The sequence below is a fragment of the Rhodococcus sp. M8 genome (assembly GCF_015654185.1).
Classification (GTDB): domain Bacteria; phylum Actinomycetota; class Actinomycetes; order Mycobacteriales; family Mycobacteriaceae; genus Rhodococcus; species Rhodococcus aetherivorans.
In genome coordinates this window covers 2,350,625-2,407,209 of the sequence record NZ_CP064065.1, presented here as the reverse complement: position 1 = coordinate 2,407,209, position 56,585 = coordinate 2,350,625, and the positions used below count along the sequence as shown (strand labels likewise).

Here is a 56,585-nt window from a genome sequence, read left to right as displayed (position 1 = left end):
CGATCCGGCCAGGCGCAAGGAGTACGACGAGACCCGGCAGATGTTCGCCTCCGGCGGCTTCGGCGGCGGGTTCCGTCCCGGCGCCGGCAGCGGCGGGTTCTCCGGCGGCACCACCACCTTCGATCTCGGTGACCTGTTCGGTGGCGGCGGCGGTGGGGCCGGTGACGCCGGTCTCGGCGACCTGTTCGGCGGCCTGTTCAACCGGACCGGCGGCGGGGGCGCGCGCACCACGTCGCGGCCCCGGCGCGGGTCCGACGTGGACGCCGAGACCACGCTCGACTTCCGCGACGCGGCCCTCGGCGTCACCGTCCCGCTGCGGCTGACCAGCCCGGCGCCGTGCACCACCTGCCACGGCAGTGGCGCCCGACCCGGCACCAGCCCGCGGGTGTGCCCGCGCTGCAACGGAAGTGGCATCGTCTCGCGCAACCAGGGGGCGTTCGGTTTCTCCGAGCCGTGCGACGACTGCCGGGGCACCGGGTCGATCATCGACGAGCCCTGCACGGACTGTCGCGGCAGCGGCATCCAGAACCGCACCCGCACCATCACGGTGCGGATCCCACCCGGGGTCCGGGACGGCCAGCGCATCCGGCTGGCCGGTCAGGGCGAGGCGGGACTGCGCGGCGCCCCGCCCGGTGACCTGTTCGTCACGGTGCACGTGCGCGCCGACAGGGTGTTCGGCCGCGACGGCGACGACCTGACGCTGGTGCTGCCGGTCAGCTACGGCGAGCTGGTGCTCGGCACCACCGTCTCGGTCCCCACCCTGGAGGGCCGGGTCGGGTTGAAGATCCCGGCCGGTACGGCCGACGGGCGCGTGCTGCGGGTACGCGGGCGCGGCGTCCCCAAGCGCGGGGGCGGCGCCGGCGACCTGCTGGTGACCGTCAAGGTGGCCGTGCCCCAGAACCTCGACGACCAGGCGATCGACGCACTGCGGATCTACATGCACGCGGAGCAGGCGAGCGGCTTCGATCCGCGGGCGGGCTGGGCAGGTGCATGATGAGCGAGAACCGCAACCGGCACGATTCGCCGATGGACCCGGACGCCCGGGTCTATGTGATCTCGGTGGCGGCGGAACTGGCCGGCATGCACGCGCAGACGCTGCGCAACTACGACCGGCTCGGCCTCGTCACCCCGCACCGCACGCGGGGCGGCGGGCGCCGCTACTCCCCGCGCGACGTCGCGCTGCTGCGTGAGGTGCAGCGCCTGTCGCAGGACGAGGGCGTGAACCTCGCGGGCATCAAGCGGATCATCGAGCTGACCAATCAGGTCGAGGCCCTGCAGCAGCGGCTGTCCGAGATGGCAGCCGAGATCGCGCAACTGCACGCGTCGCGCCGCGCGCTGGTGCCGGTGCCGCGCAGCAACGCGCTGGTGGTCTGGAAGCCGAAGCACCAGCGCGACAGGTAGGTGCTCGGCCCCTCCGGCCTCGATCACCCAATACCGTTGTGGCCGAATGTCACATCGCGTCGATCAGATCGACACGATGTGACATTCGGCCGTTCAGGGCGGTCACGGGCGGTCACGGGCGGTCACGGGCGGTCCCGGGCCGTTCAGGCCGGGACGAGCCCGCTGACGTCGGCGAGCAGTTCGAGCGAACGCAGCCACGCCTTGCGCCCGGGCGCCGACGACACCACGATCAGCTCGTCGGCCTGCGCGCGCTCGGTGAAGCGGTCGAGGTAGGCACGCACCTCGGCCGGGGTGCCGACGGCGGTGTACCGCAGCATCTGCAGCACCTGCTGCCCGGCGGGGGCGTCGAGCAGCATCTCGACCTCGTCGTCGGTGAAGGTGCGGCCGCGGCCGAGCATCTGCCGGATGCGCTGTCGCTTGGTGGCCTCGAACAGTGCATTCGCCTCGTCGGTGGTGTCCGCGGCGATCACGCCGACGCCCGCGATGACGTACGGCTCGGCGAGCTGCTCGGACGGCTGGAACTCGCGACGGTACAGCGCGACGGCGTCCTCGAGCGCCTGCGGCGCGAAGTGGGACGCGAACGCGTACGGAAGGCCGAGCAGCGCGGCGAGTTTCGCCCCGAACAGCGACGAGCCGAGGATGTACAGCGGCACGTCGGTGCCCTTGCCGGGGACGGCGTCGACGCCCGGAATGCGCGACGTGCCGCGCAGGTAGCCGTGCAGCTCGAGCACGTCCTGCGGGAAGCTGTCGGCCGACGACGGGTCGCGGCGCAGCGCCCGCAGGGTGTTCTGGTCGCTGCCGGGGGCGCGGCCGAGACCGAGGTCGATGCGGCCGGGATGCAGCGTCTCGAGGGTGCCGAACTGCTCGGCGATGGTCAGCGGCGAGTGGTTGGGCAGCATGATGCCCCCGGCGCCGAGCCGGATCGTGGACGTGTGGGCGGCGACGTGCGCGATCAGCACGCTGGTGGCCGACGAGGCGATGGTCGGCATGTTGTGGTGTTCGGCGTACCAGATGCGGCGGTAGCCCCACCGCTCGGCGCGCTGCGCCATGTCCACGCTCGCGGCGAAGCTGTCGCGCGCGGTTTCGCCGCGGCCGATGTGAGCCAGGTCGAGAATCGATAGTGGTGTGGTCACCTGGATCCTTCGCGTGTCCGGGGCCCGGGTTCGGGATCCGGGCACACGATCGGTCCAACCACACCGGCCGGTCCACTATTCCGTGACGTGCGCCTCGCCGCTCACCGCACCGGGTTCACGTCGGTGGCGGTGCGGGGATCGAGGAGCGTCTCGCCCGCATACCTGCCGAAGCCGCCGCGGTAGAACAACAGCGGTCCGTCGTCGTGCAGCGCGGTCAGCCCCGTCACACGCGCGACGACGATGGTGTGGTCGCCGGCGTCGTGCTCGGCCTCGACGGTGGCCTCGATGCGGGCCAGCGCGCCCGCGATGGCGGGCGCGCCGTTGTCGCCGCGCGTCCAGTCCACGCCGGTGAACTTGTCGCCGCCGCTGACGGCGAACGCCATGCACGTGTCGCGCTGGTGGTGGGCCAGGACGTTGATCGCGAGGGTGCCGATCTCACGGATCTTCGGCCAGGTCCGCGACGTGCGGGCGGGGCAGAACGACACGAGCGGCGGATCCAGGGACACCGACGCGAACGACTGGCACGCGAAACCCAGCGGTTCGCGGCCGTCGTGGCCGGTCACGACGGTGACGCCGGTGCAGAAGTTGCCCAGCACGTCGCGCATCGTCCGGGGATCGAGCACCGTGTGTTCCGCGCTCATAAGGTTCCTCTCGCCGTTCGGTATCTCTCCAGTGTCCGTCATCCGGCGGGCAGGAGGCGACCGGCGTCCCGCCGAGCGGGCATACCTAGCGGGCATACCTGCACTCGCCTGCGGCACGTGCACCGGTGCCTGCGCATGCCCGCGACCGGAGTTCCCACCCAGTGGAACGCGCTCTCGTCCCGGCCGGCGTCGTCGGCCTAGGTTCCGCGCAGAGACCTGTCGACGAGGAGTGTGGGATGGCGAGAAGAGCATCGGTAGCCGTTGCGGCGGTAGCAGTTTCGGTCTCCGTCCTGGCCGGGTGCGGGTCCGGCTCCGATGCCGCGGAGGACAACCCCGACGCGCCGTACCGGGTGCTGATGACGGGGGCGCTGAGCGGTCCGGGCGCTCTCGCGGCGAATGCGAAGACCTCCGTGCTCGCCGCGCAGGCCGGTGCCCAGGTGCAGAACGGCGCCGGGGGAATCGCCGGACGTGACATCGAGCTCACCGTCGTCGACGACGGCGGCGACCCGACGGTCGCGGTGACGAAGCTGCGTGAGGCCCTGGCCTCCGACACGCCTCCCGATTTCTACGTCACCTCGGGACCGTCGTCGGTCAGCTCGGCGGTTCTGCCCATCCTGAAGCAGAACGAGGTGCTCTCGTTCAACATCGCGCCCACCGAGGAGTCGTCGAATCCGGCGACATTTCCGCTGAACTTCGACCTGGCCCTGTCTGCTCAGGGCTACGCCGACAGCGTCGCCGCGCACATGGTCGACGAGGGCTACGACGACATCGGGATCATCCACGGCAGCAGCGCCTACGGTGAGGCGTTCGGCAAGGGGATGGCCGATGCGGTGACCGCGTCCGGGCTGCGGCTGGCAGGCAGCCAGGAATACGACATCGCGGCCCTGGACATGACCGCGCAACTGCAGGCCTTGAAGAACGCGGGGGCGAGGGCACTGGCCGTCGACGCGTACGGAGCCCCGCTCGGCTATCTGTTGCAGAGCCTGCAACGCCTCGACTGGGACGTCCCGCTCGTCGGCAACACCTCGGTGGCCGGCACCGCGCTCGTCGCGACCCCGCCCCCGGACGGGGTGCTCGGCACCCCGGCGGTGGAGAACCTGGTGGTGCAGGTGTTCGACAGCACCCTCGCCACGTCGGAGAACGAGAACGTGAAGACGATGGTCGACACGATGGCGTCGCTCGGCACCATCGAATCGATTCTCATCGTCGCCGGCCCCTACGACGCGTTCTCCCTCGTGGCGGCCGCCGCCGAGAAGGCCGGGTCCACCGACGCGGCCGAGCTCGCCGCGGCGCTCGAGACGGAGGAGGTGTCGGCGAACGGCGCGACCGCGTTCCTGCCGCGGTACAACTTCACCGAGCAGTCCCACAGCCCCGATCCGGGCGACGGTGCGGTCCGCTTTGTCCCGCCGTCACCCATGGTCAACGGCCAGTACAGCGCCCCCGCAGCGCCGTGACGATCGTCTGGTCTGGCCTCGCGCTCGGCGCGGTGTACGTGCTCGTCGCGATCGGCTACAACATCGTCTTCGTCTCGGCGAACACCTTCAACTTCGCACACGCGCAGTTGATGACGGTGGGCACCTTCGTCGCCTACACGGGCTTGGTGACGCTGAAGCTGCCGGTGCTGGTGGTGGCGTTGCTGGCCGGTGTCGTGGTGACGATTCTGGCCGGACTCGAGGAATTGGTCGCGATCCGGCCGGTCGCGGATCATCAGAACCAGCTGGTGACGACTCTCGGTGTGGCCACCCTGCTCAACGGTGCCACCCAGCTGATCTGGGGCACCGAGCCGCTCACGGTGCCGTTCGCCGGTGCGGGGGAGCCGTTCACGCTCCTCGGCGGCCGCACGTATCCGGTGGAGCTCGCGTTGCTCGTCGCCGCGGTGGTGCTGGTGGTTGTTCTGAGCCGGTTGAGCCGTTCCACGTCGACGGGCCTCGCGCTGCTCGCGATCTCCGAGGACCGGGAGGCGGCCGTGTTGCGCGGTGTCGATGCGCGACGTCTGGCGTTCGCCGCCTTCGCGTTCTCCGGCGCCGTCGCCGGGGTGACCGCGCTGCTGGTCGGCCCGAAGACGTTTGCCGTGGCGACGCTCGGTGCGGCGCTGGCCCTGAAGGGTTTCGTCGCGCTGGCGATCGGGGGCTTCGGGTCGCTGCCCGGCGCCCTCGTCGGTGGCCTGACGGTCGGTCTCGTCGAGTCCTTCACCGCGCTGTACGCAGGCGCCCAGTACAGCAACGTCGCGGTGTTCGCGGTCCTGATCGTGATCCTGATGGTCAGGCCGGCCGGGTTGTTCGGGTCGGTGAAGGAAAGGGTGGTGTAACCGTGGTGGTGTGGCGCAGGATCAGGGCTCTGCCGAGTTGGGCACTGCCCCTGCTGGTGGCCGTCGTCCTGGTGTCGGTCCCGTTGATGGACCTCGGCATGGCCACCACCCGGCAGATCCAGCTCGCCTGTGTGCTGGCTCTCGTGGTGTCGGGCCTGAACCTCAGCCTGGGCTACGGCGGCGAACTCGCCCTCGGACAGGCAGCCATGTACGCGGCCGGCGCGTACACCGCGGGTCTGCTGTCGCAGGCCGGGCACACCGACCTGGTCGTGCAGCTGCTCGCTGCCGGCGCCGTCGCGCTCGGAGTCGGTGTCCTCACCGGCATTCCCGGACTGCGGCTCGGAAGCTGGTCACTGGCGATGACGTCGTTCTTCCTGGTGCTGTTGGTGCCCGACATCATGGCGATCTTCGGCGGCCCCACCGGTGGCCGCAACGGACTGTCCGGGATGGAGCCGCCGACGCTGTTCGGTGCGGACCTCGACGGGGACGGATTCTATGTCGTGATTGCGGTGGTGACGGTCGGCTGGTTCGCTGTGATGCGCAATCTCGTGGCCTCGCGGCACGGCATCGCCTTCCGCACGCTGAAGCAGAGTCCGGTGCTTGCGGCGTCTCAGGGCGTGTCGGTGTTCCGGATGAAGCTGCTCGCGTATGCAATCGGTGCGTTCCCTGCCGGTCTGGCCGGCGCGCTGTTCGCGAACACCGACCTGTTCATCTCGCCGGAGGCCTTCGGTTTCACGTTCGCCACCGCGGTTCTCGCGGCGGCGATCCTCGGCGGCGTGGCCAGCGTGTACGGCGCGGCCGTCGGTGCGGCGGTCATGCAGTTCGGGCCCAACCAGTCCACCGCCTTCCAGGAATACGCGCTGCTGTTCTACGGCGGGTTCCTGATCGTCGGCGGTGTGCTGCTCTCCGGCGGCCTGGCGCGGGTGGGACGGCTCGTCGTCGCCGGGCTCGACACCCGGGCGGGCCTGCATCGGCCGGTCGAGCCCGGGGAGCCGACCGTACCGTCCTTCGACGATCTCGACGGCGCGGTGCTGGATGTGGAGGGAATCGAGAAGTCGTTCGGCGGCAACCGGGCGCTCCGAGGCGTCCGCCTCGACGCCCGGCCGGGCAAGGTCACCGCGCTCATCGGCCCCAACGGATCCGGAAAGACCACGCTGCTCAACATGATCTGCGGCTTCTACCGGGCCGACGCCGGCCGCATCCTGGTCGGCGACGCGGAGACGACGAACCTGCCCCCGCACCGGGTAGCGAGTACGGGGATCGCGCGGACGTTCCAGACGCCGGCCGTCCCCGAGCACGTCACCGTGCTCGAAGCGGTGGCGTCCGGCCGGTATACCGTCGACCGGGCTTCGATGTTCTCGGCGGTGCTGCGGTTGCCCGCCCATCGCCGGGCCACCCAGGCGGACCGCCGTGAGGCCCGGCGGATCCTCGACATCGTCGGAATGGCGCATCTGCGCAACGAGATCGCGACCGACCTGCCGTTGGGCATGCGCCGCATGCTCGAGGTGGCGCGGGCAGTCGTGGCTCGCCCACGGGTGCTGCTGTTCGACGAGGTGGCGTCCGGACTGGACGAGAACGAGCTGGTGCGGCTGGCCGAGGTGATCCGGGCCCTGCGCGACGCAGGCGCGACCGTCGTGCTCGTCGAACACAACTTCCGCCTGGTCCTCGAGCTTGCCGACGAGATCGTCGTGCTGGCCCAGGGCGAGGTGATCGCCGAGGGCACACCCGCGGAGATCGAACGGCATCCGCGGGTGCTGCGCGAATACCTGGGTGCGGACGTCGTCGGCTCGGACCGGGAGGAGGCGCGATGACGCCGGTGCTGAGCGTGCGCGGTCTGCAGACCGGATACGGTGACGTGCGCGTCGTGTGGGACGTGTCGTTCGATGCGCACGCCGGGCAGGTGACGGCGCTACTCGGCCGCAACGGGGCAGGCAAGACCACGACGCTGCGGGCCGTCGCCGGCCTCAACAAGATCCGCGGTGGTGCGGTCCTGTTCGACGGTGCGGACATCGCGCCGGTACCCGCGCATCGGCGGGTCCGAGCCGGTATCGCGTACGTGCAGGAGGGCAAACGGGTTTTCCACAAGCTGACGATCGAGCAGAACCTGATCCTCGGTGGGTACACCCGCGGCGTGCGGCGACGCGAACTGGATACCGAGGTCGAGCGGATCTACGAGATGTTCCCCGTCCTCGGCGACAAGCGGGCGTCGCGCGCGGGGTCGATGTCGGGCGGACAGCAGCAGATGCTCGCGATCGGGTCGGCGCTGATGGCGAAGCCGCAGCTGCTGCTGCTCGACGAGCCGTCCGGGGGTCTCGCCCCGGTCGTCGTCGGCGAGGTGATGGAGCGTGTGCAGGCACTGAAGGAGACCGGGCTGGCCGTGGTGCTCGTGGAGCAGGCGGTGGAGGCCTCACTTGGCGTTGCCGACCACGTGGTCGTCCTCGACATCGGGAGGGTGGTGCTCGAAGCGCCGGCCGCCGAACTCGGTGTCGAGGCGGTGCAGCAGGCGTATTTCGGAAGGACCGCGTAGCGGGCCCGCGCCGACGGAAGGGCCGGACGACATGTCGTCCGGCCCTTTTGCCATCAGCGAGCGGCAGCGGGTTCCACGAGCACGCAACGGGTTCCAGTGAAGATCGTGGGCATGCACTTGTTGCAGTGGATGCACAGGGACCGGTGGCCGGGCTCGGTGGCGATGCGATTGATCAGGTCGGGTTCGCGTAGCAGCGCCCGCGCCATCGCGACGAAGTCGAATCCCTCGGCCATCGCCGTGTCCATCCCGGCACGGTCGGTGACACCGCCGAGCAGCACGAGCGGCAGCTGCACCGCCGCGCGGATCTGCCGTGCCTCCTCGAGCATGAACAGGTCCCGGTAGGGATACGACTTGAGGAAATGCTTGCCGACGAGTTTCATTCCGGTGCGGACGGGTTCGCGCATCACCGCGGCGAATTCACGCACGGGTGCTTCGCCCTTGAACAGGTACATCGAGTTCAGAAGCGAGCTCCCCATAGTCAGCTCGATCGCGTCGAGGGACCCATCCTGCTCGAGCCACTGTGCCACCTGCACGGCCTCGTCGAGCCAGAAGCCGCCGGGCACACCGTCGTCCATGTTCAGTTTCGCCAGGATGGCGATCCTCTCGCCGACGGCCTCGCGGACAGTTCGAGCGGTCTCGCGGACCAGGCGCGCACGGTTGGCGAGGGAGCCGCCGTACTCGTCGTCGCGCTTGTTGATCTTCGGGCTGAGGAACGAACTCGCGAAGTAGTTGTGGCCGAAGTGGATCTCGACGGCATCGAATCCGGATTCGACGGCGTACCGAGCGGCGTCGCCGTGCGCCCGGCGGATGCGGTCGATGTCGGCGAGCGTCGCCGAGCGCACCGTGCGCATGCCGAGCGGATTGAACTGCCGTGACGGCCCCAGCGCGGGTAGTCCGGTGCTGGCCTCGTTGGCGACCGGACCGGCGTGGCCGATCTGGGCGGATGCGGCGGCTCCTTCGGCGTGGATCGCGTCGGTGAGGCGGCGCAGACCCGGGACGGCCTCGGGACGCATCCAGATCTGGTTCGCCTCGGTGCGTCCCTCGGGCGCGACGGCGCAGTATGCGACGGTGGTCATTCCGACGCCGCCTGCGGAGGGACGGCGGTGGTACTCGATCAGTTCGTCGGAGACCAGCGCCCCCGGGGTGGCGCCCTCGAAGGTGGCGGCCTTGATGATGCGGTTGCGGAGCGTGATCGGGCCCAGTTTCGCGGGGGCGAGCACGTCGGGAACTCTGCTTTCACGCATGGTGACTCCTAGTCCAGTCGGCCGGGGGTGGGGTAGCTGCGGGGGCTGAGCAGCAGCTCGCCGCGTTCGGCGAGCTCGTCGATGGTGTCGCGCAGATCGATGCACGTCGGGATCGCGACGGTTGCGTGGCCTCGCTCGGCTTCGGCCCGGAATCGGGGGCACGACCGGTCGGACTCGGTGAGCCACTGGATGCTGGTGTGGGTCTCGCTGTACTTCTCGGCGAGGACGCGGTTGCCGCAGGTTCGGCAGGTCACGGGCTGCATGACGGTGTCCTAGGTGTCAGAGCCGGCGCATATCGCCCGGCGCCCAGAAGGCGCGCATGCTGGTGATCCGACCGTCGTCGCCGAAGGTCATCACGTCGATGGGTTCGACCTCGTAGATCTGATCACCGACTTCGCTGGTGACACGGAAGTGGAAGGCGGCGTTCGAACCGCTGATCCGGAGGGTGAACAACTCGGTCGTGTTCTTCATGGCCTCGACCGCGCCGTAGAACTCGGTGATCGCGGCGCGGCCGACCCGGGGTTCGCTGCCCACCGGGTCCTCGACGGTGGCGTCCTGCGCGTACAGTGCGGCGATGTCAGCGGCGGTACCGGACGCCACGCCGGTGAGGTAGGCGTTCACGGTGGCACGGATGCGCTCCGTCTGTGTGGTCGCATCGGAAACGGTCACGGTGTGCTCCTGTCGATCCTGGGGACGTCGGTGGGGGTTCTCCGACGCTATCGGCGCTGTGACCGGGGGTCGGCCGGTCGTCCCGCGCAGCGGGAGATTCGATCGGCGATTCCCTCCTCTGCGTTGTTACGCTTTCGCGGTGTCCGAATCGACCGACGAGCCGTATCCGGCGCTGCCCGCAACCAGCTGGGCGGTGCTGGGCATGCTGTCGTTCGGGGAGGAGCTGACCGGCAACGATCTGAAGAAGTGGGCCGACTGGAGCATCGGGTTCTTCTACTGGAGTCCGTCGGTCAGCCAGGTGTACGCGGAGCTGAAGAAGCTCGAGAAGCTGGGGTTCGTCCAGTCGCGCCTGATCAGTGAGCCGGGTGCGCGGGGGCGCCGCGTGTATGCGATCACCGCGGCCGGGATCGAGGCGGTCCGAACCTGGTCCCGGGAGTCTCCCGTCGAGATCCCGGTGCTCAAGCACGGCGTGATGCTGCGGATGTACATGGGCCACCTCAACGATCCGGAACAGCTCAAGGCGATCGTGCGCGACCACATCGTGAACCTCGAGGACAAGTTGCGCCGTGCCGGTGAGCACGCGGATCATTCCGACCGGGAGCCCGGATGGGCGTTCTCCCAGATGAGCCTGCGCTGGGCCGAGCGGTACTTCCAGGCCGAGATCGACCTTTCGCGGCAGCTTCTCGACGACATCGACCGTGCTGCAGCACAATTCGCCAGCAGCGAGGTCGACCGATCAGGCCTGCCGCGACCCCGGGACCCGGGTAGCTGGAAAGCTGTGGCGGAACCACCTCTCGACGACGAGGCGGAGGGGCCGGACGCCGCCGGCTGACGTCGTCTGTCAGGCGAACTGCGGCTGTCGCACCGGCCCTGTCGTGCGGAGGTGGCTGCGGCACTGGAGGGTCGGGGTGACGTGCCGGTCGAGTGTGCGCCAAACGGCGGTCGCAGCCATGCGGACCGGGGCGGTGAGCCGATGGTCGAATCGCATGTGTGCGAGGGGACCGCAGACGGATACCGCAGCGGCCGCCGAACCGATCGGGCCGACAGGTACTGCGATGCACCCGAAGCCCGGCACGGACTCCCCGCGCTCGTAAGCGATTCCGTGCTCGCGGACGCGGTCGTATTCGGGTCCGGGAACGCCGGTGTACGACAAGAGCGCCTTGCCGAGGGCGGTGCTGTGGGCGGGGCGGCGCCCGCCGATCCGTGTCGGGACGGCGCCCGCGAGCCGGCCCCCCAGTTTCTCCAGGTATACGAGGTCGTTGTCGTCGAGGACGGCCAGGTGGACGACGAGACCGGTGGCGCGGTGCAGTTCCTGCAAGTGGGGCAGCGCGGTGGCGTGCAGGCGGTCCTGATGGACGGCGAGCGAGCCGAGTTCCATCAGCCGCAGTCCCAGCGTGTAGTCGCGGCCTTCCCGGTGGAGCCAGCGCATCGTGACCAAACGCTCGAGCATGCGGTGGGCGGAAGAGCGCGGCAGCCCGGTCCGGCGCACGATCTGGGCGAGGGTCAGCCGCCCGGCGCCGTCGAAGGCGTCGAGGACGAGGCTGACGCGGTCGAGGACTGCGCTGGGGGTGGTGTGGTCGGATGCGGCCTGCATCGTCATCGCTTCTCCTACAGCCGTGGCGCCGACTGAAGCGCCGGGACGTGCGTATTTCGATTAGGAATGATTGCACATCGATGTTCGGTTGTGAAGCAGGTCACCGAAGGGGTCGGTCGGCGGTGCTCGGCGCGAGGGCCGCAGATGCGCCGGCGGCGCGCAGAGGCCGACGGCGTCGGCCGCGTGCCGGCGCCGTCGGCCCGTGGGATCGGGGACGTCAGTTCCGCCCGGTTGTGAATGCACGCATCCGCATGAGGTAGTTCGCGAGCCGTGGCAGCGGCACCGGCCGCGGCCGATCGGAGGCGCGGAAGTACGCGTCCGATCCGCCGTCGACGAAAACTACACTGCCGCATAAGAAATCGGCGGATTCGGACAGCATGAACACCGCCCAGTCGGCGAGCTGTCCGGCTTCCCCGAAACCGCCGACGGGAACGGGGAAGGGCCGGATCGCCTTCGCTTCGTCGGGAGTGCCGAGCCGGCGTTCGAGCAGGGGAGTGAGGACGGCTCCCGGAGCGAGCGCATTGAGGCGGATGCCTGCTCCTGCCCAGGCCGCGGTCACGGCATTCTGCCGGACCCAGCGACTGACGGCGATCTTCGATGCGGCGTACGCGATGGAAGGCGCGAACTTGCCGAACATGCGCACCGAACGGACAGCCTTGTCCCTGTCTCCCGACAGCATTGCGTCGACGGTTCGTCGGGGAACCATCGGCGTCGTCGTGGTGGAATCGCTCGAGAAGGCAACGACCTTGGCATTCTCGGCGGCCGCAACGGCGGGACGCCATGCCCCCAGCAACTCGACCACCCCGAGGTAGTTCACCCCGGCGAGGAGCCGGGGACGGTCCGCGCCCGGCGAGGGACCCACGCCCGCCGCCATGACGGCGCCGTCGAGTCGGCCCTCGGTCAGTGCGAGTACCTCCGTCCCGGCCGACCGACGCCCGTCGGGCGTGGACAGGTCGGCGACGACGTCGGCCGCCCTGATGTCGACACCCACGACCGTGTGGCCGGCGGCAATCAGCTTCTGCGCGACGGCACCACCCATGCCGGAGGCCGATCCGGTCACTACGTGGACACTCATGCTCCCGCCCCTCTCTGTGTGATGTTCCGGACGCGGCGATGTCGCCCGTCGCCCGTGATCGTTGGACGCGCCACGACAGGAGCGGAACGGGGCCTGCGAAGTCGGTCGCGTCTCGGCACCATGATTCGCCTTGTCGCTGCCGGCAATCTCCATCGTTCCACTCAGTGGGCGATCGGGCTGTGCCGTGATGTGCTCGGTGACGATGCTGTGTTCCAGCAGTACCGAACTCCAGGAGCGGTTCGCGGCGGACTTCGGCACAGCCCATCCACTCCACCTGTGACATTCCGGTCACTCCGGTCGCCGGTTCTTCGGAAGGACATCAGCATGACGAACGCGGTCGCAGACGCGGTTGCCAGCGCCACCAGCTTCGAGGCGCGTGAGATCGCCCGGGGGTTCTCATGGCCGGAATGCCCCCGCTGGCACGACGGACGCTTCTGGTTCTCGGACATGTACACCTCGACCATCAAGACGATCGACGATGCCGGCACGGTCGAGGTGGCCGTCGACGCCACCGGCCGTCGATCGAGGACCGACGTACCGATCGTCCTCGGTGGTTTCGGCTGGCTGCCCGACGGCCGGATGGTCGTGACGTCGATGCACGAAAAGCTCGTCCTCGTCCACGACGGCTCGGCGCCGGACGCCCTCTTGGAGTATGCGGACGTCTCCGCATTCGCACCCGGACCGATCAACGACATGGTGGTCGACGCGGACGGCCGTGCGTACGTCACACAACTGGGCTTCGACCTGTTCGACAACGCCGAACCGGCACCGTCCCCGCTGCTCGTCGTCGAACCGGACGGAACCCCTCGTCAGGTCGACGAGATCGATCCGCTCTTGGGCGCCAACGGAATTGCCATCTCGGAGGACGGCACCCGCCTCTTCACCGCGGAAGCGTTCGCCAACCGCATCGTCGTCCTGGACCGCGCCGCGGACGGTACCGTGTCGAACCTGCGGGTGTTCGCCGAATGCCCGTTCCTCCCCGACGGTATCGGTCTGGACACCGACGGTGGCGTATGGGCCGCGATGCCCGGCAGCGGATACGTCGCACGGTTCGCCGAGGACGGCAGCCTCACCGACGCCGTCCCCGTCCCTCTCGAGCAGGGCGTCGGGTCGGCGTGCCTGCTCGGCGGTCCTGACCGCAACGTCCTCTACATCACGGTCGGGGTCGAGGTCTTCGACTTCGAGAAGTCGGCTCGCGAGGCGAAGGCCTCCGTCTGGTCCGCGCGCGTCGACCACCGCGGCGGCGGCACTCGCCCCTGAAGCGGCCCCACCATTTCAGAACAGGAAACATTATGGATGAACTGCGCTTCGACGACCGAGTCGTGATCGTCACCGGTGCGGGCAGAGGTATCGGCCGCGCCCACGCCCGGTTGCTCGCCGCGAGAGGCGCCGCGGTGGTCGTCGGGGACCTCGGTACCCGCACCGACGGCAGCGGCGTCGACGGCGACGATCCCGCGAGCGCCGTCGTCGCCGAGATCGTGGGCGACGGTGGCCGCGCGGTGGCCTGCACCGCCGACGTGGCCACCGAGGTGGGGGCCGCGGCCCTGGTCGACGCGGCAATTTCCACCTTCGGCCGGCTCGACGCCGTGGTGAACAACGCGGGCATCGTGCGCACCGCTCCCTTCACCGAGGTGCCCGACGAGGAATACCAGAGGCACATCGACGTCCACTACTTCGGCTCGTTGCGGTTGAGCCGCGCGGCCTGGCCGCACCTGATCGAGTCCGGTACCGGCCGAATCGTCAACACGGTATCCGCGGCGATGCTCGGCAACCCCATGATGGTCCACTACGGCAGCTCGAAGGGCGCAGTCTTCGGACTCACCCGAAACCTCGCCCTGGAAGGGGCCGAGCACGGCATCACCGTCAACGCCGTCGCGCCCGGGGCGGGTACCCGAATGGCCGAGGCGTCGGCAGCCGGCCTGTCTCCGGAAGTGCTCGAGTACCTGCGCACGTCCCTGAAGCCGGAGCACGTCGCCCCCATGGTCGCCTACCTCGTTCACCCGGAGTCCACCGTCACGGGAGAGGTGTTCAACGTCGCCGGCGGCGCCGTGAACCGGATGGTCGTGGTGAACACCACCGGGATCGCGGACCCCGAATTGTCGGTCGAGGTCGTCGCCGAGCGGTTCGACGACATCATGGCGATCACTCCCGATGTCGCACCGCAGCTCGTGGCACCTCCGCAGGTGCCGGCCACGTGAATCGCCGACCGCGAACGCTCCACACCCGATCACTTCAGGAGACGACATGACGACCGCAGATCCGGCCACCGTCGACACCACATTCCCCTTTCCCCCCGTGACACCCGACGAGGCGGTGGCCCGTTACAAGGCCATCGCAGCCGACCGGCCGATGACCCGCGTCACCATGCCCATCGGTGGGGACGCATGGGTCATTCATCGCAACACCACGGCCCGCGCCATGCTGGGGGATCCGCGCTTCGTCCGCGAGCCGTTCCGCACCGGAGCGCGCGCCGTTCCGTACTTCGTCGAGTTTCCCGATTTCCTCAAGACCACGATCCAGTTCGAGGATCCGCCGCACCACACCAGGCTGCGCCGCTTGGTGCAGAGATCGATCTCTCCGAAGCGTGTTCGTGGGATGCGTGATTCGGCGGTCGAGTTCGCAAACAGCCTCATCGACACGATGATCGAGAAGGGGCCGCCGAGCAACCTCGTCGAGGATTATTCCGTCGCGCTGCCCATCCAGATGCTCGCCAACCTCCTCGGTGTCCCGCCGGAGGACCGGCCGAAGTTCGAAAAGTGGAGTTCGTCCACCCTCTCGGTGGCGAACACGCCTCAGGACGAGGTCGTCGCGAACATGGCCGAGCTCGTCCAGTACATGATGGCGCTCATCGACGAACGCCGCCGCTCTCCGCGGGAAGATCTGCTCAGCGACCTCGCCAACGCGCGAGACAAGGACGACACCCTCACCGATGCCGAGATCCTGCCGATTGCCCTGATTCTCATCATCGGTGGATTCGACAACACCGCCAACTTCATCGGTGCCGGTGTGCTGTCGCTCCTCCACAATCCCGACCAGCTCGCGATCCTCCTCGAGGACGTCGGAGCAGTGGCGCCGACGGCCGTCGAGGAGATCCTGCGTCACGGTCGGCACGAACTGGGGTTGCCCATCACCGGAGCCGGCGGCCTCGTGCCGTTCGTCGCTGTGGAAGATGTCGAACTCGAGGGTCGGCTGGTGACCGCGGGCGAAGCCGTGCTGGTCGACCCGGGCAGCACCAATCACGACGGCATCGCCGTGCCCGATGCCGAGCGGTTCGATGTCACGAGGGCCGAGAACCCGCACCTGACGTTGAGCTACGGGCTGCATCACTGCCTCGGTGCGCCGCTGGCCAGAATGGAGATGCAGGTGGCGATCTCCGAGTTGTTCCGCCGTCTGCCGGCGCTGCGTCTCGACGGTGACGTCGTCATCGACCACAACAACCTGACGCAGCCGATCACGTCGCTGCCCGTGGCCTGGTAGGAGATGTGACGTGCCCAAGGTGTTCTACGTTCAGCCCGACGGCGTCGAAAAGGTCGTCGAGGGAGTCGTCGGCGATTCGGTGATGCAGACCGCCGTCCGCAACGGTGTCGCCGGTATCGTCGGTCAGTGCGGTGGCGTGCTGTCCTGTGCCACGTGCCACGTCTTCCTCGCCCCGGACGAGATGGACAACTTCCCCGCACCGAGCGCGGACGAGGACGAGATGCTCGACTGCGCCGCCACCGATCGGGAGGACACCTCGCGTCTGTCGTGCCAGTTGACACTGTGCGACGGGGTGGACGCGCACGTCCGGATCCCGGACGAACAGCTGTGAACACGGCACCCGCCCGGTCCGGTCCGGAGACTCGTGCGATGCCGGAGGCGATCGTGACGATCGGTGCCTCGCAGGCGGCGGTGTGCCTCGCCGACGCCCTCCGCTCGCACGGCTACTCGGGTGAGCTTCGCATGATCGGCGCCGAAGAGCACCCGCCGTATCAGCGTCCACCACTGTCGAAGGCATTCCTCGGCGGCGGTGCGAGCCGCGGGTCACTCGCCCTGCGCAGCGACAATCACTACCGGGACAACGCCGTCGAACTCGTCCTCGGAGAGACTGCCGTGGCGGTCGAACGGGGAACGGACGGTTCCGGTGTCGTGCGGACGCGCGACGCGGACGGCCGGTCGTCCACGTACCACTTCGACAGGCTGGTGCTGGCGACCGGGGCGCGGCCGCGTCAGCTTTCGCTGCCCGGCATCGACAGCGACGGCGTGCTCGAGTTGCGCAGCCTCGACGACGCCGTGCGGTTGGGGGAACGCGTTGCGGCGGGGCCGATGGTGGTCGTGGGTGGCGGCTTCATCGGGCTCGAGGTGGCGGCCACGGTGCGCACCCTGGGCGGGGTGGTCACCGTGGTCGAGTCCGGCCCGGCCCTGATGGGTCGTGCCGTCGGGGCGGGGACGGCGCGATTCCTGCACGACGCGCACGTGGGTGCAGGCATCGAGATTCTGCTCGATACCCGACCCACCGAGATCGTCGCCGACACCGACGGCGGCGTCCGCGGGATAGTGCTGGGGAACGGGAGGGAATTGCCGGCGGCGACAGTCCTGGTCGGTATCGGAGTCGAGCCGCGGGTGGAACTGGCGCAACAGATCGGGCTGTCGTGCGTCGGTGGCATCGCCGTCGACGACCGCTGTGTCACGTCGGACGGTGCGACGATCGCGCTCGGCGACTGCACGGTGCAACCCGCGCCGGTCGGATTCGAGTCGGTCCGAACCACCGTCCGACTCGAATCCGTCGATAATGCAAGCGAACAGGCGGCGGCTGCCGCGCGCACGTTGCTCGGGCTCCCGCCCGTGAAGCGGCCGGCTCCCTGGTTCTGGTCGGACCAGGGAGCGTGGAAGTTGCAGACGGTGGGCCTGGTCGCCGGTCACGATGCGGTGGTGGTGCGCTCGGACAGTGGCCGCCCCGACCGGCTTGTCACGCTGTATTTCCGCGACGACTGCCTGATCGCCGCGGAATGCGTCAATGCGCCGGCGGACTTTCTCGCGCTGCGCGGAGCGCTCACCCGGGGCGTATCCGTCTCGACCGAGGCGGTGTCGGATGTGTCGATTCCGCTCAAGCGGCTACTGACACCTGCCCGAGCCTGAATCGGTGAACGCGGTCTGCCCGGTCAGGCGACCGCTGGACGGGAAGACGGGTTCCGGGTGCGTCCCCGGCCGCCTTAGCGTAACCGCATGCAAACGGCCCGGGAAACGGCCGTCATCTCCAGGACTCGAGAAGGGTGTCCCATCGTGAGCACGAAAACCCCCAGCGTCGACGCCGTCGTCGTCGGCGCCGGTGTCGCCGGTCTGTACGCCGTGCACACCCTGCGTGAACACGGACTGACCGTCCAGGGGTACGAATCGGCCGCCGGTGTGGGCGGAACCTGGTATCACAACCGCTATCCGGGTTCGCGCTGCGACATCGAGAGCGTCGACTACTCGTTCTCGTTCTCCGAAGAGCTGCAACAGGAATGGACCTGGAGTGAACGATTCGCGACGCAGCCCGAGATCCTCGCGTACCTCGAATACGTCGCCGACCGCTTCGATCTGCAACGGAGCTTTCAGTTCTCCACCCGGGTCGAATCCGCGGTGTACGACGAGGTGGCGGCGCTGTGGCGCGTGCGGACGGACGACGGAGCGGAGACCAGCGCCCGCTTCTGCCTGTTCGCGACGGGCTGCCTGTCGGCCACGAACGTTCCGGAGATTCCGGGCCGGGATGATTTCGCCGGCGAGGCGTACCACACCGGGCAATGGCCCCATGAGGGCGTCGACTTCCGCGGTAAGCGCGTCGGTGTCATCGGCACCGGTTCATCCGGGATCCAGTCGATCCCACTGATTGCGGAGGAAGCCGACCACCTGTTCGTTTTCCAGCGCACCGCGAACTACTCGATTCCGGCAGGCAACCGTCTCTTCGACGAGGAGACCATGTACCGGATCAAGGCCGACTACGCCGAGCGGCGGCGGCAGGCCAAGCAGAGTGGCGGCGGGTCGCCGTTCACCCCGCATCCGAAGAGTGCACTCGAGGTCGACGAGAGTGAACGCACCCGGGTCTACGACGAGTGGTGGCAGCGGGGCGGTGTCCTGTTCAGCAAGGCGTTTCCGGATCAGCTCACGAACCTCGAGGCCAACGACACCGCACGGGTGTACTGGGAAAGGAAGATTCGGGAGATCGTGCGCGATCCGGCGCTGGTCGACAAACTCGTTCCGACGGACCATCCCATCGGCACGAAGCGGATCGTCACCGACAGCGGCTACTACGAGACCTTCAACCGAGACGACGTGACCCTGGTGGATCTTCGTGAGACGCCCATCGATCGCATCACGGACCGTGGCGTGGCCACCACCGGGGGCCACTTCGACCTGGACGTGATCGTCTACGCTACGGGATTCGACGCCATGACCGGAGCGCTCCATCGCATCGACATCCGCGGTCGCCACGGCCGGACGCTGCGTGAGGAGTGGGCCGCGGGGCCGCGGACCTACCTCGGCCTCGGCGTGCACGGGTTCCCGAACCTGTTCATCGTGACCGGCCCGGGCAGCCCCGGACCACTCGCGAACATGGTTCTCGCGTCCGAGCAGCACCTCGACTGGATCACCCGCTGCATCACATACCTGGATCGGCACGGTGTGCAGACCATCGAACCCAGTGTCGACGCCGTCGACGCATGGGTCGCCGAATGCAACGAGCGTGCAGCGGAAACCCTTTTCCCGTCGGCAAATTCGTGGTACATGGGAGCCAACATTCCCGGCAAGCCACGTGTCTTCATGCCGTTCATCGGTGGATTCGCGGTGTACGGGCAGATCCTCGACGACGTCGCCGACGCAGGTTACAAGGGTTTCGTCCTCGACGGCGCCGAACGCTCCAGTACGCCGACGGAAACCGCCGCAGTCTGACGCCGTCCCACGAACAGGAGATCGACATGTCCCTGCACCCGGACGTCGCGTCCATGCTCGCCGCGCTCGACGCCGGATTCCCCGACGTGACGACCGTTCCGCCCCCGGAGCTGCGTGCACTCATCCGAGAGCGGCGGGCTCCGCTGCAGCGGCAGCCCGACATGCACGAGGTACACGAGGTCGTCATCGACGGCCGCGGTGGAGATCTGGCGCTGCGTGTCTACCGGCCACACCACGACGATCCGGAGCTGCCGGTCGTGGTGTTCGCGCACGGCGGTGGGTTCGTGTTCTGCGACCTGGACAGTCACGACGAGTTCTGCCGTGCGATGGCCGAGGGCGTGGGCGTCGTCGTCGCATCGGTGGACTACCGGCTTGCACCGGAGCATCCCGCACCGGCCGCGCACGACGACGTATACGCCGCACTCGAATGGATGGCGAAGAACGCAGCATCGTACGGTGGCGACCCGTCGAGGATCGTGCTCGCCGGCGACAGTGCCGGGGGCAACCTCGCGGCGACGGTCGCGATCGCGGCCCGGGACCAGGCCGGTCCGGCGGTGATCGGACAGGCGTTGTTCTACCCCGTGATCGACGACGATTTCGAAACCGAGTCGTACCGCAAATTCGGGTCCGGCTACTACAACACCACCAGGGCGATGATGTGGTACTGGAAGCAGTACGCCCCACACGGAACCGACGACGTGCGACTGGTCCCGACGCGGGCGGCGACGCTCGCCGACCTGCCGCCGGCCGTGGTGGTCACCGCCGAGCTGGATCCGCCGTGTTACTCCGGTGACGCCTACGCGCAGCGGCTCGCCGCCGACGGTGTACCGGTCCGGCACCGACGTTTCGCCGGCCTGTTCCACGGCTTCCTGACGATTCCCTCGCTGTCGCTGACGGGTCCTGCGCGACAGGAGATCTGGACGATGATGCGCGGCATGCTCAGCTGAGTTGTCTGCTCGTCCTACGCGCCCGCCGGGCCGGTTCGCCGGCCCGGCGGGCGCGTTCTCATCGGAGGACGGCGTCGTCGATGGTGCAGAAGGTGTGGCAGACCCTGTCGCGGATCACGATCTCCGTGCACTCCGGATCGAACCAGCGGTCCACGACACCCCAATGGATCGGGTGGTCGAGATACTGACCGATGAGCGAAGCATGGTCGGTGAATTCCTGTTCCCACACGTGGGTCCACCCGGTCGGGCCCTCCGCCCGCTCCACGCGGCTGAGCCGCCACGCGACGATCGACGGAATGTACTCGGGCATCCGGAGCAGATCGCGTTCGAACCGAGCGACGGTGGCCGCCGGTGTGCCCGGAGCGACGCGCATCAGAAGCGCGCGGTAGATGCTGCCGCTGTGCCCTCCGGGACGAATACCCGCCCGGTCCGCGTGGTACCGCACGCCGTCGACGCGGATCGTGATCGGTCCGTCGAGAAGAGCGTCGAGTTCGGAGACAGGCCGACTCGCTGCAAGTTCCGAGTCGAACTGCAGGTGGATCAGGAGGTCTCCGCCGTTGATGACGCCGGGCAACGTCGGTGCCACCAGGTGACGGACGGCACCGCACTGCTTCGCGGCGATTCGGACGTCCTCGATGTATCCGGCGCGGTCCGAGGCGTCGGCGGCGACGTCGAAGTGCACGACTCTGGTCACGTCAAACACGGGAGAACCCCTCGATGTCGCCGGCCCGGGCGGCCATGGTCCTGGAGCGTTCGACGATCAGGTCGTCGATCTTCGACCACCACTCGCCCAACGCGGGGTCGCGACGACCCTGCCTGGTCATCTCCCACCACGCGTGGACCCCTTCGAGGGTCCACGTGATGGTGACAACGTTGGACTCGTCGTCGAACCAGATCGGCGGACTGACAAGAATCCGGTCGAGCGTCATCCCACGGTTGCGTCCACCGGGCACGTACTCCGCCACGTAGGAGTCGACGAACTCGCGTGCACATCCGGGTTTGGTGACCACGCGGTCGACCACAAATATCGTCTCGTCTGCCATATCCGAAACCCTAGGTCGGCGAAAAGTTCTGTGGCAGTGTCACCTCCCACGTCGCGGGACGACATCTCCTGCGGAAACAGCGGGGCCCGCACGGTGTACACCGTGCGGGCCCCGGACTGTCCGACGCCTCGCGTCACATCGCGGCGTGCGGCTCCGAACCGGACCAGTCGTGACCCCAGTAGCTGTCGGCCGCGATTTCCTCTGCGGTGTAACAGGTCTCGTCGACGAGCATACCTTCGGTGCCGAACTCGATGTCCCAGCCACCCGGTGCGCGGACGTAGAAGGACACCATCTTGTCGTTCGTGTGCCGACCGAGGGTGGACGACACCGAGAACCCGTCACGCATCACCCGATCCAGTGCCTGGCCGACCGCGTCGAGCGTGTCGACCTCGACCATCAGGTGGATCAGGCCGGGATCTCCGCCGTGCGTCGCCGGGCACAGGGCCAGGCTGTGATGGCGCTGGTTGAGGCCGAGGAAGCGGATCCGCAGCGCCCCGAACTCCGGCGGTGCAGGCAGACGGAACGCGCCGCGGGGAAGAAATCCGAGCACGTCCGTGTAGAACGTGAACGCGGCATACGGGTCGGTCACGGGCAGCACGACGTGCCCGAGGCCCTGGGCCCCGGTGACGAACTTCGCCCCGAACGGGGTGACGACCGGACTGTGGTCGAGGACGGGACCGTGGAACACCTCGAGGGTCGTTCCACACGGGTCCTGGAAGGTGATTACCGCTTCCACTCGTCGCGCATCGGCTTCCTCGACGGACAACTGCTTGACGGCGACGCCGGCGTCCTCCAATGCGCGTCGCACGCGGTCGAGGGCGGCGTGGTCGCGGACCTCCCAGCCCACGGTCACCACGCCGTCGCTGTCGCCGGGCACCACGACGATTCGTGCGGCGCGCTCGTCCGTGCGGAGGTAGAGCGCGGTGTCGTCCGGTCCGTTGCCCTCGGCGAAACCGAGAACGTCGAACGCGAACGTACGCCACCGCTCGATGTCGGTGGTCTGGACGGTCACGTAGCCCAGACCCTTCAGGTCGGTCATGTACAGATCCTTCCGTGTCGGAGGTGCGGGAGCGCGGGTCGGCCGGTCAGATCATCACCTGCAGGTGCGGCGGCGGTTCGACCCCGAGGCGGCTGAGCGACGCGCCGTGGAAGACGGTGCCCGGGACGTGGATCGCATGGTGCAGGCCGGCATGGGCGTCGCGCCAGAATCGCTGGAGCGGCTTGTCCATGCGCAGTGCGTTACCGCCGCATCGGGCGTAGATGCGATCGATCGCGGTCACCGCTCGCCAGGCAGCCTGGACCTGGGTCTGTCGTCCCTCCGCCCGCTGCTCGAACGTCGGCGTCTTCCCTGCGTCGACCAGATCCCACATGCGGTCGACGTTCGCAAGCAGAGAGTCGCGCGCGGCGCGCAGATCGGCGGCGGCCTCGCCGACGGCGAACATCGTGTAGGGATCGTCCTTGACGGCGGTGCCCTGGGCATTGATCCGGCCGCGCTGGTAGTCGTCCGCGTGGCGCAGGAGCCCTTCGCAGATGCCGACGGTGGCGGAGGTGATGCCGAGCGGGAACATCGTCGACCACGGAAGCAGGTACAGGGGCTCCGTCCTGCCGTACTCACGCACGGCGGTCCCGTCTATCACCTTGCCGCCGTCCATGACCCGGTAGTCGGGCACGAACACGTCCTTGACCACCAGGTCTTTCGACCCGGTGCCGCGCAGGCCTACCACGTCCCACGAGTCCTCGACGATCTCGTAGTCGGACCGGGGGATGATCACGTGCAGCGCCTGTGGCGGGATCAGGGGCTTGCCGTCCGATCCGCCGACCATCGCTCCGAGGAACGCCCAGTCGCAGTGGTCGGTACCGGACGAGAACTGCCACCTTCCGGAGAACCGGTAGCCGCCCTCGACGGGAATGCAGACGCCGCCCGGCATGTACGGCGACGCCATCCAGGTGTCCGGATCCGAGGCCCAGATCTCCTCCTGGCAGCGTGGATCGGCGAATGCCAGCTGCCACGGGTGCACGCCGACGATGCCGTGCACCCAGCCCGCGGACGGGTTCAGCGACGCCATCCGCATGACAGTTTCCGCGAACTCGCGGGGGTGAACCTCGAGGCCGCCGTGCTCCTTCGGCTGGAGCATCCGAATGGCGCCGGCCTCCCTCATCTTCTTGGCGGTCTCGTCCGCGAGTTTGCCGAGACGCTCCGCCTCGACGCCCTCGGCGAACAGATCGTCCGCCATCGCGTCGATCCGGGCCATCACTTCGTATGCCATGTGCTTGCCTGCTCTGTGGGAGGGATCGGTGATTCAGCTGGTGGTTTCGAGGTTTGCGTCGTTCATCCGGGCAAGATTCTCGGCGACTTCGCTCTTCCAGCTCTGTACGGCGCGGGTGGTGTCGATCTCGAACTCGAAGCGTCTGGTCATGTCCTCCGTGACGTCCTCGACGTCCACGTAGAACTGCTTGTACCAGCGGCGCAGCTGATAGACGGGGCCGTCCTCCTCCGAGAGGAGAGGGTTGTCGATGGGCGCCTTGTTCTTCCAGATCTCGACATCCTGCTCGAAACCGACTTCGACGCCCTTGGCGAACTGGGCAGCCATGGAGTTGGCCTCCTCGTCGCTCAGGCCGGGGAGCTTCTTGACCATCGCGCCGTACTGCAGCACGAAGGAATTCGAGGTGACGGGATAGTGGCAGTTGATGAGGACCGTCTCGATCTTCTTGCCGTTCGCATCGCTCTCGAGCCAGTCGATCATGTACGAGGGTCCGAAGTACGAGGCGTCGGACTTGTTCTCGGCGTCCGGGTTGCCGTAGTTGGTGCCAAGCATGACGTCCTCGCGGCCCGCGGATCGCATGATCTGCCGAGCGGTGTGGCCCTCGAAGATGTTCTTGAAGTACTTCGGGAACGCGTAGTGCACGTAGAAGAAGTGCGCCATGTCGACGACGTTGTCCACGATCTCGCGGCAGTGCGAACCCTCGATGTGGATTGTGTTCCACGTCCACTCCGACCACCCGGGCGAGCCGACACCGTCGATCTCCGGAATGGTGACCTCGGGTGGCGGGGGGTTGCCCTGCGGGTCGTGCCAGACGAACAGCTGCCCGTTGCGCTCGAGGGTGAGCCAGGCGCGGGTCTTCGCGAGCGGCGGTACCCGCCGGGCGTAGGGGATGTCGGTGCAGCGGCCGTTGCCACCCCAGCGCCAGTCGTGGAACGGACACGCGATGGAATCGCCCTTGACGGTTCCCTGAGCGAGGTTGCCGCCCATGTGCCGGCAGTAGGCGTCGAGGATCTTCAGATCACCGTTGCTGTCGGCGAAGACGACCAGACTGGTTCCGAACGCATCCACCTGGTGGGGCTTGCCGTCCCGAAATGTCCGTGCCAGACCGAGGCAATGCCAGCCGCGGGCGAAGCGAGTGGGTGCGGCCGCGGCTTCGATCATGCGGACTTCGTCGTCGGGTCTGGTTGCTGTTGTGCTCTGCGACATGGGGGCCCTCCGGACCGATATCGAGAAATACGTGTGACGTAGCTCATGGTCGGTCCGAAGTCGCCGGGGCAGAAGCGCCCTTCCCGCTGGCCGGAACATCGCGTGCCCGCACGGACGGGACGAATACGGAACCGGGGCGGCGCCCGGATGATCCGAGTGCCGCCCCGGTCGTGAGATGCCGGTCGGGAAATGCGAGGTCAGGCTGCGCCGACGACGTCGAGCGGAGCCTCCGCGGGGTATTCGGCCGGAGCCATCGCATAGGTGCGGCTCAGCAAGGCGATGAACTCGCGGTCGGTCAGCGGATCCGACGGTTCGGCGAATGTCACCCCGCGTGCGCGCATGTCGTCCATTAGCATGCCGAGCGCCGTCTCCACGGTGAGGTCGTCGGTGTGTTCGAAGTACCGCTTGACGTCGGCGAGGTCGTCGAAGACGTGGGCGCTGTAGTGGACGAGGAAGCGGGTGTCCCGGTCGTGGAAGCGAGCGATCTCGAGGTCGCCGTTGCGGATCGACCATTCGTCGGATCCGTGGCCGTGGATCAGCGAGTCCAGCCGGAGCTGGGGGATCTTCCGTTTGTCCCGCGGCCCGTTCGCTTCGCCTCGGTGGAACATCTTCTCGTTGTCGGTGAGAAGTCCGCTGTTCCAGAACGGCGGCGCGAACCGCTGAGGCGGCAGATCGGGGCCGTCCGGCCAGTAGGTGAAGCCCCCGTCGATGGTGGAGTCGTAGAAGTACGCGATGACCTGGCCGGCCTTGACCGCCCAGCGGTCGAACAGTCCGGATTTCGCCATGACGCTGATCAGCCAGAGGGGAGCGTTGTTGAGGTTCACACCGCGCCAGCTCGAACCGTCGAAGTGACCGGCGTCGAAGCTATGCGCGGGGGTGCGCAGGTTGAACAGGAAGGTATGGGGGACAGCGTATTCCGTGCCGTGCATACTGTTGATCATGTCGAGCAGCCGGCGGCTGAAGTAGATGTCGTGCACCTCGTGCTCGTAGGCGACGCCGAAGTTGCCGAGGTATCCGCGGAAGGTGGGCGTCAGCAGGTCGGAGAGTTCGAGCTTGCGGTTCGGGTCCTGGTTCTTGGGCCCCGACACCGCCAGATACTCCTCGGCCGACGAGAAGTGCTGGGCCGCGACGAGCCGCCAGGGACCGTTGTTGCGGACCACGCCGAAAAGGATGTCGACTTCCTCGGGAGTGAAGATGTTCTCGATGTACCTCGGTGGCACGAGCGGTGTCATCGGGTGGCGAGCGGCGGTTGGCACGATGATGTTCCTTTCGGGGACGGGATGTCGGTCAGGCCTGTGCCACCGGTGCCTTGACGGCATCGTCCGTCGCGGGCTCGGCGGTGGTCGGTGCGACCTGACGGGGGCGGCCGATGAGCAGGCAGATGATGCACACGATCACCGAGCACACAATGATCGCGCCGACGGACAGACGGAGCGACGCAGTCGTGGGCGCGGTCGTGCCGGGCACCGTCCACAGGGAGAGCAGCACGGAGACGATGGCAACGCCGACGGCCGAGAAGGCCTGTCGGGCAGTGGCCATGACACCGGTTGTGACGCTCGTGACGTTTTCCGGGACTGATTCGATGACGATCTTGGGATATCCGGTGTAGGCGAATACCGTTGCGAGGGCGGCGACCACGAACACGCCGATCATGACGGGCACCGAGTCGTAGCCGAAGAAGATCATCAGGTTGGCCACGATGAACAGGACCGCGCCGACGAAGAAGGTTGCGCGACCTCCGAAGCGGCCGGCGAACAACCCCGCCAGCGGCGAGGCTGCGAAACCGATGAGCGCGCTGAGACCCGATACGAGTCCGGTGGTCGTGGGGGACAAACCGAGCCCGACGGGCAGCGAAGTCGGAGACAGCAGGATTATCGGCGTGACGATCATGACGGCGCCGGCAGGACCCAGGGCGAGCACGGACACCGCCAGAAGATTGAGCGAGATCCGCTTGTTCGACAGCACGCGGAGGTCTACGAGCGGATCGCGTTGGCGCATCTCCCACACGGTCCACACCGCGAGAATCGCGAGGCCACCGAGGAGAAGGCCGACGACACGGACGCTCGCCCATCCCCAGGCGGGGCCCTGCGTGATGCCGAAGAGGACTGCGGTGAGACCGGGTGTCATCAGGGCCGCGCCGAGGTAGTCGAAGCGGGCAAGATCCGTCGGAACGTGCGACCCGGGAATGGCCACGGCCACTACGGCCGAGGCAACGAGCGCGAGGACCGCGGCGAAGACGAAGATCAGGTGCCAGTCGGCGACGTCCAGCAGGTATCCGGCGATGAGTGAGCCACCGGCACCGGCCAGCATGGCGGCACCACCGATGTAGCCGACGCCGAGGGCGACCTTGCCGGGCGGCAGCACCTCACGGGCAAGTCCGTAGCACAGGGGGAGGATGGCACCGGCGACGCCCTGAACACCCCGGCCGACGATGATCGCCCCCATCGAGTCGCCGAAGACGCTGATCACCGAGCCGAGAATCGATGCGAGCATCACGACGACGAGGACCTTCTTACGGCCGTACATGTCACCGAGTCGCCCACCGACGAGTGCCGTGGTGGCGGCCACCAGCATGTACGCCGTGACCGCCCACCCGGTCGTCGACGGGGGCGCCCCGAAGATCTCGCCGAATCTGGGCAGCGCGATATAGACCATGCCGGCCTCGAAGGCGCTGACGCACTCGGCCAGGACCAGAGCGGTGAGGATCAGTGCTGTGGAGCGTCGAGCAGGTCCGCCGAGGGCGGATCCGGCGGGTTGCCGGGATGCGGTATCGGACATCGGTTGTCCTCCTGGGACGGTACGGATCGAGGTTTCGTCGTCGGCTGCGCGGTCTCGGCGAGATCTGCGAGGCGATTGCACGACGTGCAACCTGTCGTGGCCGGATCGGCGTCGACGAAACCGGTGTGACCTACGTCGCACCGATCGGCAGAGTCGCACAGTTCCGTTTCGGGGCGGAAGAATTGTGCCCACTGTGCGGACACGATCCCGCAGTCCTCCGCCGATTCGGATGCACACCGATGCGCTGCTCGATCATGCTGTGACCGAGCAAATCCCGATCCGACCGTGGCTAGCGGGTGGTGTTCACGGACGGGGCGGATGCGTCGACGTCGTCGACGCAACGCGCGACACCCGAAGCGACGAACCGACCGACCTCGTGGTCGGTGTAGCCGAGCTCGTGGAGCACGGCGCGGGTGTCGTGTCCCAACTCCCGGGGCATCGTTTTCACGGCGCCCGGGGTTCGGTCGAGTTTGACGGGGACCCCCAGTGTGGACGAACCGTCGACCTCGACGACCATCTGCCGGTGCAGGACCTGCGGATGCCGCACCACCTCCGAGACCTTCTGGACCCGGCTGGCCGGGACGCCGTGGGCCAGCATGTCGTCGGCAGCCGAGTCGAGGTCGACCTTCTCCATGAGCTCCGCGATGGCGTGCGACAGCGCGGATCGGTTGCGAATCCGCAGTCCGTTCGTGCGGAAGCGCGGATCCTGGGCGAGTTCGGGGGCACCGAGGTAGCGGCACAGCGACTGGAACTGCCGATCGTTGCCCCCGCCTACGAACAACCGCGTCCGGTCGTCGCCGAAGGTCTCGTACGGGGCGACGTTGGGGTGTCCGCTTCCGAGCCGCTCGGGATCCTGCCCGTCCATGAAGTAGTTCGCCGTCGCCGGATGCAGCAGGCTGATTGCGGCGTCGAGGAGCGTCACGTCGACGAGCTGGCCGGTACCGGTCCGTTGCCGGGCGAAGAGGGCCATCAGGATCCCGGAGAGGGCCAGCATCCCCGTCGTCTGGTCGACGATCGGCATCGGCACCTTCACCGGCGGCCGATCGGGTTCGCCGGTCATGTCCATGATCCCGGCGAAGGCCTGGAGCACGGCGTCGTAGCCGGGATAACCGCCCATGGGGCCGTCGACTCCGAAGCCGGTGATCCGGCAATATACGAGTTGCGGAAAGTCCTCGAGCAGTGTCTCCGGTCCGAGACCCCAGCGGGTCATCGTGCCGGCCTTGAAGTTTTCGACGACGACGTCCGCGTCGGCGAGCATCCGGCGCAGGATCTCGCGGGCCTCCGGCTCGGTGAGGTTGAGCGAGCAGTGCTGCTTGTTACGGTTCAGGCCCCGGTAGTAGGCGCTTGTTCCGTTCTCGAACGGTGGTCCCCACTCGCGCGTCATGTCACCCGCCGGCGGTTCCACCTTGATCACCGTGGCGCCGTGGTCACCCAGCATCTGGGTGCAGTACGGTCCGGCAAGGACGCGGGACAGATCGATCACCTTCAGGCCGCTCAGGGCGCCGAACGTCATAAGGGGTACTCCCAACTTTCATTGCGGGCACGGCGGTGCTTCGCCGGCCCGGCCGTGCTCTGCGGACAGCTGTCCGGTACTGCCGGACAGCGGGAAATGGCACGCCACGAAGTGGTCCGGACGCACCTCGCGGATCTGAGGCTCCTGCTCGGCGCAGACCGGTTCGGCACGCGGGCAGCGTGTCCGGAATCGGCACCCGCTCGGCGGTGCGATCGGCGACGGCAGGTCCCCGGACAGGGTGACGTCGGTGGGAACGACGTCGGGGTCGGGTTCGGGAACGGCCGACAGCAGGGCAGCAGTGTACGGATGCAGCGGCTCGGCATAGAGCAGATGGGGTGTGGCGACCTCGCAGATCTTTCCGAGATACATGACCATGACCCGGTCGCTGATGTTCTTGACGACGGCGAGGTCGTGCGCGATGAACAGCAGCGTCAGTCCGTAGCGCTCCTTCATGTCCTCGAGCAGATTGAGAATCTGTGCCTGCACCGAAACGTCGAGTGCGGACACCGGTTCGTCGCAGATCACCAGCTCCGGCTCCACGACCATCGCACGGGCGATGGAGATGCGCTGGCACTGACCACCGGAGAATTCGTGGGGACGGCGGTCGCCCGCGACGGCCGGATCGAGGCCGACGACGGAGAGGATGTCGTCGACCATCGCCTGCTTCTCGGCGCGGCTGCGGCTGCCCGCCACGTCGAGGCCCTCAGCTACGATGCGCCGCACCTTCCGCAGGGGATTGAGCGACGAGATCGGGTCCTGGAAGATCATCTGCAGGGTTCGGCGTATGGACCGCAGTTCCTTCCGGGGCAGAGCGGCCAGGTCGACACCTTTGAACCGCACCTCGCCCGACGTGGGTGGGGGCAGCTGCATGACAGCCTTCGCAACCGTCGATTTGCCGCACCCCGATTCGCCTACCACTCCGAGTGTTTCACCACGCTTGACATCGAAGCTGACGTCGGAGACCGCCCGGACCGTCCCGGTGCGGCCCAAGTCGTATTCCACGACCAGGTTGCGCACGCTCAGAAGGAGATCCTCGGTATTCGACTCGCGCAGATGCGCCGTTCCTGTCCCTGCCATCTAGAGCACGCTCCTCGAGTCCACCGGCAGACCGGTCGCCGTCCGTCCTTCGGCCAGGTTGGCCGCACATGCCTCGTCACCGTCCGGGGTGCCCACGGGGTAGAAGCAGGCGTATCGGTGCCGGTGGCTCGTCGTTACCGCCGTCTCCAGGGTGGGGGTCTCCGCAAGACAGCGAGGCCGTGCGTGCGGGCAGCGCGGTGCGAACGCACATCCGGGCGGCGGGTCGACGATGGTGGGGGGACGACCCGGGATCGACCGGAGCCGGGTGTGACTCGGATCGGCGATCCGCGGGATGGAGTCCACCAGTGCACGGGTGTAGGGGTGCCGCATCTCGCGGAAGAGAACCTTGGTCGGGGCCTGTTCGACGATCCGGCCCGCATACATCACGGCGATCTCGTCGGACCGGCCCGCGACGACACCGAGATCGTGCGTGATCAGCATCATCGCCATGTCCTGTTCTCCCTGGAGACGCTCGAGCAGCGTGAGGATCTGATGCTGCACGGTCACGTCGAGTGCCGTCGTCGGCTCGTCGGCGATCAGCAGGCGGGGTGAGCATGCCAGCGCCAGAGCGATCACCACGCGTTGACGCATGCCGCCCGACAGATTGTGCGGATACTGACCCAACCGGGTGCGGGGTTCCGGGATGCCGACCCACTCGAGGAGCTCCTCGGCGCGTGAGCGGGCGTCGGCCCTGCTCATCGGAAGGTGCCGGCGCAACGTCTCGGTGAGCTGGGAGCCGATCGTCAGGACCGGAGTCAGAGACGTCATCGGGTCCTGGAACACCATCGCCACCCGGGCGCCCCACAACGCGCGGGCCTCGTCACGGCCGAGCGCAGCGACGTCACGGCCCTCGAACTCGATGCGAGATCCCGGCTGCACCACGGCACTGGGTGCAAGGATGTTCATCACGGCCCGCGACAGCACCGACTTCCCGGAGCCGGATTCCCCGACGATGCCGAGGGTGCTTCCGGGTACGACGTCGAGGGTGACGCCGTCGACCGCACGAACCATGCCGCGGGGGGAGTCGAACCACACCCGCAGGTCGGTCACCGACAACGTCGGTACGCCGGCGTCCTGCGGTCGTTGCAGTACCCGAGTCACGGCACCCATGTCCTTTCCGTCCAGGGTCACAGCGACGACTCCCGGCCGATGCGGCCGCGCGCCCAGTCGCCGACCCGATTGAGAGCGAACACGGTGAGGAAGAAGAACAAGCCGGGAACGAGCACCAGTGCAGGGTTCTCGTACAGGCTCTCGCGCCCGGCGGCGATCATCCCGCCCCAGCTCGGCGCCGGAGGCGGGACGCCGAGGCCGAGGAAGCTCAGAGAGCCCTCCGCCACGACGAGGGTGGCAGCGACGACGGTGGCGAAGGAGACCACGGGCAGCAGCACGTTCGGCAGGATCTCGCGAGTGATGATCCGGAAGCTGCTCGCGCCCATGGATTTCGCAGCGATCACGAACTCCCGATCCGCGTATGCGATGGTGTTGGCGCGGGCGATACGTGCGAACGTCGGGGCGCCCACCACGCCCAGCCCGATCGCGAGCGTCACGGTACTGGGTTCCCGAAGTGCCACGAGCGCGATGAGCAGGATCAGCGGCGGGAAGGCGAGGATGGTATTCGTCGACAGATCGAAGACGACGTCGAGAGCGCGGCGGAAGTAGCCGGCGGCGAGGCCGGCGGCGAGGCCGGCCACCATTGCTAGCAGCGTCGCCCCGATCGCGACGGACAGCGATATCCGGGCTCCGTGCAGCGCTCGGCTGAGCTGGTCTCGGCCCAGTTGATCGGTGCCCAGGATGTGCTCGACGGTCCGGAACGGAGGCAGCGAGTACTGATCTCCGATCGCGTCGGGCGCCGGCAGCGGCAGCAGATCGGCGAACACCGCGGCCGACAAGATGACGACCAGCCAGCACGCACCGGCGAAAGCCCCGACATCTCGTCGACGTCGTCGGCGTGCGACGGGCACGATCGGGGCGGGAACCGGTGCCGGCACCACGACGGCCGGGGTCTCGTTCGGCAGGGCGAGGACGGTGTCGGGTCCGTCCTCCATCACCGGTGTGGTCTTGTCCGGACTGGGGATCACGATGTCCTCACTCTCGGGTCCAGGAGGGGGTAGGCGAGGTCGACGAAGGCATTGAGCAGTACGTAGGAGACGGCGACCACGAGCACGATGCCCTGGACGAGCAGAAAGTCCCGCCCGGTGATTGCGGTCATCACCAACGAGCCGAGCCCCGGCAGGGAGAACAGCGTCTCGACGATCACGGTGCCGCCGATCAGACGGCCGAGCGACACGCCCATCACGGTGAGGAGGGAGAACGCCGACGGACGCAGGGCATGGACCAGCAGAATCCGGGGGGTGGACAGCCCGCGAGCGCGCGCCGACAGCACGAAGTCCTGTTGCAGGGTGGCCACCATGTCGTTGCGCAGCAACCGGACGAAGCCGACGGCCTCCACGGCAGCGAGCGTCACGACCGGTAGCACGAGACTGCGGATGTGCGGAACGAGTCCTTCGGACAAGGGCGTCCAGCCGGTGACCGGCAGTGCGGGCAGTGACACCGCGAAGACGAACACGAGGAGCACCCCGAGCAGGAAGCTGGGGATCGACAGTGTGACCGAGCACAGGAACGTCACGATCCGGTCCACCACACCACCCGGCCGGTAACCCGAGTAGATGCCGACCGGAATCGCGACGAGCAGCGCGAGCAGGATCGAGACGGCGGCGAGTTCGAGGGTGACGGGCAGGCGCTCGACGATGGCCTGGGTCACCGGCACCTGGGACTGCATCGACCGGCCGAGATCACCCTGCAACGCCCCGCCGAGCCACTCGAAGTACCGCTGCACGGGCGGGCCGTCCAACCCGAACCGCTCCTCGGCGGCGGCACGCATTTCCGGAGTTGCGCCATCCGGCAGGACGGACGCGAGCCGGTCACCGGGGAGCATTTCCAGGAGCAGGAACGTCGTCACGCTCACGAGCAACAACACGGCGAGGAGCTTCACGATGTATCGCCCTGCAGCTCTGTGTATCAAAGGGATTCACCTTCCGGATCCACGGGGTCGAGCAGTCGAGGGCAACTTGCCCCCTCAGAGGGTGTTGCCGGGATCGAAACGAGGACACGATCGAATCGATTAGTTCACTTCGAGCTGTGCACGGAGAACCGCTCGTTCCACTGAGCGGGTGGCCGCGGCCGGTCCGTTCGTGGACGAACCTTCTGTATCACAACGAAATCGGCCTCCGCCCGGGCGAGCGGGGGCCGACTCCTACCTTGCCCGGCGACCGTGACCGGAGTCGCCGAGCGGGGTCACTGCTGGATCCACGCCAGCTCGGGCCGGAACCAGTACAGGTACGCGACCTCGACACCGTGGACATCCCGCGGGGTGATGAGGCTGGTGCGCGCGTGCCGCCAGAATCGGTATGCGGTGGTGTCGACGAGCTCGTTGATGGCGGTCTTATAGGCCCTCTCCACCGTCTCCGGATCGTTCGACGTGTGCGTCAGATCGAGTGCCTCGTCGACCGTGGAGTTCGAGTAGCCCGAGTTGTTGGACGAGCCGCCGGTACGGAACACCTTGTAGAGGTTGTCGGGATGTGCCCCGCCGAGCGAGCTGATGATCAGGTCGTAGTTCCCGGACGTCAACGCAGTTGCGAATGCCGCACCCTCGAGCGGCTCGATCCTCAGCTTCAGCCCGTCCACCCGCCCGAGCTGGGCCTGCAGCAGCTCGGCGGACTGATTCAGCACGGGGCTTCCTGCCGTCAGCACGTAGGTCAGTTCGATCTCACCGCCACCGTTGCGCGCCCGGTAATCGTCGATGAGCTTCTGCGCACCCTCGACATCCTGCGCGGGCCAGGCGGAGCCGGGATCGTAGAGCGGGCTGTCCTCGGGAGTGAAGCCGGTGGCCGTGGGCTCGTCGGGATAGACGGCGTTCATGATCTGCTCGTCGTCGACGAGCTTCGCGATCGCGGTGCGCACATCCGGGTCGGAAAGCGGTCCGCGATGGCTGATCCGCACACCGGTGCCGCCGAGCATCGTGGCCTGAGCGACGTTCAGGCCCGCGCTCTCGGCACGATCGGCGTACTTCTGCAGGGTGACGGCCATGACGTCGAGCTCCCCGGCCTGAAGAGCGTTGAAACGCTGGTCGTCGGCGGGGATCGTCTTCACCACCAACCGGTCGACGTAGGGTCGGGGCTGATCCCAGTAGCCCGGGTTGCGGTCGAGAATCATCTCCGTACCACGGGCCCACGACGTGAGCGCGAACGGTCCCGCGCCGACCGGGTTGTTGCCGAAGTCGGGGCCCTTCTCCCGGATCGCGGTGGGGGAGGCGATGAATGCAAGGGCTTCCGTCAGTGCGAAATCGAGTTGGTAGTTCACGCTTTTCGCCGTGACGCGCACGGTCGTCGGATCCACGACTTCCCAGTCGATCGTCCTGGCGACGGCTGCGCTGGGTGAGAGCAGTGCGGGGTCGAGGGCACGTTGCCAGTTGAATGCCACCGCTTCGGCGTCGAACGGCGTGCCGTCGGTGAAGACCAAGCCGGGCCGCAGCTTCAGTGTCCAGGTCTTGCCGTCCTCCGTCGTGAACGACTCCGCCATCCCGGGTTGGATCTTGCGCGTGTCGAGGTCGTAGTAGAGCAGCGCGCCGTACACCGCCTGGCACGGACCGACACCGATGCCGATCGCACACGTGGCCGGGTCGACGGACTGCGCCTCGGTGTTGAACGAGTAGACGAGAGTGCCGCCACGCTGGGGTTCGCCGGCCGGTTCGCCGGACGAGGGGGTATGGCCGCCGCCGCAGGCGGACAAGAGCAGGGCAGCCGCGGCGCAGAGGCTCACGGCTGCCGCACGTCGGGTTCGGAACTTCACAGCACACTCCTCGGTGACGCCGGCACCGTTGCGGGGGACGGGCGTCGGGCTGGGTCGGGTGCACCGATTAGGTCACGGCGTGCGGCGGCGCCTGAACCTTTTGTTCCACTGAGCGGGTGATCGGGTCGCCAACTCGACGAATCCCCGATTCGGTCGGGTATGCACTACCGAGCGATTCATCTATCCGATCGAATACTGCATACTCTCAGAAGGATTCGAAGTACGGTCGCGAGCGAGACTCGCCCGGGTCCCCGCACACACTCGACGCCGCGAACAGGCACGGCGCGACGGTCGCATTCTCAGACGGAGGAACATCGATGGCAACCAGCTTCGACCTGAACGGAAAGGTCGCCCTCGTCACGGGCGGCGGCCAGAACACCGGGCTCGGTATCGGACGCACGTTGGCCGAGTACGGCGCCACCGTCGTCGTCAACGACGTGATACCCGAACGCGCCGAATCCGGAGCTGCTGCGATCCGCGACGACGGTGGTTCGGCGATCGCGGCACCGTTCGACATCACCGATTACGAGGATGTCGCTACCGCCGTGAAGGCGGCCGAGCAGCAGGTGGGCCCGCTCGACATCCTGGTCAACAATGCCGGGCTGCCGATCGGCGGCCAGATGCTGCCGTTCCTCGAGTCGAAGCCGGAGCAGTGGCGCCCGTACATCGACATCAACGTCTACGGTTCGCTCAACATGATGCATGTCGTACTGCCCGGCATGGTGGAACGCGGATGGGGTCGAGTCGTGCAGATCTCGTCGGGATCGGGTTCCGTCGCGAGCCGCGGACTGGGCGGTTCGATGTACGGGGCGGGCAAGGCCGGCATCGAGGGGGCGGTGCGGCACATCGCCACCGAGGTGGGCCCGCGCGGCGTCACCGTCAACACCCTGGCGCTCGGTCTGATGGAGAAGCTGCGCGAGACGATCGAATCGGGGGTCTCCCCGGTCCTCAACGCCATTTGGCAGGGCAACATCATGCAGCACCTCGGCACGGGTGAGGACGTGGGTGCAGCATGCCTGTGGCTGTGCTCCGAGGCCGGCGAATTCATCACCGGACAGACCATTCACCTCAACGGCGGGTCCTTCCCCGGGCGCTGACCATCCGATACCCCGACCGACGGACAGAGGAACACGATGAACGAACTTCGAGGACGTGTCGCCGTCGTCACCGGAGGTGCAAACGGTATCGGACTCGGCTTGGCCGCCCGCTTCCTGCAGGAAGGCATGAAGGTGGTCGTCGCCGACAACGACAGCGGTGACCTCGCCCGGGCCGAAAAGGAACTATCCGAACTCGGTGAGGTGCTGGCCGTGGAGACCGATGTCGCCGATCCCGACTCGGTGCAGGCTCTCGCGGACGCGACGGTCGTCCGTTTCGGCGGGGTCCACGTGCTGTGCAACAACGCCGGCGTGGGCGGGTTCCAGCGGTTCGCGACGACGAGCCTGGCCACCTGGAACTGGACTCTCGGGGTCAACCTGTGGGGCGCCGTCCACGGCTGCCACATCTTCCTGCCGCTGCTCGCGGCGCAGGATGAGGCGTACATCGTCAACACGGCCTCGATGTCCGGGTTCCTGACCGGGCCGTATCTGCAGCCCTACACCGTGTCGAAGGCCGGTGTGGTGGCCCTGTCGGAAGCGTTGGCCAACGAGTTCGCCAAGGAATACCCGCACATCGGTGTCGCCGTGCTGTGTCCGGCATACACCTCGACGTCGATTCGCCACGACGAACGCAACGCCCCGCCTGGTCACGTGCCGCGTGCACAGGCGGACCCCGAACTCGCCGAGCTGCGTGAGACGGTGGATACGACGATCGAGCAGGAAGGTATCTCCGCTGCAGAAGTTGCCGAGCTCGTGGTCGCGGGCATGGCGGCACGCAAGACCCACATCTTCCCGCATCCCGACTGGTTGGACCGTTGGCAGGAACGCATCGACAAGGTCATGGCGCAGGCTTGACCGCAGAAAGGAGTCACGTGTGACCACGCTCGAACGCCATCCGATGATCCCCGTCGCGCCACCTTCCCTGATCGAGAACTTCTACACGCCCGAGGAAATCTCGGCGATCTTCTCGGTGATCCGCGAGAACGGACCGTGGCGTCTGATCCTCGCGCATCACTTCTCCTCCACCGAGGAGTATCTGGCGATCTCGGGAGGGAAGAACCGCAAACCCGATGCGCAGCTGTCCGATTTCGTTGCGCCGGTCTTCCGCGGCTTCTTCGGCAACGCCGGAGTGGTCTTCCATCCCGAACTGCACGACATCTACTTCGGTCGCAAACTTCTCGACACCGCCCGCGGGTTGCACGGTGCGAAGTACGGTATGGCGCACGATCTTTTCTTCAATCTGTGCGGCCCCTCGCACAGCTTCGACGCCGGACACTTCGACACCGGCAGCTTCCGCGGCATGGGATTGTTCAACACCCCGGTCTGGCTCCTCGCGATCATGTCGAAATCCGGTCTCTTCGACGAGTGGGAAGTCAAGACGGCGCAGGTCCTCACGTACTTCTACAACTCCGACATCGACGGCGGCTTCACCTACTGGCCCGACGGGCCCGACGAAAACCCCCACCGGCTCGCGGCGCCGTTCTGGAACACCGCGTTCCTGACCGACAACTCCCGGATGTACCACCGCCGCGAGGCCAACGGTCCCAAGGATCGGCGCGACTACCCCGGGCTGGACATCACCTCCGAGCTGCATGCCACACCCGACGATGAATGGTCGATCCGCAACGGGAGCAAGGAGATCGGTCGGTTCGGTGACGCCGACGTGCGAGTGCTCGTCCACTACACCGCGTTGCTGTTCGACGACCTCACCGACGTCCGGCGCTTTCAGGATCACACCGACGACCTGACGTCGGAGAAGGTGTTCGGCATGCTGATCGACGATATGCGATCCAAGGGGGCTCTCGTCGAAGAGCCGAGCGACCCGATGACCGACACCGCGTTCATTGCGCAACTCACCGAGTTCTACAAGATGGCACCCAGCCGGTATCCGTCGGAGGCACCGCTCGACGTGCGTAGTTGATTGGGGCTCAACGACTTCGGTGGGACAGGAGACCGCCTCGGGTTTCGGTTCGGGGCGGCCTGGGTCGTTGCGGGATCGGGGTCGCACGAACCGTCGACCACCCGGGAGTACGTGGTCGATCCCGGCAAGTTCGAGACCCCTACCAGCGCACCGGGTTCTCGAACTTGGCGGCCAACAACGCACCGATCTCGGCCATCGCGAGGCGTGCCCGCGCCGCGACAGCGGTCTGCATGAAGAAGCCGTGGGTCAGCCCCGGATAGCGGGTGACGGTGGTCTGTACCCGGGCCGCGACGAGCCGCGCGGCGTACCTCTCGCTCCAGTCGCGGATCGGATCGATCTCGGCGACGGCGACCACATCAGTCCCTCGTCGTGCGCCGGCTCCCAGCCGGGCTCGCCCCAGAACGCCTCCTTGAACGGCACACCGGCGTCGACGAGCCAGTTGTAGTGCTCCACGCTGCCTTCGCAGTACGCATCGACCTCCGCCTCGTCCGTCGCGGGTCCGAATGCGGCCTTCATGAAGGCCTTCATGTTGTCGACCGAGTCGTCGAATCCGCAGGCCTTCTGCAACGGGGTGCCCCCGCCGAGATAGATGAAACTGCCCGCCATCGATGCCGCTCCACCCCAGCCGCCGGACCGCTCAAGGACCAGTACCTCGGCCCCTGCACGCGCCCCTTCGATCGCGGCGGTGACTCCGGCGATTCCATAGCCTGCGACAACAACGTCCGCTGCGTGGTCCCACCTGGTGATTGTGGCTTCGGCGATCGGTCGGATGGTGTGAGGCATGTGGCCCTCCTCGCTGCGAGGTCGGTTCCGATCGAAGGTTCGTCGACACGATCCCACTCCGCTCTCGGGCGCGAGGGACCGCTCCGGCAGTTTTCTACAAGTTCTGCACGAGCTCGAGGAGGTGGCCCTCCGGATCCTTCACGAATGCCGTCACGAAGCCCAGGTCCGGCATCTTCTCGACGGGCCTTTCGACGGTCCCTCCGGCCCGCTCGACCGCAAGCACGGTGTCCTCGACGTCGGGGACATTGAATCCGAGCACGGCCTCGCCCGGCGCGGGCGTGGGGCGTTCGACGTAACGCCACAGGATCAGGGACGAGTCGTCGTCACGGCCGGTCGTGAGGATGATCTCCTCGACGGCGTCCTCGCCTTCACCGATCGTCAGCCGGGCCTTCTCCGTCATTCCCAACGCCGCGCGGTAGAAGGCGGCCTCCGCGGCCACGTCGTCGACGAAGATCTTGGTGAAGGCGAATCGCGTGTCGCTGCTCATGCGCGTCCTCGGGTCGTAGGGGCGACCGTAGGTCGCCCGCGGCGTTGTATCGGTCCATTGGGCCGCCCCTCGGATGAGGGGACAAGGCCTGGTTCCACTGAGCGGTCCACAGCATTTGTGGCGTAACGCAACTCGGCAATGCTGCGGCGGGAATCGTCATCGACAGGTGGGAGAAGAACTGTGGCGGGTGCAATGAGGTTCGACGGACGCGTCGCCGTGGTGACGGGGGCAGGAAACGGTTTGGGACGGGCGTATGCGGTGCTCCTCGCGCAGCGTGGGGCGCGGGTGCTCGTCAACGATCTCGGTGGGGACATCCACGGCACGGGGTTCGACCGGGAACCGGCGATGAGGACGGCGAAGGAGATCGTCGACGCGGGAGGAGTCGCGGAAGCCAACTTCGATTCGGTCGCCACGGGAGACGGTGGCAGGGCGATCATCGCCCAGGCGATGGACATCTGGGGACAGGTGGACATCGTCGTCAACAATGCGGGCGCCGTGATATCGCGCGGTCCGATCGACCAGAACACCGACGAGCAGTACCGGGCCGACCTGATGGTGGGGGCAGGAGGGACCTTCTTCGTGACGCGTGCTGTCTGGCGGCACATGTGGGAACGGAACTACGGCCGCATCGTCAACGTCTCCTCGTCGGCCTTCCTGGGGATGAGAAGTTCGGCAGGCTACCCCGCCGCCAAGGGAGCGACGTGGGGGCTCACCCGCAACCTCGCCTATCGTGCCGCCGTCGAGAACAAGGACATCAAGGTCAACTGTGTGATGCCCACCGCGGCGGCACGGATGACAGGGCTGATGGGGGAGACGATTTCCGCCGGAATGGCGAAGTACTATCCGCCGGAGTCCGCAGCACCGGCCGTCGCCTTCCTCGCGCACCACGACGTTCCCGTGACCGGGGAGATGTTCGCCGTCGGGGGTGACCATATGCGCCGGGTATTCGTCGGCGTCGGCAGGGGGCATCAGGCCGAACACGGTGAACTGTCCGTGGAACGGATCCGGGACAACTTCGGCGACATCATGAGCACCGGTGATCACATCGTCGCTCGGAACGCGTTGGAGAAGGCGATGCTCGATCCGCGTGTTCCCTGGGAGGACGGCCGCGGCTCGGTCTTCTAGATGGTTGATTCCTTGAAGGACGGCCGCTGACGGGATCGGTGGGGCGGTGGCCGAGGAGGTAGGCGGAGAGTTTCAAGATCAATGTGTGACGAAAGACCTCGAAACCCTCCTGACCGAACTCTATGTCCTGGTCGATGACCACGTCGCGCCGGCCCGCACCGGACGCGGCCGGCGGCCCCGGCTCTCCGATGCCGAACTGCTCACCCTCGCGGTCGCGCAGGTGTTGCTCGGGTTCGACTGCGAACGCCGCTGGATCCGGCACGCCCACACCGACACGGCTCTGCGTGCGATGTTCCCGTACCTGCCCGCCCAGCCGGGTTACCACAAGCGACTCAAAGCGGCACGGGGATTGTTGGCCACCATGATTCGGGTCCTCGCGCAGTTGTCGCCGTCGTGGCACGACGACCTGTGGATCACCGATGCCACCCCGGTTCCGTGTGGCATGTCGAGAGAGACGGTCAAGCGTTCGGACCTGGCCGGGTACGCCGGCTACGGCTACTGCGCCTCGCACTCCCGGTTCTTCTGGGGGTTCAAGTTGTACCTGGTGTGCGCCGGGGACGGCATGCCGATCATGTGGGCGCTGGCGAACCCGAAGATCGGTGAACGCGAGGTGGTCGCGGCGATGCTCACGCGCGAGCACCACCTGATCCGGTCCGGGCAGGTGCTGCTCGCCGACAAGGGCTTCTGCGGCAAAGTGTTCGCTGCCGAGACCGCCGCACTCGGTGTGCGGTTGCTGCGCCCGGACCGCAAGGACGAGACCTACCGCAACGGCAACCTGGGTGGGGTCCGGCAGTGGATCGAGTCGGTGAACCAGACCCTCAAAGGCCAGCTCGGGCTGGAGAAACACGGCGGACGCACCGTCGAGGGTGTGTTTACCCGCATCGCTCAGCGACTGCTCGCGATGGCTGCCGGGATCTGGCACAACTGGACCATCGGGAACCCTGCTAAACGATCCCTGATCGCCTACGACCACTGAGCCCGAACCAAGGAATCAACCATCTAGGGGCGCCGTGGTCCGCGGACCGTGACCGGCCGACTGTTCCACTCAGTGGTCGACGGTGCTGCGGACGACCCGTCCCCCGCTCAGGCTGACGGCACAGAGTTTTCGGAGATACGAGGAAGTACATGACTGGAGTGTTGACAGGTAGGACCGCGCTGGTGACGGGCAGCAGCCGGGGGATCGGCCGGGCCATCGCACAGCGCCTCGCTGCGGAGGGCGCCACCCTGGTGGTCACTGCGCGCGGCACCGAGCCGTCGGTGTCGATTCGCGACGGGGAGGCCACGGTGATCCCCGGATCGCTCGAAGAGACGGTCGAGTTGATCGAGGCCGCCGGAGGTGAGGCGCTGGCCATTCCGGCGAACCTGGAGGACGCCGACGCACTGGACACGCTGGTCGACCGCGTCGTCGAGTCCACCGGCGGCATCGACATCCTGGTGAACAATGCCGGGTTCGCGGACTACTCGCCGATCGAGAGCATGAGGATGGCTACGTTCGATCGGACGGTGGAGCACTACCTGCGCATACCGTTCGTGTTGGCGCAGTCGGCAATTCCACACATGCGCAAGCAGGGGGCCGGTTGGATCGTCAACATCGGTTCCTCGACCGGGCTGAGTCCCATCCGCCCGTTCCGCGAGTACAACAAGACCTCCGGCGACGTCGTCTACGCGTCGGTCAAGGCCGCTCTGCATCGCTTCACCCAGGGGCTGGCCGCGGAACTGCTCGACCACAACATCGCGGTCAATGCGGTCGGGCCGTCCACGGCGATCAGGACGCCGGGCGCTGCAGCCCTGCTCCCCGACGGGTACGAGACCGAACCGGTCGAGTATCTCGCCGAGACCGTCCTGGCGATGTGCACACTGCCGGCGGAGGACCGCACGGGTCTCGTGACCTTCAGCCTGCACTTTCCCTGGCACGAGAAGCTCCAGGTCAGGAGTCTCGACGGCCGCGACGAGCTGCCTCCGCTCGAACCCCCCGCCTGGGCGAACCCGAACATCAGCCCGTCGGGGCTGTGATGGTGGACCGAACGGCTCCCGAAGAAGTCGTGGACGAAGGGACGGGTGTACCGATGCAGGCCGCGGTGGAACAGGTGCGGGCGATCGAAGAGATCAAGAAGGTGTTTGCCGCGCGCCTGCGGATGATGGACACGAAGCAGTGGGACCTGTACGGCAGCGTGCACACCGAGGATGTCGTGAGCGAGACGTTCGGCGCACGCGTCGGAGACGATGCTTCGCAGCGACCGCGAGCGGTGGTGGGCCGCGCAGCGCTGCGGCACGCGATCGAGGGCGTCCTCGACGGGCCTGTGCCCGTCACGAGCGTGCACCACGGCCACACCCCGGAAATCAGGCTGACCTCGGACACGACCGCCACCGGCATCTGGGCGATGGAGGACCTGCTCTGGTGGACCAACGGCTCGGTCGAGGAGCACCTTCACGGCTACGGCCACTATCACGAGAGGTACCGCAAGGTCGACGGCCTGTGGTTGATCGCGTACCGGAACCTGACCCGTCTCCGGGTCGACCATACGCCGGGCTTCTTCGACTACCGACCCTGATCCGGCTACAAGGGCCGGGGACGCCATCCGTCCGCGATCGTCGACAGGGCACGCAGGTGGAGCGCCTGGAGCTCGTCGACCTCCGCTTCGCTGCCGCCGAAGAGCCATTCCAGGTACGCGGCGCGTGAGGCGGTCAGGACGAGTTGGGCAGTCACCTTGCGGACGAAGGTGTCGTCGCGATGGATCGACCATCGGGATAGGAAGTCGGTCAGGCTGTCGACGAGATTGTCCTCGGTGTTCTCCCATCGCAGGCGATATTCGGGCGTGGCCATGAGAACCTGCAGCAACCCGCGCCACTCGTGGGCACCGGCGGCCAGTTCGGCGGTGAGGGCGTGCACGAGTTCTGGAAGGACGTCACCGTCGCCCCCGGGCGACGCGTCGAACCGCTCGGCCAGGCTGGCCGCTGATCGCTCGAACAGCGGCGCGACGACGTCCTCCTTGGCAGCGAAGTGCCGGTAGAAGGTGCGTACCGACACTCCCGCGCGCTGTGCGATCGCCTCGACGGTGACGGACGTCGAGTGGTTCTCGAGGAAGAGATCGCGCGCCGCGGTCGCCACCGCCAGCCGAACGTCCGCATACCGTCGCTCGATCAGGCTGCTCGTGCGCTTCTCCGCCATGTTTCCTCATTTCCTGCTCGCCACTGGCACCGTAAGTGTCCCCTGATCTACGGCACAAATTGTCCGAAGCGTCCGCCGAACGGAACAACTGCTTCAGCGGCGCCCCGGATCGTGGCTAGCGTCCGGCTGTACAGCTCGGCCGTCGCAGTCCACGAGACCGGCGCGGGCGCCGACGACAGACAGGAGCGACACCGTGCCTCATCCGAACATCGACCCCGGAGACGTCGCAGCGCTCGTGGCGGGCTGGTGGTTCCACTACGACGAATGGAACCCCGGGGCGCTCCGGGCGCTGATGACCGAGGACATCGCGTTCAGCTGCGCGAGCGACACGGGAACCACCGACTACGAGGACTTCATCCGCGCCGACCTGCGCGGCGCGGACGACGTCATGGCGTGGAAGGAGGATCATCGGGCCAACAGCCCCTACCCCCTGCGCCACAACGGCACCAACGTCTTCGTCACCGGTACCGGCGACGGTGAGGTGACCTTCTGTTCGTACATCTTCGTCACCAAGATCGTCGAGGGGAAGCCGCACAACGTCTCGAGCGGCATCGTGCGCGGCGCGGTCCGCGCCACGGATGCCGGCCTCGCGTTCAGTCGCGTCGACGTGGTGCTCGACACCCAGGATTCCGTGCGCTACGCGGATCACCCGGCGCACACCCCCGCGGCTGTCTCCTGAGCCACCCCGATCCGCGGAAACCGAACCGACGGTGCGCAGCCGGCGCACCGTCGTCCTCCACGAAAGAGAAGACGTATGCCCCTCTCCCCGGAAGCGCAACAGGTCGTCGATGCTGCAGCCGATCGCCTCGGGCGGCCGATGCACGAGATACCGGTCGACGAACTGCGGGCCGCGCTCGCGGCCGGTGCTGTGCCGGCGACCACCCCGATCCGGCACCGGGTGGACGTCGTCGTGCCCTCCGCGTCCGGCGGGGTGCCGGTCCGGATCTACCGGCCGTCCGACGAGGCCGGCCTGCCTGTCGTGCAGTGGATGCACAGCGGTGGCTACGCCGTCGGCAACCTGGACCAGAACGACGAGTACCTACGCAAGCTGAGCATCGCGGCCGGCGTCGTGGTCGTGTCGGTCGACTACCGGCTGGCTCCCGAGCACCCGCATCCCGCCGCGCTGGACGATTGCCTCACGGTGTGGGAGTGGATCAAGGCCCGTCCCCGCGGACTCGCGTCGGCCGATGTGGACCGCGCGGTACTCGCGGGGGAAAGTGCCGGTGGAACTCTGACCTTCTGCCTTTCCCAGAAGCTGAGGGACACGGGGCGGTCCCTGCCCGAGGCGCAGGTCGCCCTCTACGGGACGGCGGCGATGCGAGTGACCAATCCCGAGCACGCCACCGTGCTGCTCTCGCCCGCCGACTGCCACTGGTTCTGGGACATGTACGTGCCCGACCGCGCCGAGCGTGATTCGCCGTACATCAGCCCCGGCACGGCCGACGACCTGCGTGGCCTTCCCCCCGCGTTCGTTGCGACCGCCGAGATCGACCCGACCCGGGACGGGACCGAGGAGTACGCGCGGCGCCTGCAGGCGGCGGGTGTGCCGGTGGAACTGCATCGGTACCCCGGCATGATGCACGGTTTCGCCACCATGACGGCGGCGCTGCCGCCGGCGCGCGACCTGTTCGAGCGGATCGTCGGCTGTCTGAACCGCGTGTTCGAACCGTCCCGATCGACGGCTTCCTGAATGCACACCACCCACGAGGAGAGAGACATGTCCACAGCAGAGGAACGATTCTCGACCGGCACCGCAGTGGTGACGGGTGGCGCGGCCGGCATCGGAGAAGGATTCGTCCGGCATCTCGCGCGGCTGGGCATGACGGTCGTGATCGCCGACATCGACGCGGACGGGGCACGGGCGGTGGCCGGCGACATCGTGGTCGCAGGCGGATCTGCGGAGCCGTACGGCGTCGACGTCACCGACCCGGATGCAGTGGAGGCGATGGCTCGCCACGTCTTCGACCGATTCGGCAGCGTCGAGCTGTTCGTGAACAACGCGGGTGTCGAGAACGCCGGTCTGCTCTGGGAGGTGAGCGTCGAGCGGTGGCGGAAGGTACTCGACATCAACGTCGACGGCGTCTTCTACTGCCTGCGGTCGTTCGTCCCGCGGATGATCGAGGCCGGCACGGCTGCGTGCATTGCGAACCTGTCGTCGGTCGGCGGGCTCAACAGCGTCGCGGTCCAGGCCCCGTACATCGTCAGCAAGCACGCCGTTCTGGCGCTGACGGAGTGCCTGCATCAGGAACTGTCGCTGGTCGGCGCCCCGATCCAGGTGTCCGCAGTGCTGCCGCACTCCATCCGCAGCCACATATTCCTGGCCGCCCAGCGGGACGCACCGACCGAGAACCCCACTGCGAACGCGGTGTTCACCGCGATGCAGCGCGCCAATGTCGAAGCCGGCCTGGACCCCGTGGACGCGGCGGTGCACATGACGGAAGCTATTGCACGGGGTGATTTCTGGGTGTTCTCGAACGACGAGGTGTGCACCTCGATGGCCGCGACCCGTGCCCGGCAGTTGCTCGAGCTCACGCCGCCGGCCGATCCGCGCCTGATGCTCGACCGCATGGGTGTGACGGCACCCGCGCGGGACGTGTTGTCCCACAGCTGAGCCCGCGGCGGACGTTCGCTCCCCGGGTCGGGAGTTCGGGATCGACTGCCCACTGACCGGACGGCGATCTGTCCCTCGGCGCAGGAGTGCGATTGGCTTGCCGCATCCGCTCGGTGTCCCACCGCGTGCCGAGCACTCGAATTCGCTTCGAGCATCGCTGATCTTCGATCGGAAGGATTCCAATGACCTCGACCTACACGACCGGTGGTGCCGGTTCCCTCGAGGGGTGTGCGGCGGACGATCTGGCGGCGGCCGTCGCCGTGTCGGACCCGGGCGCCCTGCTGATGTCGATGGTGCATGTCACCGGTGACGTGACGCTGGTCGACGAGTTCGAGGACCGGCTTGCGCGCGCAAGGGCCGAGTCCGGCGCGGCGTCGGGGACGCACTACGGCGTGCAGAGCGGAACTGTCGCGCTCGCGCCGGGCCAGTTCCCGCCGGAGGTGGCGGCGGCGATCCGTGAGAGGGCGGAGCAGGTGCTGGGGCAGGACCTGAAGGTGCGGCTCGCAGTGCCCGACGAGGCCCTGTTCCGGCGGATGGCCGCACTGTGCACGGTGACCGAGGTCGACGACGAGTTCGTCCCCCTTCTGTTGGAACAGGCCGGATTCGAGACCGGCCGACGGCGGGTGCCCGTCACCACGTCCCCGCCCGCCGACTTCGACGTCATCGTCGTCGGCGCCGGGATGATCGGCTTGAATGCCGCGATCAAGCTCGGCGAAGCGGGATTTCGGTACACCGTGTTCGAAGCGCGGGACGAGATCGGGGGGACGTGGTCGCGGAACACGTATCCGGGTGCGGCGGTGGACACTCCGAGCCACTACTACTCCTACTCGTTCGAGCTGAATCCGGACTGGACGCGGTACTACCCCAGCGGCCCGGAGTACCTCGAGTACATGCGTGGAGTGGCCGAGAAGTACGACCTCTACCGCAACATCGAGTTGTCCACCGCGGTGATCTCCGCGAACTGGGTCGAAGAGGATCAGAAGTGGGTGGTGGTGACCCGTTCCGCCGACGGTGCCGTCACGCGGCACACGGCGAGTGCGGTCGTCACCGCCCTCGGCATGCTCAACGCGGCCAACATCCCCGAGTTCGACGGGATGGACAGCTTCGAGGGCCGGATCGTGCACACGGCCGAGTGGCCGGCCGACCTCGACCTGACGGGCAAGCGTGTGGTGGTCCTCGGCACCGGCTGCACCGCGGTGCAGGTCGTGCCCAGCATCGTCGACGAGGTTGCGAGCCTCGACGCGGTGGTGCGCAGTCCGCACTGGATCGTGCCGGAGAAAGCCGTGGTCAATGACGTTCCAGAGGGGGAGCGGTGGGCGATGCGGCAGCTGCCGTACTTCCAGCAGTGGTTCCGCCTCAGGGCGTACTGGCTCGCGTCCGACAACCTGTATCCGATGCCGCGCATCGACCCGGAGTGGGCGGCCACCCATCTGTCGGCGTCACCCGTCAACGATCTCGTCATGCAGACGGCGCTCCGCTACCTCGAACGCTCCTTCCCCGACCGTGCGGACCTGAGGGAGAAGCTCACCCCGGACTTCCGTCCGTATGCCAAGCGGATCGTCAAGGATCCCGGCTTCTTCGCCGCGCTCGACCGCGACAACGTCACGCTGCACCGGGCGTCGTTCGCCCGGATCCATCCCGACGGGGTCACCACGACCGACGGCACGTTCATCGCCGCCGACGTGATCGTCCTCGCGACGGGCTTCAAGCTGGAATTCGCCTCGTTCATCGACATCACCGGTCGCGACGGACGAAAGCTGGCGGACCTGTGGCGTAACGGCGACGATCCACGTGCGTACCTCGGCATCCAGGTGTCGGGATTTCCCAATCTGTTCGTCACCGCGGGGCCGAACGCGGCACCGAATCACGGGGCCGGGCACAACATCACCAGCGAGGAGCACGTCCACTACCTCGTCGAGTGCCTGCAGTATCTCGTCGAGGAGGGGTATTCGGCGATGGACGTCCGGCCCGAGGCGCTCGAGGCGTACAACCGGAGGGTCGACGAGGCGCTCGACCGGACCGTGTGGGCGCACCCCGGCGCGGCGGTGACCGGGTACTACCGCAACAGTGCAGGCCGTCCGGTCACGCCGTGCCCGTGGCGGCTGGTCGACTACTGGACGATGCTGCGCGAGCCGGTGGTGGAGAACTTCGTCTTCACGCGGCCCTCGTAGGAGCCTGCGCATCTCCGAACCGATCCCGGATGCCCGCACCTGCCCGGCAGGTGTGGACATCCGGGATCTCGGTGTTTCGGAGTGCGTCCGGAGGTGGTTCCGGTGGACCGGGCTTGTGATGCGCTTCACAGCGTGGCACAATCTGCCAGGTAGGCAAATAGTGCCGTCCTGGGAGGTTCGCATGCCTGTGACCAATCGTGAAGACTCACCGAGCGCCACCGTCGATCGAGTGGTGTCGATACTGAGTGTCTTCCCCGGTGCCCGCTCGCTCACGTCGGCGCAGATCGCGCACCGAACCGGCGTTCCGCGCTCGTCGGTGCATCGCCTTCTGCAGCGCCTCGTCGAGCTCGGCGTGGTGGAACGGAACGGCTTCGAGTACCGCGTCGGCCTGCGGCTGTTCGAGCTGGGCAGCGCCGCACTGGAACGGCACTCGATCCACCGTGTCGCGCTGCCGTTCATGAACCGGCTCAGCCGGGCGACCGGCACCAGCGTCTACCTGGGCACCCTGTCCGGCGCCGACATCGTCTACACGGAGGGCATCTGGACGGACTGGGCCGGGTCCCGGCGCCTCGGCGTCTCTCATCCTGCGCATCTGACCGCGAGCGGGAAGATGCTGCTCGCGTGCCTGCCGGACGACGAACGGCCCGCTCTCGACTTCACGGCGACGCCGACTCGCACGCCGCACAGCATCACCTCTCGGCAGGCGCTGGAGCGCGAGCTGCACGAGATCCGGGAGCGGGGCGTCGCGGTGAACCGAGGCGAGGTCGTTGCCGGATCCGTGTCGTACGCGGTGCAGATCGGCCCACCCGAACTCGCCTCGACCGCGCTCTCCATCTGGGGTCCGGTCGAGTGCGTGCGTCCCGCAGAGATGATCGGTCACCTTCGTCAGACGGGACGGGCGATCTGGGAGGCGTCGCGTGACGGCTCGGTCCGCCGCCACGACGAACGCGTCGCGGCCCGGACCCGGACGGCGGCGCGAGCCGGTGAGCTGCGGGTGGCCGCCGGGCTGTGACCCCCCGGGGGCCGACATCCCGGTGGTCGGGAACGTCTGTGCCGCCGGCTCCGGATCTGACCTAGCGTCCACGGCACAACGAGGCGAAGGAGAACTTCAATGGCGACGAGTCCCGCACCGGCCGTGACCCCCGCCCACGACACCACCGTGGATCTGCTGGTGATCGGGTCCGGCACCGGTATGGCCGCCGCGCTCACCGCGCGCGAGCTCGGCCTGTCGGCGCTGATCGTGGAAAAGACCCGGTACGTGGGTGGCTCCACCGCCCGCTCCGGCGGCGCGTTCTGGGTGCCCGCCAACCCGGTGCTGCGCGAGGCCGGTTCGGGCGACACCCCCGAGCGGGGCCACACCTACGTGCGGTCGGTGGTCGACGGCTCGGCGCCGGCCGAGCGCGGCGAGGCGTTCGTCGATCACGGCGCCGCGACCGTCGAGATGCTCCGGCGCACCACGCCGATGAAGTTCTTCTGGGCCAAGGGCTACGCCGACTACCACCCGGAGCAGCCGGGCGGCGCCGCCGTCGGACGTACCTGTGAGTGCCGGCCGTTCGACACGTCGGTGCTCGGCGACGAGCGCGGCCGGTTGCGCCCCGGCCTGATGGAGGCGGGGCTGCCGATGCCCACCACCGGTGCCGACTACAAGTGGCTGAACCTCATGATGCGGGTCCCCCTCAAGGGATTCCCGCGCATCTTCCGGCGGCTGGCGCAGGGTGTGGGCGGCCTCGCGCTCGGCCGGCAGTACGTCGCCGGCGGGCAGGCGATCGCCGCGGGCCTGTTCGCGGGGGTGCTGCGGGCCGGGATCCCCGTCTGGACCGAGACGTCGCTGGTGCGGCTGGTCACCGAGGGCGAGCGGGTGACCGGTGCCGTCCTCGAACAGAACGGCCGTGAGGTGACCGTGACCGCCCGTCGCGGTGTGGTCCTCGCGGCCGGCGGGTTCGACCACGACATGGCCATGCGACGGAAGTTCCAGTCCGACAGGCTCGCCGACAACGAAAGTCTCGGCGCCGAAGGCAACACCGGCGACGCGATCAAGGTCGCCCAGGAGGTGGGCGCCGGCCTCGACCTGATGGACCAAGCATGGTGGTTCCCCGCCGTCGCGCCGACGGCCCCGGGCAAGCCGCCGCTGGTGATGCTGGCGGAACGGTCCCTGCCGGGGTCGTTCATCGTGGACCACACGGGCCGCCGGTTCACCAACGAGTCCTCGGACTACATGTCGTTCGGTCAGGTCGTCCTCGAGCGCGAGCGGGCCGGCGACCCGGTCGAATCGATGTGGATCGTCTTCGACCAGAAGTACCGCAACAGTTACCTGTTCGCGGCGGGGCTGTTCCCGCGCCAGCCCATCCCGGGCTCCTGGTACAAGGCGGGCATCGCGCACCGGGCCACGGATCCGGTCGAGCTGGCGCGCTCGATGGGGATACCCGAGGACGCGTTCGCCGAGACCTTCCGCCGGTTCAACGACGACGCCGCGTCGGGAACGGACTCCGAATTCGGTCGTGGGGGAAGCTCATACGACCGCTACTACGGCGATCCGACGGTCGAGCCGAACCCGAACCTGCGGCCGCTGACCGAAGGGCCGCTCTACGCGGTGAAGATGACGCTGAGCGACCTCGGCACGTGCGGTGGCGTGAAGGCCGACGAGCGGGCGCGGGTGCTGCGCGAGGACGGCAGTGTGATCGACGGTCTCTATGCGATCGGCAACACCGCCGCGAACGCGTTCGGCAACACGTACCCGGGTGCGGGGGCGACGATCGGTCAGGGCCTGGTGTTCGGGTACATCGCCGCGCAGGACGCCGCGCAGGCAGCCGTTCCCGCGAACGGATGACCCGGTAGCGGCGTTACCGCTCGCATTCGTCGATCACTGCCCGCACCACGGCGGGCAGTGCCGCGGCGGTGGCGGGCGACAGGCCGACGCCGTAACCGACCTCCGTCACCTCGAGGGTGTAGACCACGACCCGACCCGGGTCGACGCCCAGGATCCGGCTCAGCGCCCACGCCTCGGCGGGACCGAGGCTGTGCGAGCCGGCGTGTCGCGAGCGGCGGGCGAGACTCGCCTCCCCGATCTCGTGACGCCGGATCGCGCCGGGCGGACCGGTGCCGACGGTGGCGTCCACGACGACCGCCAACCGCGTCCCGGCCCACGCGTCCAGCATTGCCGTCGGCTCGCCGTCGGAGATCAGGACCCGCCATCCGGGCCGGGACCGGCCGACCTCCCGGGCCGCCGCGGGCCCGACGCCGTCATCGCGACGGTACTCGTTGCCGACGCCGATCACCACGAAGTTCGTCGCGATCACCCGCGGTCGATCGTGAGGTCGAGGAAGTGTGTGGCACACGAGATGCACGGGTCGTAGTTGCGGATCACCCGTTCGCACAGCGACGTCAGATCGGCATCGGACAGCTCCAGGTGGCCGGCGATCAGCGTGCGCAGATCGTGTTCGACGGCAGCCTGGTTCTGGGAGGTCGGGGGGACGATCACGGCCGAGCGGATCAGTCCGTCGTCGCCGAGCTCGTAACGGTGGTACAGCAGTCCCCGCGGTGCCTCGCTGACACCGTGCCCGGTCGCGGCGCGGGCGGCGACCTCGGTGCCGGGCCGGCCCGGACGCTCGTACCCGGCGATCAGGCGGAGCGCCTCCTCCACCGCATAGACGGTTTCGACGGCGCGAACAACGATGCTGCGAAACGGGTTACGGCACTGCGCCCCCAGTCCCGCCGCGTGTGCCGACTGTCGTGCGGTCTCCGACAGCTGCGCGGAGTTCAGGGTGTATCGGGCCAGGGGTCCGGTCAGGTACCGGCGCCCGTCGAGCCGCGCGTACAGGGCCGTCGAGTGCGGGACCTGGTGTTCGACCACATGGTCCGGGAACTGTGCTGCGGCGAAGGAGGATCCGGTCGACGACCGGATCTGCCCGTCCTCGATGGCGTAGCGGTCGGGCCGGTGCAGGGCGAGCAGGTCGTGATCGAGATCGACATCGGGAAAGTCGAACCCGGCCACCCAGCGGACCGTGTCGAGCGCGTCGTCGAGGGCGCGGCGCAGCCGCTCGGCGAGCGGGGCGAGTTCCGTGCGGGTCGGCGCGCGATAGAACCCGCCGATCCGCACGTTGACCGGGTGGATGGGCCGTCCGCCGATCTGCTCGAGGATCGCATTGCCGGCCTTCTTCAGGGCCAGCCCGCGTTCGAGCGCGCTCCGATGACGCTCGGCGAGGGCGATCGCGTCGGGAAGGCCGAGGAAGTCGGGGGCGTGCAGGAAGTAGATGTGCAGCACGTGGCTGGCGATCCACTCGCCGCAGTAGAGCAGGCGGCGCAGGTTCAGCACCGGCTCGTCGAGCTCGACCCCGCAGGCCTGCTCCAGCGCATTGCAGGCGCTGACCTGGTAGGCGACGGGGCAGATCCCGCAGATCCGGGAGGTGATGTCCGGAGGCTCGCGGAAATCCCTTCCCCGCAGGAACGACTCGAAGAACCGGGGCGGCTCGTAGATGTTCAGCTCCGCGCGCTGCACCCGCCCGTCGCGCACCGACACGTTCAGTCTGCCCTCGCCCTCGACGCGGGCGAGAGCACGGACCGTCAGCTCTCTACGGCTCCCGCTCACGGCGGTGCCTCTCGGCGAGCACGGGGGCGCCGACGTTGAACGTCGCGAAGGCGCGGTCGATGTCGTCGTCGCTCATGCCGCACGTGCGCAGCCACCCGGCCAGCGACGCGATGTTGGGGTCGGTCGTCGGCCCGAAACAGCCGTAGCAGCCGCGCGACTGCGCCGGGCACAGGGCGCCGCAGCCGGAGTGGGTCACCGGGCCGAGGCAGGGCGTGCCGTCGGCGACCATCACGCAGGTCAATCCCCGGCGCTTGCATTCGGTGCACACACTGGTGTTCGGGATGTTCGGCCGGCGGCCGGCCAGGAACGCGGTGATCACCTCGAGCAACTGGCGCCGGTCGATCGGGCAACCGCGCAACTCGAAGTCGACCGGCACGTGCGCCGCGATCGCCGTCGACGTCGCCAGGGTCTCGATGTACTCCGGGTGGGCGTAGACCATCGAGGTGAACTCGGCGACGTCGGCGAAGTTGCGCAACGCCTGGATGCCGCCGGCGGTTGCGCACGCGCCGATCGTGACGAGGGTCCGGGACCGCTCCCGGACCCGGTGGATGCGCGCGACGTCCGCGGCGGTGGTGATCGAGCCCTCGACCAGCGACAGGTCGTACGGACCGTCGTCGACGGCGCTCGACAGTTCGAGGAAATGGGCGATCTGCACCGCCCCCGACAGCGCGAGCAGTTCGTCCTCGCAGTCCAGCACGGACAGCTGACATCCGTCGCACGACGCGAACTTCCACACCGCGAGCTTCGGCCTGTCCATCACAGCTCCCGTACGTGCAGCAGCGGTCCGGCCACCGCGTAATCCAGCACCGGGCCGTCCCGGCAGAGCAGGATCTCGCCGAGCTGGCAGTGCCCGCACAGCCCGATCCCGCACTGCATGTTCCGTTCGAGCGAGACCCGGATATCCGGGGTCCGAATCCCTTTGCCCAGCAGCACCCGGGCCGAGAACCGCATCATCGCCTCCGGCCCGCACAGCAGGGCCGTCGTCCGCGCGGGCTCGAGGTCGAGCCGGCTGAGCGGCTCGGTGACGAATCCGACGGACCCGGACCAGCCCTGGACCGGCTGGTCGATCGTCAGCCGGATCTCCACGCCGCCGTCGGCCCAGTCCTGTAGCTCGCGCCGATACAGGATCTCGGCCGGCCGGCGTGCTCCGACCACGAGCACGACGCGCCGGAAGTCGCCGCGCGCGGCCACCGCGCCGAGAACGGCGGCCCGCACCGCGGCCAACCCCACCCCGCCGGCGACGATCACCAGGTCCCGGCCCGTGCACGACTCGAGGTCCCAGCCCACCCCGAACGGGCCGCGCACGCCGACGATCGCGCCGGGCTCGGCGTCGTGCAGGGCCCGGCTCACCGCACCCACCTTCCGCACGGTGTGGACCAGTTCCCCGGTCGTGTCGGTGGGATCCCCGCTGACCGAGAGCGCGATCTCGCCGACCCCGGGGGCGTAGAGCATCATGAACTGCCCGGGCCGGAACCGCGGTCGCGGCGCCCCCAGCGGGGCCAGCGACAGCGTCACCGCATCGGCGGTCTCGACGGTCCGCGAGCGAACCCGGTGGGCGCTGGGCAGCATCGGCGCGCCCGGCGCCGCTGCGGTGTCGTGCGCGAGGTCACCGAACATCGGGACCCGCATACAGGTCCAGCAGTCGCGCCCGGGTGGCCTGCAACCGCTCCAGGAGGGCCCCGAACAGGGCCCGCATCACCGTGTATCCGAACTCGGCGTCGGCCTCGCTCAGCGCCTGCAGCGCCGCGGCGTCCACCTCCAGAGCCGAGGTCGCAGCGGCCGCGACGGCCCCGTAATGCCAGCGGTAGGGCGGCGTCAGCCACGACCATCCCAGGACGTCACCGTCGACGAACGTGTCGAGGGTGACCTGGCCGCGGCCGGGCACCACCGTGTACAGATCCACCCGGCCCTCCTGGAGCAGCCAGCAACTGCGCGCCTCCCCGCCCTCGTGGAAGACGTGCTCCCCGGCGGCGAAGCGGACCGGGTGGGCGAGCGCGGCGATCCGATCCCGCGCCTCCGGGCCCAGCCCCGCCAGAGCCCGGATGCCGTCGAGCGGTGGGGTCGTCATCGGTGCCCGTCCGGTTCGTCGTCGTGGGTGGCGAGCGCGCCGGTGAGGCGGGCCGCCTCCGCGGTGATGTCGATGCCGACCGGGCACCAGTCGATGCAGCGGCCGCAGCCGACACATCCCGAGCTGCCGAACTGGTCGTGCCAGGTGCCGAGCTTGTGCGAGATCCACTGCCGGTACCGGCTCCGGCCGGACGCCCGGACGTCACCGCCGTGGATGTAGGAGAAGTCCGGTTCGAAACAGGACGCCCAGTGCTGCCACCTGCCGGCGTGCCCGTCGGCGAGGTCGGTGACGTCCTCCGTCGACGTACAGAAGCAGGTGGGGCACACCATCGTGCAGTTTCCGCACGTCAGGCAGCGATCGGCGACATCCTCCCAGACGTCCGCCTCGCGGGCGTCGCGGAGCATCGCCCGCAGGTCGACCTCGGGCATGCTCCGTCCCATCCGGTCGCCGGCCGCCGCCACCGCGTTGCGGGCCCCGGAGGTCTCGTCCGCGGTGGCGTCGCGGTGGGGGAGCAGGTCCAGGATGCGGGCGCCCTCGTCGGTCCCGACGTCCACGAGAAAACGGTGTCCCTGCTCGTCGACGCGTTCGGTCAGGCCCAGGTCGTACCCCGGGCCCGCGGCGGGACCGGTGGCCATCGAGGCGCAGAAGCAGACCTCGCCGGGTTCGGTGCAGTTGACCGCGACGACGAACAGCCCGCGGAACCGTCGCGCGGTGGCCCCGTCGGGATGGGCGCCGCGGGTCAGCACCGTGCCCAGGATGCCGATCGCGGCCAGGTCGCAGCCGCGGACGCCGAGGAACGCGTACCGGGTCTCGTCCGCGGGTGGGGGCCGGTAACTGCCGTCCGGCGCGGTCGACCACAGTTGCTGTCGTGCGGGGTGCAGGAACTGCTTCCACGACTGCGGACCCGCGGAATGGCCGAACACGGCGGTGTCGTCGCGCCGCCGGAGCCGATACCGCCCGGGTGCGGTCGACACGCCCCACCCGTCGGGCAGCTCTCGTCCCGACCCGAGCTCGTCGAGCACGATGGCGTCGTCGCGGACGGTGGGGCCGACGACGCGATATCCCTCGGCCTGCAGCACCTCGATCAGCCGGTCGAGGTGGGCGCGGGACAGGATTGCCGGCGTCGGGGGGTCGGCGTGCGAATCCGCAATACCCATGGCAGCTCCCGTGATTCGAACGGTCACGACCCGGCGCAGCCCTCACTCGTCGCGCTGGTGGCCCCCTCGAGTATCGTCGCGGGCGTACCGCCCGGTCAACCGGCCGGCCGTCGCGGCCCGGTCAGTACGGGTCGAACCGGACGTTCTCGGCGGGGGTCCCGGTCTCGACGAGCGTGTGCAGGGTCGCGCGGACCATCGCCGCGGACCCGCACACGAGCACCTGGTGGTCGCCGAACGCCCCGT

At 68.1% G+C, this 56,585-nt stretch carries 56 protein-coding genes and 2 pseudogenes (2 of these 58 running past the window's edge); 27 read left to right on the top strand and 31 right to left on the bottom strand.

The window, feature by feature from the left end; all coding sequences use genetic code 11:
* Nucleotides 1-994 carry the 3' portion of a molecular chaperone DnaJ gene (gene dnaJ / locus ISO16_RS10765; RefSeq protein ID WP_006945117.1) on the top strand. The gene continues 188 nt to the left of window position 1, outside the view, so the window shows 994 of its 1,182 coding nt (coding positions 189-1,182); the start codon falls outside the window, past its left edge; its stop codon occupies nt 992-994.
* Entirely contained in the window at nt 994-1,401 is a 408-nt protein-coding gene (locus ISO16_RS10760; protein ID WP_006945118.1) for a heat shock protein transcriptional repressor HspR, read from the top strand. The genes dnaJ and ISO16_RS10760 overlap by 1 nt, the downstream gene beginning before the upstream one ends.
* Before the next feature lie 143 nt (nt 1,402-1,544).
* Here ISO16_RS10760 and ISO16_RS10755 read toward each other — a convergent pair whose 3' ends face one another.
* Nucleotides 1,545-2,534 carry an LLM class flavin-dependent oxidoreductase gene (locus ISO16_RS10755; RefSeq protein WP_072635944.1) on the bottom strand — a complete coding sequence of 330 codons (990 nt, stop codon included), beginning with the start codon at nt 2,532-2,534 and terminating at the stop codon, nt 1,545-1,547.
* Nucleotides 2,535-2,635: 101 nt separating this feature from the next.
* Complete coding sequence (locus ISO16_RS10750) at nt 2,636-3,175, bottom strand: flavin reductase family protein (RefSeq protein ID WP_006945120.1); 540 nt, start codon at nt 3,173-3,175, stop codon at nt 2,636-2,638.
* A 236-nt stretch (nt 3,176-3,411) separates the two neighbouring features.
* Between ISO16_RS10750 and ISO16_RS10745 the strand changes: the two genes are divergently transcribed.
* From ISO16_RS10745 to ISO16_RS10730, 4 genes are read left to right on the top strand one after another with little or no spacing between them, the layout of a single operon-like run.
* Nucleotides 3,412-4,629: an ABC transporter substrate-binding protein gene (locus ISO16_RS10745; protein ID WP_072635943.1), complete on the top strand. Its 1,218-nt coding sequence runs from the start codon at nt 3,412-3,414 to the stop codon at nt 4,627-4,629.
* Nucleotides 4,626-5,483, top strand: a complete 858-nt coding sequence (locus ISO16_RS10740) for a branched-chain amino acid ABC transporter permease (RefSeq protein ID WP_072635942.1) — start codon at nt 4,626-4,628, stop codon at nt 5,481-5,483. Before ISO16_RS10745 ends, ISO16_RS10740 begins: the two co-directional genes overlap by 4 nt.
* A gap of 2 nt (nt 5,484-5,485) precedes the next feature.
* Entirely contained in the window at nt 5,486-7,294 is a 1,809-nt protein-coding gene (locus tag ISO16_RS10735; RefSeq protein WP_072635941.1) for a branched-chain amino acid ABC transporter ATP-binding protein/permease, read from the top strand.
* A complete protein-coding gene (locus ISO16_RS10730; RefSeq protein ID WP_072635940.1) occupies nt 7,291-8,010 on the top strand; it encodes an ABC transporter ATP-binding protein in 720 nt (239 codons plus the stop codon). Before ISO16_RS10735 ends, ISO16_RS10730 begins: the two co-directional genes overlap by 4 nt.
* 53 nt (nt 8,011-8,063) lie before the next feature.
* Here the strand turns inward: ISO16_RS10730 and ISO16_RS10725 are convergent, their stop codons facing one another.
* The 3 genes from ISO16_RS10725 to ISO16_RS10715 are packed head-to-tail and all read right to left on the bottom strand — an operon-like array spanning nt 8,064 to nt 9,923.
* The gene (locus ISO16_RS10725) at nt 8,064-9,254 is read right to left on the bottom strand and encodes an NADH:flavin oxidoreductase (protein ID WP_072635939.1); all 1,191 of its coding nucleotides are present in this window, start codon (nt 9,252-9,254) and stop codon (nt 8,064-8,066) included.
* 8 nt (nt 9,255-9,262) lie between these two features.
* Nucleotides 9,263-9,517 carry a hypothetical protein gene (locus tag ISO16_RS10720; RefSeq protein WP_029545553.1) on the bottom strand — a complete coding sequence of 85 codons (255 nt, stop codon included), beginning with the start codon at nt 9,515-9,517 and terminating at the stop codon, nt 9,263-9,265.
* A 16-nt stretch (nt 9,518-9,533) separates the two neighbouring features.
* Nucleotides 9,534-9,923 carry a nuclear transport factor 2 family protein gene (locus ISO16_RS10715; protein ID WP_029545551.1) on the bottom strand — a complete coding sequence of 130 codons (390 nt, stop codon included), beginning with the start codon at nt 9,921-9,923 and terminating at the stop codon, nt 9,534-9,536.
* Between the two features lie 202 nt (nt 9,924-10,125).
* Here ISO16_RS10715 and ISO16_RS10710 point away from each other — a divergent pair, with 202 nt between their 5' ends.
* Nucleotides 10,126-10,755: a PadR family transcriptional regulator gene (locus tag ISO16_RS10710; RefSeq protein WP_170914036.1), complete on the top strand. Its 630-nt coding sequence runs from the start codon at nt 10,126-10,128 to the stop codon at nt 10,753-10,755.
* Nucleotides 10,756-10,764: 9 nt separating this feature from the next.
* On the opposite strand, the gene ISO16_RS10705 is transcribed toward ISO16_RS10710, so the two are convergent.
* Entirely contained in the window at nt 10,765-11,523 is a 759-nt protein-coding gene (locus tag ISO16_RS10705) for an IclR family transcriptional regulator (protein WP_029545547.1), read from the bottom strand.
* Nucleotides 11,524-11,734: 211 nt separating this feature from the next.
* Nucleotides 11,735-12,592: an SDR family oxidoreductase gene (locus ISO16_RS10700; RefSeq protein ID WP_072635938.1), complete on the bottom strand. Its 858-nt coding sequence runs from the start codon at nt 12,590-12,592 to the stop codon at nt 11,735-11,737.
* A 324-nt stretch (nt 12,593-12,916) separates the two neighbouring features.
* Here ISO16_RS10700 and ISO16_RS10695 point away from each other — a divergent pair, with 324 nt between their 5' ends.
* From ISO16_RS10695 to ISO16_RS10665, 7 genes are all read left to right on the top strand, one after another.
* Nucleotides 12,917-13,852, top strand: a complete 936-nt coding sequence (locus ISO16_RS10695; protein WP_072635937.1) for an SMP-30/gluconolactonase/LRE family protein — start codon at nt 12,917-12,919, stop codon at nt 13,850-13,852.
* Between the two features lie 32 nt (nt 13,853-13,884).
* Nucleotides 13,885-14,790, top strand: a complete 906-nt coding sequence (locus ISO16_RS10690; RefSeq protein WP_072635936.1) for an SDR family NAD(P)-dependent oxidoreductase — start codon at nt 13,885-13,887, stop codon at nt 14,788-14,790.
* Nucleotides 14,791-14,836: 46 nt separating this feature from the next.
* On the top strand, nt 14,837-16,069 hold the full coding sequence (locus ISO16_RS10685) for a cytochrome P450 (protein ID WP_072635935.1): 1,233 nt from the start codon (nt 14,837-14,839) through the stop codon (nt 16,067-16,069).
* A 10-nt stretch (nt 16,070-16,079) separates the two neighbouring features.
* The gene (locus tag ISO16_RS10680; RefSeq protein ID WP_072635934.1) at nt 16,080-16,400 is read left to right on the top strand and encodes a 2Fe-2S iron-sulfur cluster-binding protein; all 321 of its coding nucleotides are present in this window, start codon (nt 16,080-16,082) and stop codon (nt 16,398-16,400) included.
* 38 nt (nt 16,401-16,438) lie between these two features.
* Entirely contained in the window at nt 16,439-17,707 is a 1,269-nt protein-coding gene (locus ISO16_RS10675; RefSeq protein WP_072635984.1) for an NAD(P)/FAD-dependent oxidoreductase, read from the top strand.
* A 144-nt stretch (nt 17,708-17,851) separates the two neighbouring features.
* Nucleotides 17,852-19,495, top strand: coding sequence for a flavin-containing monooxygenase (locus ISO16_RS10670; RefSeq protein ID WP_276207658.1), 1,644 nt, complete (start codon nt 17,852-17,854; stop codon nt 19,493-19,495).
* Between the two features lie 26 nt (nt 19,496-19,521).
* Nucleotides 19,522-20,442, top strand: a complete 921-nt coding sequence (locus ISO16_RS10665) for an alpha/beta hydrolase (RefSeq protein WP_072635933.1) — start codon at nt 19,522-19,524, stop codon at nt 20,440-20,442.
* A gap of 58 nt (nt 20,443-20,500) precedes the next feature.
* Here ISO16_RS10665 and ISO16_RS10660 read toward each other — a convergent pair whose 3' ends face one another.
* The 13 genes from ISO16_RS10660 to ISO16_RS10600 all read right to left on the bottom strand — a co-directional run bounded on the left by ISO16_RS10660 (nt 20,501) and on the right by ISO16_RS10600 (nt 35,171).
* Nucleotides 20,501-21,136: a Dabb family protein gene (locus ISO16_RS10660; protein ID WP_326839321.1), complete on the bottom strand. Its 636-nt coding sequence runs from the start codon at nt 21,134-21,136 to the stop codon at nt 20,501-20,503.
* Nucleotide 21,137: 1 nt separating this feature from the next.
* Nucleotides 21,138-21,485: a hypothetical protein gene (locus ISO16_RS10655; RefSeq protein ID WP_072635931.1), complete on the bottom strand. Its 348-nt coding sequence runs from the start codon at nt 21,483-21,485 to the stop codon at nt 21,138-21,140.
* 133 nt (nt 21,486-21,618) lie between these two features.
* Complete coding sequence (gene bphC / locus ISO16_RS10650; RefSeq protein WP_072635930.1) at nt 21,619-22,524, bottom strand: biphenyl-2,3-diol 1,2-dioxygenase; 906 nt, start codon at nt 22,522-22,524, stop codon at nt 21,619-21,621.
* 46 nt (nt 22,525-22,570) lie between these two features.
* Nucleotides 22,571-23,752 carry an acyl-CoA dehydrogenase family protein gene (locus tag ISO16_RS10645; protein ID WP_072635929.1) on the bottom strand — a complete coding sequence of 394 codons (1,182 nt, stop codon included), beginning with the start codon at nt 23,750-23,752 and terminating at the stop codon, nt 22,571-22,573.
* Nucleotides 23,753-23,785: 33 nt separating this feature from the next.
* The gene (locus ISO16_RS10640; RefSeq protein ID WP_072635928.1) at nt 23,786-24,955 is read right to left on the bottom strand and encodes a Rieske 2Fe-2S domain-containing protein; all 1,170 of its coding nucleotides are present in this window, start codon (nt 24,953-24,955) and stop codon (nt 23,786-23,788) included.
* A 197-nt stretch (nt 24,956-25,152) separates the two neighbouring features.
* Complete coding sequence (locus ISO16_RS10635; protein ID WP_072635927.1) at nt 25,153-26,187, bottom strand: hypothetical protein; 1,035 nt, start codon at nt 26,185-26,187, stop codon at nt 25,153-25,155.
* A 55-nt stretch (nt 26,188-26,242) separates the two neighbouring features.
* Nucleotides 26,243-27,733: an MFS transporter gene (locus ISO16_RS10630; protein ID WP_230304512.1), complete on the bottom strand. Its 1,491-nt coding sequence runs from the start codon at nt 27,731-27,733 to the stop codon at nt 26,243-26,245.
* A gap of 289 nt (nt 27,734-28,022) precedes the next feature.
* Nucleotides 28,023-29,246, bottom strand: coding sequence for a CaiB/BaiF CoA transferase family protein (locus ISO16_RS10625; RefSeq protein WP_072635926.1), 1,224 nt, complete (start codon nt 29,244-29,246; stop codon nt 28,023-28,025).
* Nucleotides 29,247-29,264: 18 nt separating this feature from the next.
* On the bottom strand, nt 29,265-30,323 hold the full coding sequence (locus ISO16_RS10620) for an ABC transporter ATP-binding protein (RefSeq protein ID WP_072635925.1): 1,059 nt from the start codon (nt 30,321-30,323) through the stop codon (nt 29,265-29,267).
* The gene (locus ISO16_RS10615) at nt 30,324-31,433 is read right to left on the bottom strand and encodes an ABC transporter ATP-binding protein (protein ID WP_072635924.1); all 1,110 of its coding nucleotides are present in this window, start codon (nt 31,431-31,433) and stop codon (nt 30,324-30,326) included. It abuts the gene before it with no gap.
* Nucleotides 31,434-31,450: 17 nt separating this feature from the next.
* Nucleotides 31,451-32,401, bottom strand: a complete 951-nt coding sequence (locus ISO16_RS10610) for an ABC transporter permease (RefSeq protein WP_230304511.1) — start codon at nt 32,399-32,401, stop codon at nt 31,451-31,453.
* Nucleotides 32,398-33,315, bottom strand: a complete 918-nt coding sequence (locus ISO16_RS10605) for an ABC transporter permease (protein WP_230304510.1) — start codon at nt 33,313-33,315, stop codon at nt 32,398-32,400. Before ISO16_RS10605 ends, ISO16_RS10610 begins: the two co-directional genes overlap by 4 nt.
* Nucleotides 33,316-33,617: 302 nt before the next feature.
* Complete coding sequence (locus ISO16_RS10600) at nt 33,618-35,171, bottom strand: ABC transporter substrate-binding protein (RefSeq protein WP_072635923.1); 1,554 nt, start codon at nt 35,169-35,171, stop codon at nt 33,618-33,620.
* Between the two features lie 317 nt (nt 35,172-35,488).
* Between ISO16_RS10600 and ISO16_RS10595 the strand changes: the two genes are divergently transcribed.
* From ISO16_RS10595 to ISO16_RS10585, 3 genes are read left to right on the top strand one after another with little or no spacing between them, the layout of a single operon-like run.
* Nucleotides 35,489-36,268, top strand: a complete 780-nt coding sequence (locus ISO16_RS10595; RefSeq protein WP_072635922.1) for an SDR family NAD(P)-dependent oxidoreductase — start codon at nt 35,489-35,491, stop codon at nt 36,266-36,268.
* Between the two features lie 36 nt (nt 36,269-36,304).
* Nucleotides 36,305-37,120 (top strand): SDR family NAD(P)-dependent oxidoreductase, encoded by an 816-nt coding sequence (locus ISO16_RS10590; RefSeq protein WP_072635921.1) that lies wholly within the window; start codon nt 36,305-36,307, stop codon nt 37,118-37,120.
* Between the two features lie 19 nt (nt 37,121-37,139).
* Nucleotides 37,140-38,186: a hypothetical protein gene (locus tag ISO16_RS10585; RefSeq protein ID WP_083662302.1), complete on the top strand. Its 1,047-nt coding sequence runs from the start codon at nt 37,140-37,142 to the stop codon at nt 38,184-38,186.
* Nucleotides 38,187-38,325: 139 nt separating this feature from the next.
* Here ISO16_RS10585 and ISO16_RS28650 read toward each other — a convergent pair.
* From ISO16_RS28650 to ISO16_RS10570, 3 genes and pseudogenes are all read right to left on the bottom strand, one after another.
* Nucleotides 38,326-38,529: pseudogene (locus ISO16_RS28650) on the bottom strand (alpha/beta hydrolase fold domain-containing protein); the annotation flags it as partial.
* Nucleotides 38,481-38,969 (bottom strand): annotated as a pseudogene (locus tag ISO16_RS10575) (FAD-dependent oxidoreductase); the annotation flags it as partial. The pseudogenes ISO16_RS28650 and ISO16_RS10575, both read right to left, overlap by 49 nt.
* A 94-nt stretch (nt 38,970-39,063) precedes the next feature.
* Nucleotides 39,064-39,456 carry a VOC family protein gene (locus ISO16_RS10570; RefSeq protein WP_072635919.1) on the bottom strand — a complete coding sequence of 131 codons (393 nt, stop codon included), beginning with the start codon at nt 39,454-39,456 and terminating at the stop codon, nt 39,064-39,066.
* A 192-nt stretch (nt 39,457-39,648) separates the two neighbouring features.
* Between ISO16_RS10570 and ISO16_RS10565 the strand changes: the two genes are divergently transcribed.
* The 4 genes from ISO16_RS10565 to ISO16_RS10550 all read left to right on the top strand — a co-directional run bounded on the left by ISO16_RS10565 (nt 39,649) and on the right by ISO16_RS10550 (nt 43,133).
* Nucleotides 39,649-40,581, top strand: a complete 933-nt coding sequence (locus ISO16_RS10565; protein WP_072635918.1) for an SDR family NAD(P)-dependent oxidoreductase — start codon at nt 39,649-39,651, stop codon at nt 40,579-40,581.
* Nucleotides 40,582-40,666: 85 nt separating this feature from the next.
* Nucleotides 40,667-41,557 (top strand): IS982 family transposase, encoded by an 891-nt coding sequence (locus ISO16_RS10560; RefSeq protein ID WP_072635917.1) that lies wholly within the window; start codon nt 40,667-40,669, stop codon nt 41,555-41,557.
* A gap of 149 nt (nt 41,558-41,706) precedes the next feature.
* Entirely contained in the window at nt 41,707-42,594 is an 888-nt protein-coding gene (locus ISO16_RS10555) for an SDR family NAD(P)-dependent oxidoreductase (RefSeq protein ID WP_029545489.1), read from the top strand.
* 53 nt (nt 42,595-42,647) lie between these two features.
* On the top strand, nt 42,648-43,133 hold the full coding sequence (locus ISO16_RS10550) for a nuclear transport factor 2 family protein (RefSeq protein WP_072635916.1): 486 nt from the start codon (nt 42,648-42,650) through the stop codon (nt 43,131-43,133).
* A gap of 5 nt (nt 43,134-43,138) precedes the next feature.
* Here ISO16_RS10550 and ISO16_RS10545 read toward each other — a convergent pair whose 3' ends face one another.
* On the bottom strand, nt 43,139-43,750 hold the full coding sequence (locus ISO16_RS10545; RefSeq protein WP_029545485.1) for a TetR/AcrR family transcriptional regulator: 612 nt from the start codon (nt 43,748-43,750) through the stop codon (nt 43,139-43,141).
* A 193-nt stretch (nt 43,751-43,943) separates the two neighbouring features.
* On the opposite strand from ISO16_RS10545, the gene ISO16_RS10540 reads away from it, so the two are divergent.
* The 6 genes from ISO16_RS10540 to ISO16_RS10515 all read left to right on the top strand — a co-directional run bounded on the left by ISO16_RS10540 (nt 43,944) and on the right by ISO16_RS10515 (nt 51,359).
* Nucleotides 43,944-44,429 carry a nuclear transport factor 2 family protein gene (locus tag ISO16_RS10540; protein ID WP_072635915.1) on the top strand — a complete coding sequence of 162 codons (486 nt, stop codon included), beginning with the start codon at nt 43,944-43,946 and terminating at the stop codon, nt 44,427-44,429.
* Nucleotides 44,430-44,504: 75 nt separating this feature from the next.
* Nucleotides 44,505-45,440, top strand: coding sequence for an alpha/beta hydrolase (locus ISO16_RS10535; protein ID WP_072635914.1), 936 nt, complete (start codon nt 44,505-44,507; stop codon nt 45,438-45,440).
* A 27-nt stretch (nt 45,441-45,467) separates the two neighbouring features.
* Nucleotides 45,468-46,361, top strand: a complete 894-nt coding sequence (locus tag ISO16_RS10530) for an SDR family NAD(P)-dependent oxidoreductase (protein ID WP_072635977.1) — start codon at nt 45,468-45,470, stop codon at nt 46,359-46,361.
* A 182-nt stretch (nt 46,362-46,543) separates the two neighbouring features.
* Complete coding sequence (locus ISO16_RS10525; protein WP_072635913.1) at nt 46,544-48,532, top strand: flavin-containing monooxygenase; 1,989 nt, start codon at nt 46,544-46,546, stop codon at nt 48,530-48,532.
* 181 nt (nt 48,533-48,713) lie between these two features.
* Nucleotides 48,714-49,544: an IclR family transcriptional regulator gene (locus ISO16_RS10520; protein ID WP_072635912.1), complete on the top strand. Its 831-nt coding sequence runs from the start codon at nt 48,714-48,716 to the stop codon at nt 49,542-49,544.
* Nucleotides 49,545-49,643: 99 nt separating this feature from the next.
* The gene (locus ISO16_RS10515; protein WP_072635911.1) at nt 49,644-51,359 is read left to right on the top strand and encodes a 3-ketosteroid-delta-1-dehydrogenase; all 1,716 of its coding nucleotides are present in this window, start codon (nt 49,644-49,646) and stop codon (nt 51,357-51,359) included.
* Nucleotides 51,360-51,372: 13 nt separating this feature from the next.
* Here the strand turns inward: ISO16_RS10515 and ISO16_RS10510 are convergent, their stop codons facing one another.
* From ISO16_RS10510 to ISO16_RS10480, 7 genes are all read right to left on the bottom strand, one after another.
* Complete coding sequence (locus ISO16_RS10510) at nt 51,373-51,828, bottom strand: hydrogenase maturation protease (protein WP_006945142.1); 456 nt, start codon at nt 51,826-51,828, stop codon at nt 51,373-51,375.
* Complete coding sequence (locus ISO16_RS10505) at nt 51,825-53,117, bottom strand: Ni/Fe hydrogenase subunit alpha (protein WP_072635910.1); 1,293 nt, start codon at nt 53,115-53,117, stop codon at nt 51,825-51,827. Before ISO16_RS10505 ends, ISO16_RS10510 begins: the two co-directional genes overlap by 4 nt.
* Entirely contained in the window at nt 53,101-53,874 is a 774-nt protein-coding gene (locus ISO16_RS10500) for an oxidoreductase (RefSeq protein WP_029545468.1), read from the bottom strand. The genes ISO16_RS10505 and ISO16_RS10500 overlap by 17 nt, the downstream gene beginning before the upstream one ends.
* Nucleotides 53,874-54,734, bottom strand: a complete 861-nt coding sequence (locus tag ISO16_RS10495) for an FAD/NAD(P)-binding protein (protein ID WP_072635976.1) — start codon at nt 54,732-54,734, stop codon at nt 53,874-53,876. The genes ISO16_RS10500 and ISO16_RS10495 overlap by 1 nt, the downstream gene beginning before the upstream one ends.
* Nucleotides 54,724-55,185 carry a Crp/Fnr family transcriptional regulator gene (locus ISO16_RS10490; protein ID WP_006945149.1) on the bottom strand — a complete coding sequence of 154 codons (462 nt, stop codon included), beginning with the start codon at nt 55,183-55,185 and terminating at the stop codon, nt 54,724-54,726. Before ISO16_RS10490 ends, ISO16_RS10495 begins: the two co-directional genes overlap by 11 nt.
* Complete coding sequence (locus ISO16_RS10485) at nt 55,182-56,342, bottom strand: 4Fe-4S dicluster domain-containing protein (protein ID WP_072635909.1); 1,161 nt, start codon at nt 56,340-56,342, stop codon at nt 55,182-55,184. The genes ISO16_RS10490 and ISO16_RS10485 overlap by 4 nt, the downstream gene beginning before the upstream one ends.
* 121 nt (nt 56,343-56,463) lie before the next feature.
* Nucleotides 56,464-56,585, bottom strand: partial view of an FAD-binding oxidoreductase gene (locus ISO16_RS10480; RefSeq protein ID WP_072635908.1) — the end only. 670 nt of this gene lie beyond the right edge of the window; only the last 122 of its 792 coding nucleotides appear in the window; the start codon falls outside the window, past its right edge; the stop codon is at nt 56,464-56,466.

Bases quoted from the DNA above. Each gene is read 5' to 3' on its own strand.
- ISO16_RS10760 (WP_006945118.1), top strand. From the start codon at position 994: ATGAGCGAGAACCGCAACCGGCACGATTCGCCGATGGACCCGGACGCC.
- ISO16_RS10750 (WP_006945120.1), bottom strand. From the start codon at position 3,175: ATGAGCGCGGAACACACGGTGCTCGATCCCCGGACGATGCGCGACGTG.
- ISO16_RS10745 (WP_072635943.1), top strand. From the start codon at position 3,412: ATGGCGAGAAGAGCATCGGTAGCCGTTGCGGCGGTAGCAGTTTCGGTC.
- ISO16_RS10730 (WP_072635940.1), top strand. From the start codon at position 7,291: ATGACGCCGGTGCTGAGCGTGCGCGGTCTGCAGACCGGATACGGTGAC.
- ISO16_RS10725 (WP_072635939.1), bottom strand. From the start codon at position 9,254: ATGCGTGAAAGCAGAGTTCCCGACGTGCTCGCCCCCGCGAAACTGGGC.
- ISO16_RS10720 (WP_029545553.1), bottom strand. From the start codon at position 9,517: ATGCAGCCCGTGACCTGCCGAACCTGCGGCAACCGCGTCCTCGCCGAG.
- ISO16_RS10710 (WP_170914036.1), top strand. From the start codon at position 10,126: ATGCTGTCGTTCGGGGAGGAGCTGACCGGCAACGATCTGAAGAAGTGG.
- ISO16_RS10705 (WP_029545547.1), bottom strand. From the start codon at position 11,523: ATGACGATGCAGGCCGCATCCGACCACACCACCCCCAGCGCAGTCCTC.
- ISO16_RS10700 (WP_072635938.1), bottom strand. From the start codon at position 12,592: ATGAGTGTCCACGTAGTGACCGGATCGGCCTCCGGCATGGGTGGTGCC.
- ISO16_RS10695 (WP_072635937.1), top strand. From the start codon at position 12,917: ATGACGAACGCGGTCGCAGACGCGGTTGCCAGCGCCACCAGCTTCGAG.
- ISO16_RS10690 (WP_072635936.1), top strand. From the start codon at position 13,885: ATGGATGAACTGCGCTTCGACGACCGAGTCGTGATCGTCACCGGTGCG.
- ISO16_RS10685 (WP_072635935.1), top strand. From the start codon at position 14,837: ATGACGACCGCAGATCCGGCCACCGTCGACACCACATTCCCCTTTCCC.
- ISO16_RS10675 (WP_072635984.1), top strand. From the start codon at position 16,439: ATGCCGGAGGCGATCGTGACGATCGGTGCCTCGCAGGCGGCGGTGTGC.
- ISO16_RS10665 (WP_072635933.1), top strand. From the start codon at position 19,522: ATGTCCCTGCACCCGGACGTCGCGTCCATGCTCGCCGCGCTCGACGCC.
- ISO16_RS10655 (WP_072635931.1), bottom strand. From the start codon at position 21,485: ATGGCAGACGAGACGATATTTGTGGTCGACCGCGTGGTCACCAAACCC.
- bphC (WP_072635930.1), bottom strand. From the start codon at position 22,524: ATGACCGACCTGAAGGGTCTGGGCTACGTGACCGTCCAGACCACCGAC.
- ISO16_RS10645 (WP_072635929.1), bottom strand. From the start codon at position 23,752: ATGGCATACGAAGTGATGGCCCGGATCGACGCGATGGCGGACGATCTG.
- ISO16_RS10640 (WP_072635928.1), bottom strand. From the start codon at position 24,955: ATGTCGCAGAGCACAACAGCAACCAGACCCGACGACGAAGTCCGCATG.
- ISO16_RS10635 (WP_072635927.1), bottom strand. From the start codon at position 26,187: ATGACACCGCTCGTGCCACCGAGGTACATCGAGAACATCTTCACTCCC.
- ISO16_RS10630 (WP_230304512.1), bottom strand. From the start codon at position 27,733: ATGTCCGATACCGCATCCCGGCAACCCGCCGGATCCGCCCTCGGCGGA.
- ISO16_RS10625 (WP_072635926.1), bottom strand. From the start codon at position 29,246: ATGACGTTCGGCGCCCTGAGCGGCCTGAAGGTGATCGATCTGTCCCGC.
- ISO16_RS10620 (WP_072635925.1), bottom strand. From the start codon at position 30,323: ATGGCAGGGACAGGAACGGCGCATCTGCGCGAGTCGAATACCGAGGAT.
- ISO16_RS10615 (WP_072635924.1), bottom strand. From the start codon at position 31,433: ATGGGTGCCGTGACTCGGGTACTGCAACGACCGCAGGACGCCGGCGTA.
- ISO16_RS10595 (WP_072635922.1), top strand. From the start codon at position 35,489: ATGGCAACCAGCTTCGACCTGAACGGAAAGGTCGCCCTCGTCACGGGC.
- ISO16_RS10590 (WP_072635921.1), top strand. From the start codon at position 36,305: ATGAACGAACTTCGAGGACGTGTCGCCGTCGTCACCGGAGGTGCAAAC.
- ISO16_RS10570 (WP_072635919.1), bottom strand. From the start codon at position 39,456: ATGAGCAGCGACACGCGATTCGCCTTCACCAAGATCTTCGTCGACGAC.
- ISO16_RS10565 (WP_072635918.1), top strand. From the start codon at position 39,649: ATGAGGTTCGACGGACGCGTCGCCGTGGTGACGGGGGCAGGAAACGGT.
- ISO16_RS10555 (WP_029545489.1), top strand. From the start codon at position 41,707: ATGACTGGAGTGTTGACAGGTAGGACCGCGCTGGTGACGGGCAGCAGC.
- ISO16_RS10550 (WP_072635916.1), top strand. From the start codon at position 42,648: ATGCAGGCCGCGGTGGAACAGGTGCGGGCGATCGAAGAGATCAAGAAG.
- ISO16_RS10545 (WP_029545485.1), bottom strand. From the start codon at position 43,750: ATGGCGGAGAAGCGCACGAGCAGCCTGATCGAGCGACGGTATGCGGAC.
- ISO16_RS10535 (WP_072635914.1), top strand. From the start codon at position 44,505: ATGCCCCTCTCCCCGGAAGCGCAACAGGTCGTCGATGCTGCAGCCGAT.
- ISO16_RS10530 (WP_072635977.1), top strand. From the start codon at position 45,468: ATGTCCACAGCAGAGGAACGATTCTCGACCGGCACCGCAGTGGTGACG.
- ISO16_RS10525 (WP_072635913.1), top strand. From the start codon at position 46,544: ATGACCTCGACCTACACGACCGGTGGTGCCGGTTCCCTCGAGGGGTGT.
- ISO16_RS10520 (WP_072635912.1), top strand. From the start codon at position 48,714: ATGCCTGTGACCAATCGTGAAGACTCACCGAGCGCCACCGTCGATCGA.
- ISO16_RS10515 (WP_072635911.1), top strand. From the start codon at position 49,644: ATGGCGACGAGTCCCGCACCGGCCGTGACCCCCGCCCACGACACCACC.
- ISO16_RS10500 (WP_029545468.1), bottom strand. From the start codon at position 53,874: ATGGACAGGCCGAAGCTCGCGGTGTGGAAGTTCGCGTCGTGCGACGGA.
- ISO16_RS10495 (WP_072635976.1), bottom strand. From the start codon at position 54,734: ATGTTCGGTGACCTCGCGCACGACACCGCAGCGGCGCCGGGCGCGCCG.
- ISO16_RS10490 (WP_006945149.1), bottom strand. From the start codon at position 55,185: ATGACGACCCCACCGCTCGACGGCATCCGGGCTCTGGCGGGGCTGGGC.
- ISO16_RS10485 (WP_072635909.1), bottom strand. From the start codon at position 56,342: ATGGGTATTGCGGATTCGCACGCCGACCCCCCGACGCCGGCAATCCTG.